Genomic DNA, 56,834 nt, shown 5'->3' with positions numbered 1-56,834 from the left:
CCGCCGCTCAGAAGCGACTTTATTAATATATCATTTCTCAATCGCTTAGTCAATAACTTTTTTTAAAACTTTCAAATGCTGTTAGCGTCTCAAGCGACTGTTTTTCTATAATAACACCTGTTGCCCAAAGGGTCAACAAGTTATTCAAAAAAAAACACAAAAAGTTTATTATCCTATCAAATAAAAAGAAACCAGCTGTTTGAACCGCAGCTGGTTTCTTCTATATTATATATCATTGTTTTGAGATGACGATGATATCTTTTTCTTTAAGATCAACAGCGCCAGGCTTATTAATTTTAATTGCCTCACCCTGCTGAAGGTTCGTGAAGACGATCGGTGTAATAATAGAAGTGGCGTTTTCCCCGATATAATCAAGGTCCACTTTCAATAGCGGCTGTCCCGCTTCTACACGGTCATTCTCAGCAATTAACGCTTCAAATCCCTGACCTTTCAGATTAACCGTATCAATACCCACATGAATCAGGATTTCGCGGCCTGAATCAGAAAGGATGCCGATTGCATGCTTTGTCGGGAACATGTTAACAATTTTCCCGTCTACCGGTGAAACTACAGTTCCTTCTGAAGGCACAATCGCAAAACCATCACCCATCATTTTACCTGAGAATACAGCGTCAGGCACTTCTGTAATTGGTTTGATTTCACCTTTTAATGGTGCAATGAATGCATCTTCTTTATGTTCAGTCTGAAGAGCCTCAGGATTTACTTCTTCAATCTGCTGCTCCACTCCGCCTTCTGGAGCTTTTTCAACTGCGCGCGGTCTTTTGCCGCTCATGATATCTTTCATTTGGCCTTTGATTGTTTCAGATCTTGGGCCAAAGATAGCCTGAATGTTGTTTCCAACTTCCAGTACTCCAGATGCGCCAAGTTTTTTCAAGCGTTCTTTGTCTACATTTTTAATATCGTTTACTGATACACGAAGTCGAGTAATACACGCATCAAGATGAGCGATGTTTTCTTGTCCACCCATAGCATCAAGAACTTCATATGGAAGATCTCCACCTTTGCCTGAAGCAGCTGATTCTTCATCTTCTACTTCTTCACGACCCGGAGTCATTAAATTAAATTTGCGGATGGCAAATCTAAAGCCAAAGTAATAGATCACAGCAAATACCAATCCAACCGGAATAACAATCCAGGCATTTGTCTGAGGGTTGATTAATCCGAATAGGATATAGTCAATCAAACCGCCTGAAAAAGTCATGCCGATTTTTACATCCAAGAGATGCATGGTCATAAACGAAAGACCTGCAAACACAGCGTGTACAGCAAACAGGATCGGAGCTACAAACAAGAATGAGAATTCAAGCGGCTCCGTGATACCTGTTAAGAAAGAAGTTAATGCCGCAGACGCCATAAGACCTCCGACTACCACTTTCTTTTCAGGACGTGCTTCATGATAAATGGCTAATGCAGCTGCAGGCAGACCGAACATCATGAACGGGAATTTACCAGTCATAAATGTTCCCGCAGTAAGGTTTTGTACATTGTCACTGATTTGCGCCATGAAAATCCGCTGGTCACCGCGGACTGTTTCACCTGCATTCGTTACATACTGTCCAAATTCATACCAGAACGGAGAGTAGAAAATATGATGCAGACCAAAAGGAATCAGCGACCGTTCAATTAAGCCAAAAATGAATGCTGATAAAGTCAGGTTCGCATGAACCATGTTTTGTGAGAAGGCATTTAATCCTTCCTGGATTGGCGGCCAAATAACCAGCATCAGCAAACCAAGGACTACTGATGTTGCAGCCGTAATAATGGGAACGAAACGTTTCCCGGCAAAGAATCCTAAGTATGAAGGAAGTTCGATTTCATAGAATTTGTTGTATAATGCAGCAGCGATAATCCCAACTATAATACCGCCGAATACACCTGTCTGCAGAGTTGGAATTCCTAAGATATTCGCATAATTAAGCCCATTTACATCCTCTGCCGTTATTCCGGCAGCCGTACCCATTGTCACGTTCATAATCAAATAACCGATAATGGCAGCAAGTGCAGCTACACCTTCACCGCCTGCCAGACCAACAGCTACACCAACCGCAAATAGCACTGGCAAGTTAGCAAAGACGATATCCCCTGCTTTTTGCATAACCTGGGCAACGATCTCGACCCCGCTGTTATCCAGGAACGGAGCCAGCTCAAGAAGCGCCGGATTCTGCAGAGCCGCACCAAGAGCAAGCAGGATCCCCGCTGCAGGCAGCAATGCTACAGGAAGCATCAAGGCTTTCCCGACTTTTTGCAGGACGCCAAATACTTTTTTAAACATATGTTAACCTCCTAAAATTTTTACTCATTAAGCGTTTTCATTTAATAGCGGCAACCATTAAAAAATAAAAAAGGCATGAGGAAAAAAGGATAGAATTCAGGTGCATACAAGGGTATCATACCCTATTTACCTAAATTCAATTACCTTTCTTCACTCATGCCTGATCGAATCAGTAACACGTAAAGACTTGCCATTACTGGACAAGATAATCGTAATTAATTTATTTTCTTTTGAAGCCTTTGCAGATGCATAGTCAGATACACAGCTTCTGCGTTATAGACTGGTTTTTTTAATGTTTGCTGCATTACTTTAATGAGCTTCCAAGAGAGATTGTAGCACACCGGATATTCTTCTTTCAAGAGTGAAGTTATTTTTTCCGGTTCTTCTACGACCTCCCCTTTGTTAACCCTTTCAATGGTGAAGCGGATGTGGCGGACAAGCCTCATATAATCAATGCTGTCTTTATCAATTTGAATATCCAGCTGTTCTTCAATCATGTTAACGAGATGGGTCACCAGCTGAGAATGCTGATTCACTTCGGATAAATCTCGATTCATTACCGCACTATGCACGTGCAGGGCAATAAATCCAATCTCTCCTTCCGGCAAATAAATACCTGTACGATGCCCTATAAGGTTTACAACTTCCTGGGCAATTTCGAATTCAAATGGGTAAAGTGTCTTCGTTTCGACCAGAAAAGGATTCCTCATCTCCATCCCATTCTTCATGCGTGTTATCGCAAACATCAAGTGATCAGTTAACGCAACGTGGATATGTTCATTAAGCATGGAGTTTGCCCTTTGTTTTATCAATTGGATGGAGGAGATAATTGCTTCAAGCAATTGATTATCCACATAGGGCAAGAGCTTCAGATAATTCTCCTGCTCTTTTTCATTTTTAAGCACAAAGAGCTTTTCAACCAAACTAGAATCAATTGGCTGGCCCGATTTCCGGTTGAAGCCAATCCCTTTCCCAATCAGGACGACTTCTCCCAATGACTCATGCCTGCCAATCAGGACGTTATTATTCAGTACTTTTTTTACCTTATACTCACCCATTCTCTTCTCCCCGCTCATTAAACAAATGTACTCTCATGGTATAAAAGCATGTCCGGGAAGTCAACGGATCGACTTGAATTAAGAAAAGAGAAAGGTGCTTTAACCTTTTAGACGGATTGAAAGAAATGTTAAGGCGATCGCCCAGGGACGACTATCATAAGACGGTTCCTGTAAAAAGGTGTTTTTTACTTTCGGAAAGGGACGACTTAGACCCGAGAGTCCCTAGGAGCTGAAACTAGACAAGCTTAGGCTTGAGAGCCGATGGCGCCACTTTATAAAAAGAGACCCGCATCCCAGCGGGTCCCACACATCCTGTTACTTCAAGAAAATGAAATACATAACAAATATGACAAACAGCACATACATAATTGGGTGAATCTCTTTGATTCTTCCTTTTACAATCATGGTGATTGGGTAGAAAATAAATCCGATTGCAATTCCTGTTGCGATGCTGTAAGTCAATGGCATTGCAATAATTGTCAGGAATGCCGGGACAGCAATTTCAAACTTTGTCCAATCAATGTTGCCTAATGATGCAACCATCAATACACCGACAATGATCAGTGCTGGAGCCGTCACCGCAGAAGTAATAACTTCTAATAACGGGAAGAAGAATAATGATAGCAAGAAAAATCCTGCAGTGACAATCGATGCAAACCCTGTTCTCGCACCCGCCGCAACCCCTGATGAAGACTCAATAAAGGAAGTTGTAGTGGATGTTCCAAATATAGCACCAACGACTGTTGCTGTTGAGTCTGCCAGAAGTGCTTTACCTGCGCGAGGCAATTTATTTTCCTTCATTAAACCCGCCTGGTTGGCAACACCCACTAACGTTCCTGCTGTATCAAAGAAGTCGACGAACAGGAATGTCAGGACAACGACCAGCATGCTGGTTGAGAAGAATGAAGGGTCGCTGTATGCCCCGAACGCCGCTCCGAACGTTGGAGCCACACTTGGCACGGAATCAACAACCTTTCCCGGAACATCAATTAAGCCAGCAATCATCCCAGCAACTGTGGTGATTACCATACCTATAAAAATTCCGCCCTTAATTCCTTTTGTCATCAGAATAACTGTTATCACAATGCCGAAAATGGCCAGTAGCACATTTCCATCAGTAAAATCCCCTAATCCAACAAGGACAGCATCATTGTTGACAATCAGCCCTGCACTTTGAGCGCCGACAAATGTAATAAACAAACCGATTCCGGCACTGACCGCATACTTTAATTCAGCAGGAATGGAGTTAATAATTTTTTCACGCAGACCTGAAAGGGATAAAAAGATAAAGATAATCCCTGAAATCAAAACCCCGCCTAATGCATGCTGCCAAGGGATTCCCATCGTTAAAACAACAGTATAAGCAAAAAATGCATTCAATCCCATACCCGGAGCAAGTGCAATCGGATATCTGGCCAGCACCCCCATCAATAGGGATCCAATTGCCGCAGCCACTGCTGTTGCCACAAATACTGCCCCATAGTCCATTCTCATGGCATCCGGCAAATCCGGTATATCCATTAACGATAAAGTAATCGGGTTAACGACTAAAATATAAGCCATTGCTAAAAACGTTGTGAGTCCGCCGATGAATTCACGGCGATAGTTAGTACCAAGTTCTTCAAACTGGAAGTACTTCTTCATTTCTTTTCCCCCTATTGTCTATCCTTATTTTCACAATAAAAAAACTCCGGTATTGAGTACCGGAGCATTGACAACTGGCTCGTGCTTGCCATAGGGAAAAACAAAAAAAGAATAAAGGCAAAAACATCCCTATTTGCACTTACCTCGTAGTCAAGCTATTTACGGCAGCTCGGTAGAAACTTTTGGGCCATATCCCCAAGATTATACGACGTAAAACGACATATTTAATTCTTCTTTATCATAGCACCTCAAAAAGTCCTAGTCAATAGAAAAAGCGAACATTTTCATGTCCGCTTTTTATTAATGTTCGTATTTTATTCCCACTCAATCGTAGCAGGCGGCTTGCTCGTAATATCGTACACAACCCGGTTGACATGTGATACTTCATTCACGATTCTTGTTGAAATAATCTCCAGTACATCCCAAGGGATACGTGCCCAGTCAGATGTCATGCCATCAATTGAAGTAACGGCACGAATTCCAATAGTATAATCATATGTCCGGGCATCACCCATTACTCCCACACTGCGGATGTCAGGCAGGACAGTGAAATATTGCCAAATATCACGATCCAGGCCTGCCTTTTTAATTTCCTCACGCAAAATGGCATCAGACTCGCGTACAATTTCCAGCTTGTCTTCTGAAATCTCCCCCAGAACGCGGATACCTAATCCTGGACCAGGGAATGGCTGCCTCCACACGATTTCATCTGGAATGCCAAGCTCAGTTCCCAATGCACGCACTTCATCTTTAAACAGCGTGTTAAGCGGCTCAATAAGCTTAAATTGCATATCTTCAGGAAGCCCGCCTACATTGTGATGAGATTTAATCGTCTGGGCAGTAGCTGTTCCACTTTCAATAATATCGGTATAAAGTGTTCCTTGCGCAAGGAAATCAATGCCTTGAAGCTTAGCAGCTTCATCATCGAATACATAGATGAATTCATTGCCGATGATTTTACGTTTTTGTTCAGGATCGCTCACACCTCTAAGCTTATTCATAAAGCGCTCCTGGGCATCCACTTTAATGACATTCATATTAAAGCCATCAGCAAATGTCTTCATGACGCCTTCTGCTTCATCTTTTCTCAGCAGGCCGTGATCGACGAAAATACAAGTCAGCTGGTCGCCGATTGCTTTATGAATAAGAACGGCAACAACAGATGAATCAACACCGCCGCTCAATGCGCAAAGAACTTTCTTATCTCCAACTTCCTGGCGGATCTTTTCCATTTCAATTTCAATGAAATTCTCCATTGACCAATCGCCAGTACAGCCGCAAACGCCGAACACAAAGTTTTTCAGCATATCATTTCCATGAACAGAGTGGCGCACCTCAGGGTGGAATTGAACAGCGTATAAACCGCGCTCTTCATTGCTCATAGCCGCAATCGGGCATGACGGATTGGTTCCATCCACTGTAAAACCTGCCGGAGCCTCTACGACAAGATCGCCATGGCTCATCCAGACAGTCTGTTCTCTAGGAAGATCTGTAAACAATTTAGATTCATTTTCAATTTTCATAATTGCCTTCCCGTATTCACGGTGCTTGGCAGGCTCTACTTTTCCATCAAAATGCATGGTCATCAGCTGCATGCCATAGCAGATACCAAAAATCGGCAATCCCAGTTCAAATATTTCTTCATCGCATCTGAAAGCATTTTCGCCATACACGCTGTTAGGTCCGCCAGAGAAAATAATTCCTTTCGGATTCATTTCCTTGATTTCTGCAGCTGTAATCGTATGCGGATGCAGCTCGCTGTACACACCAAACTCACGAATTCTGCGTGTGATTAACTGATTGTACTGGCTTCCAAAGTCCAGCACTACGATCATTTCCTGATTTTGAAGTTCTGTTTTCCCCGTCACACTGTTCACCCCATTAATTTTGTTATATTGCCTTTAGTCTTCTCTCCTGCAGATAAAATATCTAGTAAAAATATAATTTCTCAAGCATTTCATATATTTCAGCGGGAAGCTGGACAATAAAAAAAACCGGAACTCTTTCTCCACAAAAAAAGTGAAGGCAGAATTCCGGTTTTCACGTATAGCAAAAAACTTCTTCTGCCTTCATAGTCAGATCATTTACGGCGATCCGGTAGAGACTTTCGAACCATATTATCGAGGATATATGAAGGTGCATGATTTAATTGTGTAAAACGGCAAAACCCGAACAATATGCCGCTGTCTTATTTGCCTATTGTAACAACAGCCACAAATCCTGGTCAAGCTATTGTCCTTTTAATTAAATTTTCCCACAATTCCTTCGTATCATTCCAGCTTCCTTCTTTCAGGACCCCCCTGTAGACAAGCTCTTCGTAGTGTGCTGTCAGCCTGCTCATTTCCCTTGTTGAGAAAAAGCTGTCAACATACTTGGCATAATCCCTTAAGGTTTGTCCGCTTTTCCGTTTTAACCCGTATCGGTCTAATTCTTTTAAAAGAATCAGGTAAGCCTTGGAGAAGTGCTCATCATTTCTTGTTCTTTTAAATCTCCAGATGAAATAATGAGGAAGCCATTTACCCCGTTTTTGGAAAATCACGATAACAAACAAAGCAGCTGCCACTACGGCTGCTCCGATGACTTTCCAATGTTCTTTAAAGAAAGACTCTATATTGCCCCAAAGCTTTTCTAAAGTAAAAGCCGATTCTTTCGATGATGTTACTTCAGGCTTGTCCGGCTTGACAGGAGTCTCAGTCTCTTTTGGCTCTTCTGCCTCCGGCTGGCTCGTATTTTGGCCTGCAGCGTCAAAGTTGAACTGAACGTTATTATTGAAACCCTGAGTTGGTTCAAATGGAACCCAGCCCATTTCAGGAAAATAAATTTCCACCCATGAATGGGCATTATTATTGGTTATTTCAAATAAACGGAGACCAGACCCGAGCGATTGCTTGAATTCTCCTTCTGTATAGCCCTTCACCCATCTTGCCGGCAATCCGATTGACCTCGCCATAACCACCATGGAAGAAGAGAAATTGTCGCAATACCCCTGCTTGGTATCAAATAAAAATTGGTCCACATAATCCTCATTCTCATCCGGAACAGCTACGTCTGTCTGGCTGTAGGTATATTCTGCCCTTCGGAAATACCTCTCAAGCTCCCTCGCTTTTTCAAACCAATCCGGCTTATCCTGAGTGATTTCCTGCGCCAGCTCCCTGACTCTTTTTGGTAATTCTTCAGGCAGCTGTGTATATCGGGACAAAAATTCCTCAGGAAGTGATTCCGCTTGTGCTCCCGATGCCTTCATGGCAGTTACACTGTATTCAGGCACCGCAAAACCCAATTTGTAATCTTCCAATGCAAATGGCCTTCCACTATCCAATGTCCGGATCTTTTCTGTGGCCGTTTCCAGCTCATAGGTAATGAAAGGCGAAGCTTTAATACTTTTTAACCCTAATGGATACACCACATGAGGGTAATTCATAAATGTATATACGGAGCTTACTTCTTCAGTGGTTTCAATTGCATCGTTGTCGATGAACGATGTAACCGGGATTTCCTCTCCCAATCCGAACGGAAGATATTCCCCTTCAGGCTGGGAGGTTACCCATCCCTTGCCTGTATACGTATCTTTCGTTTCCACCTTCCAGTAATGGCGGGACTCCACTTCCGCCCTGAAAACAACAGCGTTATCTCCTATAAAAGGGCCGCCAAGGCGGGAATCGTCTTCACCATAGCCGATTTTCTGAATGCCCGGTCCATCACCCCCGCTGTTTTGCCCATAGGATTTAATAAACGGAACAGGATCAGGCCAAATCGGTTCTGCCTTAGGAGCAGCAAATCCCAATCCGGCGCTTAGCGCGATCAGGGCAGTCAGCGGAATCATCCATTTTCGCGATAGAGAGGCTTCTTTCTTCAGCCCTTCCTGCTCCAGAAGGCGGTTAAACGTTAAGATGCCCATAACCGCAAAGCCCGCAATAACTGTCCTGACAATCGCTGTGTCTGCCGCGTAAGGCGTAAAGGTGTCCAGAACTGTTATATAAATGAGTGTCATGAAAAAGAAAATGAAAATCTGCCTGCGATTAATCAGCCAGTACTGAATCAAATAGGTCATCAGCCACAGCAGTATGAAAAACAGCAGGCTTCTGAAAAGATTGGTTATGGCGGGCCAGTCTCTCTCAGCAAGCAAACCAAAGTTGTGCCATATATCCGATGCAAATGCTTCTATCCATGAAAACTGAAAAAAGGAGCCTTCAAAATATAAATAATGCAGCTCATATAAAATATAAAGCACCTTAATAATACTGCTCATTACTGGACTTACGCCAAAGAAAGCCAGCAGGAGTGACAGTACAAGGAACACAAGGAAAACGATAATATTCGACGTATCTGTCAGCTCTTCAACCGGGCGCAGCCATTCCCATAATAAGAAAAAGCCAAGAACATAAAGAAGAAAGGTGGCAAAATCCTTTTGAACCCGCTGATATCCCATTACATGCCCACCCCCGAAAACACATCTGCAAAATGTCCGTTATGAACAAATATTACCCGGATTCCCCTGGCATTCGCAGAGGCTTTAAGCAGCAGTTCATCACCGGAAGGAGATTCAAGCTCATTTTTTATTAAAAATATCGTCAAGGTTCCATTTTTGGACGTAAAAAATCCGGCTTTCTCAATAAGTGCTTTTGTTAATTGTGCTGTAACAATCATCAGCTGACTGTTCTGCTGCAGAAGAAAATGCTCTGCTTCAAGAACCCGGTCCACGGATGCTGCCGAAGCATCTTTTATTTTTGCCAAATGATGAAACAGCTGGAGCTGGTGTGCTTCTCCGCCTCTGATCGGAAAAGCTGTCCGGGCAGCTGCAGAGGTCAAAAACCCAACCTGTGCTCCTTTACGGAGAATAGCCCTCACAATGGAAGCAGTAAACGAAACGATGGCCTCAAATCGGCTATCCGCTGAACAGTCCATCATGATATAGACATCATGGGATTGCCTTTGTTCAAATTCCTTGGTCATAATATCATTTCGCTTTGCGGTAGCTTTCCAGTTAATCCAGGAAAATCTGTCTCCCGGCTGATACTCCCTGATGCCGATTGCCATGGAAGTATCCCTTTGCACCCGCTCTTTTGAAGCAGTCATTCCCTGGTCGTAATGATGTGCCATGGGCTTATAGATGATTTCCTCATACGCCGGGTAGACAATCATCCTGCTCTCAGCGGGAGCTTGCCTTTCTTTCTCTACTAAACCAAGCAGATCACCTGTTTTAAAACGGACAGAGGCAAAAAAATGCTCTCCCCTCGGCAGACTGTTAATCTTGTATTGAATGGACATTTCCTTCTGAAATCCCGGAAATAAGAATCTCTTTGCCACGTTTGACTTCCCGGCATGCAGGAGCTGTTCACTCATTTCATCCTCAATGACGAGGTACAATAAAGGAAAAACTGATTCCCTGCTTATCCTCAAAGTAATCACAGCCTGCTCACCCGCATTGTATTCTGTTTTCGGCAGAATCCGCTCCACTTTAATGCCGTTTAATGAATAAAACGACAGACCCAGTGCATATAGAGCAAACGGCACAAAGCTGTAAAACAAAAACCAGCTGACAAAGCCGCCCTGGAACATGGCATACGAAAAGGTGAACAAAATAAGCAGAAATAGCACAATCAGCTTCCAGACACCTTTCAGTGTATTTAACAGCTGTTTCATTTTACTTCACTAGCCTTTGTACAGGGACAGAAACCCTGGCAATGACCCGGCCCACCACTTCTTCAGCGGTAATGCCCTCAAATTTCGCCTCGGATCTTAAGATAATTCTGTGAACAAAAACAGCTGGCGCCAAATACTGAATGTCATCCGGAAGAACATAATCGCGGCCATACATGAATGCATAAGCCTGGGCTGCTTTCATTAAAGCAATCGAACCGCGCGGACTGGCCCCTAGATACACACTGCTGTGGTTACGGGTTCCACCCGCAATCTCAACAATATAGCGTTTAATCGTTTGATCCACATGCACTTCTTTAATTTCTGTCTGCAGAGAGCGCAATTCAGCCAGATCCATTACCGTTTCCAGATCTTCTATCGGCGGAATGCGCTGCGCCCGATTCAAGACCTCCATCTCATCCGCGATATCCGGATAGCCCATTTTCATTTTTAAAAGGAATCTGTCCAGCTGCGCTTCCGGTAGTGGATAGGTTCCCTCATATTCGATGGGATTTTGCGTTGCCATAACGAAGAAGGGTCTTTCTAGACGATGCGTCACTCCGTCGATGGTCACACTGCTTTCTTCCATCCCTTCAAGAAGAGCGGATTGCGTCTTGGGAGAGGTTCGGTTGATTTCGTCTGCTAAAATAATATTGCCCATAATGGGACCAGGCCTGAACTGAAACTCCATTTCCTTCGGATTATAGATGGATACACCTGTCACATCCGAAGGCAGCAAATCAGGCGTGAATTGGATGCGTTTAAATGCAGCTCCAACTGACTTGGCCAGCGCACGAACCATCATCGTTTTCCCGACACCCGGAACATCTTCGAGCAGAACATGTCCTTCCGCTAAAAGCGCCACTAGGCTTAACTCTGCGACATCCCGTTTGCCGATCATGACTTTTTCAATATTTCCTAATACCCTCTCAATTGAAGGGTGCATCTGATTTCGATCCATGTGAAATCTCTCCCCTTTATCTATATCTCTAATTCCACTAATTTACAATTTCCTAAATTTAATTCTAACCTATTATATATTCGCTGTCGCGCTGGAAACTCCTGTGTTTTTCTTAGAATGACGCTATCTTCTAAATGGTTTTAGAACATTAATAAAGGCTGCTTCTCAGCAGCCAGATACCAGTTAGTTATGTCGTTTTCCATTCTGATCTATATAAAAAGATTCGATAAGTGTTCTTTCATATGGCTTTCCAGTTTCGCTAATGCCTTTTATTTCCGTTGTCACATTGTATATGCCTTCCTGTGAAAAATCACTACCGGTCATGAGGCCAGGCTTTTCTCCTTTCGCTTCTTGCTGCAGCTTTTTCCCTGAAGAATCAAACCCGAAGCGGATCCATTTTGTTTTATAGGCTTTATGACCTTTTGCAGACTTGCCCTGAATTTTATCATTTAACGGGCTGTTTAGTGTAACGTTGTATAGGTAAGATGCATTTGCCGAAGCCTTTAACAGCCAGCTTCCTGCTTTAGGATACTCGATTTCAAACTGGTGAACCCAAGCTCCTTTGAAGAAATCGGATTCTTCTTTATACGATTTTCCCGTTTTATATTCTTTTCCATCCGGACTAATTAATTTTAAAGCAGACAAATTCTTTTCGCTTAAAAAAGAAACGGTTATGGAGTTTACATTATCCTCCACGGAAAACTGCTCACTTATTGCACTGATAGCTTTCCCGCCTTTTACAATCGAATGGGCGCGAGGCTTGCCGGCAGCGGTTTCTGAGCTTGGAGCTGAGAGAACTGCGGCAGGCTGAGTAATAGTGGTATAGGGCCTGAACACCGGAAATGTATAGGATCCTTCCCGAATGGTTGTATGATTCCAGCCGCCTTCCTGAACAATGGAAGCTCCAGGCAGCCGGGAATTAACTGCTGTCACAACACCATCGTTTTTTCCGTACGTGCTCAGATATAAACCTCCCCAGTAGGAAGCACTGCCAAATGAACCCCATTTGGTGCCGCCAAGTGTATAATAACGATTTTTTCCAGCATTTTGATGGGAATCTGTAAGGCTTCGAAAGTATTGCATACTGCCTGTCTGCAGGGATTCGGTAGCTTCATTATTGTTTCCAAGAAGTGCAGCAAGCCACCAGGCGGCGCTGCTGTGTGCAAGATCTGCAAGCTGGGTGCCATGATGAGGAGAGGATAGAGAGATGACGTTTGATACATAGGGGTGGGCGTTGTAATGCACAAGCGCTGTCTGAATATCCACACCGCCTTTGCTATAGCCAATGACCACCAGTTTTTTTCCGCCGAAATGATGGTACATTTCCTGGAGCTTTTCAGCCAGAATGGCACCATTCGTCCACATATCCCGGTCATGATGAAGATCGATGAAGGCTGTTTCATATCCATTTGCCAAAGCCACTTCATACATATCATTTCCTTCATGCCAGACAGCTGACGAATTATTATAGCCGTGCACAAATACAAGAGGTGATTTGGAAGGGTCAATGCTTGAAGGTGATTCTCCGGCATACCAGTAACCCGGAGTCCCGCTGTCATCACCGCCAAAGCCGCCAGCCTTCACCATACCAGGGAAAATCAGCATCATACAAAAGATCACTCCTGCCATTTGTTTTATCAAGCTATTTCCTCCTTAACGGAGATCCGGACGGAAATCCAGTCAATTTTACTTTATAATTTTCATAATATTTGTTAAAGGGTATTTCGAATTAATTTCCATTCCTTTGGCAGAGAGAGAGAAGAAAAAAAAGCCACAGGACAAAGCCCCATGACTTTTTGCAGTTTAGTATGATACACCTGTACGGTTATGAGTTTTTTCAAACTCTGCTTGATTCGGATCAAAGTATTTTTCATTGAAAGCTGCCACGAATTTATCATCCTTAATGTAACCCGCTCCCCATGTAGGATCCATCGTGAGCCAGCTTCCATCCACTTTCACTTCCACCCATGCATGCTTCTGCGGCCAGAATCCGCCGAAAGCAGTTCCTTCAATAAAGCGGGCTTCCATGTTGCTGGCCCGAAGCAGCGCAATGGCCAGATAAGAATAATCCTGGCAGACGCCCGTTTTGGAATCAAGTGTCTTGAGCGCACTATCATCCCAGCTGAAGTCATCTGTTTCGAGCTTATTTACATCATATGAAACGGTTTTAGCGACATAATCATAGATGGCCTTCGCCTTTTCCCTTTCACTGCTAACGCCCTCTGTCAGCTCTTGCGCCAATTCGGTAATCTGCGGCGCATCGGACTGAACGCCTCTTGAAGGAAGCAGGTCCCGCTTATCCTCGCCTGTTGACTCCACCTCAAATTTGGCAAATCCATAAAAGCGGAAATAATCACTGTTCTCTTCCTTAATTTCCGGCACACTTAGTGTGACTTCATATGTGCCAGGACCAAACCTTAAATAAAAAGAATCATCAAACGTGAAATCTTTTACAGGGATAACATCCAGTGCTTCGTCTTCACCTTTTTTAGTCGTAATGTAAATATGATCTGTTTCAGGACCGAATTCTGCCTGCGGATCAATTTTTCCTTTTACAGAAAAGACACCGTTAGACTTCTCACCGCCATACTGCGGGTATTCAAGCGCCACTCCCCGCTCCTCATATGTTTTAGAAAATTCAATTGGGCTCATCGTCCTATCAGACTCGTTGTCTATTAAAATGGTTGTGGCTGTCTGATAGTAATTTTCCCGCTCTTTGTCAGGAACGAGCACCTCAAGCTTGTGCAGGCCTTTTCCATAGAATAACGGCACATCATAAGAGAACTTGCCTTCTTTCAGCGAAATGACATGCTTCCACATTTCCGATTCCTTATTCAGCTTTAGCATGATTGTATCGCCGTCTGTCAGACTTCCTGCTTCCCCTTTTAACTTGAATACTTCATTGCCTTTTAGATAGCTTGATTCAATGTCCAAAGTCAGCTCTGCTTCCTGGCCAAACGGAGTAAACGTTACATCGCGCTCTGTATCCTGATTCACATTGTGTACAGTGAACGAGGCAAGATCATAATAATAATTTTCACTATCCGTGCTTGGAAGCTGAACTGTTACCTTATACTCGCCTTCCCCATTAAATAACCGGATATTCTGTTTGAACTTCCCTTCTTTGATGGGTGCGTAGTATTCCTGATCATTCCCTGCCGGTCCCTCCTCTGTGGAACGAACCTTGATCCAGGCGTAGTCTGATTTGAGATCAGAGTACTTCTCAACCTCTCCCTGCACAGCCAACTTGCCATTTGCAGCAAACTCCTTATACTCCGGATTCTTCAGAGCTGCCCCGACTTCCTCGCTGTAAGAAGTCAGCTCAAGGGGTTCGAGCTCAAGTTCCTTGTTTTTCTCTTTAACCAATTTTTCATATTTGTCTTCTTCCTTTTTCTCCGCTTTGGCTTCGGAATTGCTTTCAGAGCTGCTGCAGGCTGAGAGGAATAGGAAGCTGGTTAGTAATACGATTAATATGGTGATGGGGCTTTTCTTTGGCATGGGGGTCCTCCTCTTTGTTTCTTTAACTCTAAATTTACATACGTACATTATCCCTTAAAGTTTCAGAGACTCAGCCCTTTTGGCCTTTACACCCTCAATTATGGATAATAATAAAATGAGCGCTTCCCACATTAGAGCCAAAACCAGGAGAACTGAGCCTTCTTCACTCCAGCTCGATTTGTTTATATAGAGAAATAAGATAGCTAAAAACAACACCAAATTACTTTTCCAAAAAAATAAAAACCCTCTGTTAAATAGGAATTTCTTTTGCTTTCCTTTTGCAGTCAAAATCTCTCCCCCTCTCCCGGTTATTAACGACTTGTATTAGTTAAAAACAGCCACCAGACCGAAGCCTGTAAAGATAAGAAAGAGAAAGAAAAATATAGATGCCAATTTATTAAGAATAATAGGAAGCCTATTTAACATATGCTGAATATGGTAATTCACACCTGAAGTGATAATAGCAATATATTTAAAACAATAGTCAAGGAAAGTCCTAGGCTGTTCATACACATTTACTTCATAGAGGGTAATAACTAGTTTTTGAACAAAAATAGAGAAAAAGGCAAAAACAGCATTTGCTGTAATCATTAGAGCAATATAAGAGCTTGGAATTGGAATATCTATCCCAGTCAGCATTAAAGAAATTAATGTCCATATTAGAAATACTGCAGTAAAGGCGATTAAATTTTTCATATTATTCTCCTTCCGATAGGGAGAGACGGCTGATCTCAAAACAAAAGCTCTTTATAGGGGTGACCCTTAAAGAGCTGCTCTTCACAGTTCCAATATTCAAAGTTAAAATCAAAAATACTCAGATAAGCTTTACTCAATCCTGTGTTCCTGCCTGACATAGTTATCTTCTTCTCTTAACTTATCGAGGTCGATTTTCCGATCCCATACTTTCCTGGCATTGTCATTCATATAAGGAAAAATGTATTGATCTACAATCACCTGAAAATCACCATCATCCAAGAGATTATAGGTGCGAATCTTTATTTTTTGACCATCTAAGGTTTCAATAACAATATCGTTTATAAGGTTTAAAAGATTTCTGACTAAATTGATATTACGAATATTACCTATAGATATCGTTTTCTTTTTAGCATTAACAGTTCCCTTTTCACCCGGAACTATTTTAAACAAAACCTTTCCTGGCATTAATCCAGGCAGGCTCCAAAAAGTCAAATGAAGATAGAAGGGAGTGAAAACAATTCCTCCACCAAGATAGAGAAATGAATATTTAGAATTAAACTTGAGTCCATGAATGATTAAGAAGATACATGCAAGCAAAAATCCAACTGTAGCCAAAAACATCCAAACATACATGAACTTAGAACCTTTTATGATTACCGTGTCACCTTTATTCTGAATCATTGACAAACTATACTCACCCCTTGGACCCGGCAGAGAAAGAGAGTTTCACACATAGACGTTATTCAGCCTTTGGTTCTTGCCTCTCATAATTAGCCTGCTGCCGAAGGCTCTCCAGGTTTATTTTTCGATCCCAAACTTTTCTAGCGTTTTCTGTCATATAAGGATATATAAATTGGTCAACTATTATCTGATAGCGAAAATCACCAATCAGGTTATACGTGCGAATTTTAAACTTTTTATCATTGAAAGTTTCAATAACAATATCATTAATTAAATTTAATGGATTCCTTACAAGATCAATGTTTCGAATATCCTTAATTGGAACAATGCCTTTTTTTGATTTAATCAGTCCATTTTCTCCGGGGATAATAGTCAGCAAGGTTTTACCCGGAATTAGGCCTGGTAAATTCCAAAGAGTGATATATAGATAAAAAGGAGTGAAAATTATTCCACCGCCAAGATAGAATAAAGAATATTTAGAGTCAAACTTCAATCCGTGAACAATTAGAAAGATACATGCTATTAAAAAACCTGCAGTAGCAAGAGACATTAGCACATAATAAATTTTTGATCCCTTCACCTTTATGGAGTAATCTTTATTTTGAATCATCGATAGATCGCCCCCTGAGAAAGCTCTCTCCTTTGAGAAGACTTGTTTGATCGATTCAATTAATTTTTATTCAATTTTAGGCTCTTTTCTCTCGTATCTTGCCACTTTACGAAGACGTTCAAGATCTACCTTTCTGTCCCAAACCTCTTTTGCATTTTCAGTCATATATGGATAAATGTATTGATCTACAATCATTTCATAATCTAAGTCCCCAAGAAGATTATACGTTCTAATTTTTATCTTTTTATCATTGAATGTATCAATAACAATGTCGTTGATTAAATTTAATGGATTTCTGACTAAATTGATACTGCGAATATTACTTATAGATACCATATCTTTTTTAGCATTAACTGTTCCCTTTTCTCCCGGGAATATTCTAAACAAAACCCTTCCTGGCATTAATCCAGGCAGGCTCCAAATAGTTAAATAAAGATAGAAGGGAGTTAATACGATTCCTCCGCCAAGATAGAGGAAAGAATATTTAGAATTGAATTTCAGTCCATGTATAATTAAGAAGATACATGCAAGTAAAAATCCTACTGTAGCCAAAAACATCCATACATACATGAACTTAGAACCTTTTATTAATACAGGTTCTCCTTTTTTCTCAATCATGGACAAGAGGAATCCCTCCTTGGACAGAATTGTTAAATAATAGGTTACTAATAGATGTCTCGTCTGCCCTTTGAACATTTAAATCAAGATTATCGTCTCTTGAAATCATCCAGAAGTCCACTTTCCCAGGAACAATAAAAATTAGATCAATTAAATCAGGATTTTTTGCAGAATCATATCCAAGACTAAGTAAACTGTCCATTCTGCCTTTTCTATTGGAAATATCTTTTAAAAACTCAAATGAGAATGAACCATTAACTCTATTTTCCCACTTTTGAGCAGTAGATTCCGACAATGAATCTGATTCACTCATATCACCTAAGAATTCTTCAAATTCTTCATTCTTCAAACTAAAAAGCACTTCATCATGTAAAGGCAGCTGGCTAATATCGAAGAAATTTTTAATACTTGGTATCATATCTTTTGGAGTGGATTTTGAAATATAATGTACTTGATGGTCATGCAATAACTTATGAAGATAAACTTCCCCATTCCCAAAATGAAAGGATATGTTCTCTTCCCCTTCGAACTTTAAATTAAATCTAGAAGCTTTAACCGTCTTCTCCGCATTACTAAGAATATTAATATAAGACTTATAGTCTTCTTTTAATCTATATTGATTATTAACCTCTACCACCATATCTTTTGCCAGCAAAGAGCGAGCTGCAAACTCAAGCAGTAACTTCAATTCGGAATCTTGGAGTGAAGGAAAGTATGTCTCTTTCATAGATATTCCTTCTTCATATAGCCCTTCACTATAAAATGCAAAGATTAATTCTTCTATACTTAGTTGAATGGTACTCATATTGCCTCCTTAAAAAAAAGATAATTTTTTATCTAAAAATCCCTTTGCTCCATCTATTAAAGATCCAGCTGTCTCCTTTGCCTTTGACAATCCTTTTCCAATATCTTTAATTTTCCCTACCGGATCGGACATTGTTTCTTTAATTTGTTTATTAACAACATCAATACCTTTATTTGCTGCTTCAACAGCTTTTCCAGCTTTCTCAAACCCATCTTTAAAAAACTCGACTCCATGGTGCAAAGGCTCTTTAATAAGGATAGCACCTTTTTCAGCAATTCCAGCAGTTAATTTAGCAGCTTTCTCTCCAATAACTCCACCAACGAATGAACCTGCAGCTGCACCAACAACTGTTCCAACGGGACCAGCTAAACTACCTAAAGCTCCCCCTATTACTGCACCTGTAATTGCTCCTCCCGAGATAGCTACTGTATTATTTACAGCATTACCAATTGCTTTAGCATTTTCACGTTTCAAAACATCGGGGTTATTTCCGTACTTAGCATAGTTCTCTGAAATTTTAAGCCCCATTCCTCCGACTTCCATTGCACCGGTTAAAACAACTGTACTTAATGCATTTGTTTTAGCAAATTTGGCACCCGTACTAACGAAAGATTTAAACGTAGTGGGATTAAAAGTTTTATATTTAATTTCATCCAAAAATGCCCTTGAGCTACTCGTAAAATTCGCCACATCATCCGGCAAGTATTTAGCAATCTTTTTATGAACCAAATCCGCAAGCGGTACATCTTTATACTTACTTTTCAAATATAGTGGACTCAGGAATCCTCTTGTCATCGTTCTTAACTTTTTAGTTTCATCAATTTTATCTGTTACTTGTTGAAGGGCCGCCATATGTTTATAGGTGAATACACCATCAGCATTCTTTATAAATTGAGTAAACCCCAACCCATAAAAAGCAAGCTGTTTTGTCATCAATGCTCCAAGAGCTGTTACGGCCCCATACTGCTCATACAACTTATATAACTTACCTACAAGATTATCTGCATCAGCAAATTTATTTGCCACCATCCGCAGGTCAATTTCCATTTCACTAAGCTGCCCGGTAAGCTGATTACCAGTACCCCATGGATCTCCTACATGATAGAAGCAATGCCTATATTCCGCCGGAGCGCTATTGATTAACTCTGCAAGTTCCATATGGAGATTTCTGTATTCGTCTTCAATTCTGGACAAACGAGTAACCAAGTCATTTGCCAGGTCTTCCAGGCGATCTGGATTTACAGAAATTTCATTTCCCATTTCAAAACCTCTCTTCTTTTATGATTTAATTGCTAATTTTAAATTAAAATAAATTTATTATCTGATAGCCTGCTATAAAAACTTGTATTGGCAATAAAAAAAGATCAACACACCCTGGCGCACATCCGTCATCATATGTCTTACTCTTGTCATATGAACCTTTTTTCTTCTCTTCATTATTAGACATAAAAAACCCATCCATTCTTTATATTCTTCAATCCGCTTTAAGTCTGGCCAATCTCTCTAATTCTCTTTGTCTTTCAATTTCTTCTCTGACTCTGTCAACTTCATTTGCAGCGCTTTCCAATTCACGGCTGATATTATAAAGGTTATCAGAGTGCCTTTGAAAGAGGACGCCCGCTTCTTCCAGTGCAGAATCAAATTTGTCCCGGGCTTTTCCATTCCATTCGTCTGCATGGTTTTGGACACTTTGCTTTAGTTTGAATTCCTCTGTTTTAATATCATCTGAAGCTGTCTGAAATACCCTTGCCAGTGCTCTTACATGTGATGAGTTCATTTTGACACCTCATTTTTAAAAGTTTTTTATTTAGAGTCTCGTTATTTCTTACATCCCTAATTCTTTATTTATTTTTAGAGGGCAGTTATTTGAGAGGAGTTTGCTGAAGAATTTGGTAGCAGTAATTATGTACATGTCTCCAAACCGGAGACATGTACGGGAATTATTTAATTGTCAGGCTGCTTCGCCATCCTCGGAATGAGGAATCCCATAATCACACCTATGGCAATGACAAGCAGAATAATATAAAGAATCATTAATTTGTTATCTTGTTCTGCGGGTACCTGATCCTCCGCCTTGAAAAAGCTTTCCTGTTTCGAATCGGAAAAAAGCTGAAGCTGGTCCGCTTTTGCGGTGATGGTATTAGTAGTGGTTTCACCGCCGTCGAACAGCTTCTCCTTCACTTCCTTCAAAGGATCCAGGTTCTTTTTTGTAAAAGTAAGATCCTTTTGTTCCTCGGGAATCTGCTTCTTATTTTCATAAAGTGATTTTTCATGGAGGTAATCGGTATTCTCTTTGAATTCCTTTTTTTCATAGGTATTCGGAGTCAAGTTATTAAAGTCAGGAGTCGCCCCGGCGTTTTGGCCAGCTATCAGCCAAAACGCCGGAATCAACAGAATGATTTTAATAATTCTTTTAAGCTTCATAAGCTTGGTCCTCATCCCTCTTTGTGCGCAGGTCCTTTATAGACCGGACTGCAAATGGAATGATAGCAAGGAAGGCAATAATGCCAAGTAGTATGAGGATGGCCGGAATAAACAGGGTTTGTGAGTCATACTGAATGGACATATATACCTTGGACATTGGGTCTTCATAGTTAATATTCGGTGCTGTAAGCGCAAGGAACGGACTGATGAAGAAGGCGATGAGACCTACGCTCAAAATCCATCCTGCCAGATTGCCGATCTTGAACCCTGCCAGTACGATGGCTGAGGCTGCCGTCAGCAGCAATATGGTGAAAATGGTCCACTCTATTGCGCGATCCTGTTCCATTGAGTAAATATTGAGGCCGAATATGCTGATAATCAGACCGACAATAAGATTCAGCAGCACAAACATGGAAGCATGGACAAGCATCGGCGCATTTTTGAAATAATGGCTGAAGTATCCGATCATTAAGCTGCTGAGCAGGACAATGGCCAATACAACAACCGGCGGGAGCTTGCTTTCTTCTTTCTTGGCAGCTGTTTCTCCGCTGATTTGAAGCGGACTGGATAATTGTTCGTATACCGGACCATTCTTTTGGCCATTCACATAGGTGTTTCCAAGAAGATTGTAAATATCATCCCGGAACATCTGAGTTGTCTCTACGTTCGAGCCCCATTTGGAATTCAGTGTATCCGCATCCAGCTGGACACTTTGCACCTTTTGCTCCAGCTCGTTTGTATAGGACACGATATTACTTTGGTTTTCTCCGATGGATCCAACAAGATCATTAATCATCAGCATTCTTTGGCTGATTCCTTCCTGTTTGACCATAACGGTAGTTCCGTCAATGCTATCTACAGGAACTGGCGTATTCGTTGAGGATGTTTGAATTTGCTCCCTTACTGAATTTGCGTTTTCTTGGAGAGCAGATAAATCTGTATCAATGGCTTTTTGCTGTGCATTAATTTTTTCATTGTACTCTTTAAAGAATGCCATAAACTGGTTTTCAAAATCTGTTAGCGTATCCTGAGATGATAATAATGCTGTGTTTAGGTCATCCTTAGCTTTTTGTTCTTCCTCATTTACAGCTACAATAGTGTTTAACTTCTGTACAAGCTCTTCCAGCTTATCTGGATTTTGACTGTAAGAATTATTTATTAAATCTTCATACTGAATAAGGGAAGCGTAATATTCCATCATTTTTACAGGTTTAGTATTGTTAATATTTAGGTCAAAAGCTTCTGGATTAAATCCAAGATCAATTAGTTTTTGCTCCTTCTCCTCAATGAGCGTAATCATGGAATCAAAACTCACAGAAACTCCTAGCTGGTCTAAAAGGTTTTTATTTTCTTCTTGTAAGTTTTTATTTTCTTCTTGTAAGTTTTTATAAACTTTATCTAAATTGGTAAGTTCCTCAATTAATTCAGCATTATTAGCCTTGAGTTCCTCGACTACTTTTTGCAGCGGATTCTCTCCTGAATCTATTGTTGCCATTTTTTGCTCCACAGCTATTAGACGCTGTGATAAAGTTGGCAGGATAGTCAAAGCAGATACAACTTGTTCCGGCTTTGTACCTTCAATTGTCTCTAAAGAATCTTTCAAAGTTGTAATCTCTTTTTCGATACTCAATATCTCTTTTCTTTCCTCTGCCATACCAGGTACAGTTGGATACTCTATGCTCGCTGCCGTTAGTGTGTTAGTCTTAGCCCCACCTGTAACTTTATCAGAAGCCACGCCTGTAACTTTGTCAGAAGCTGCACCTGTGCCAGGGTTCTCCGGCTGCGTTCCGTCAGATAGCTCTCCTTTTAATGAGCTAATTCTTTCAGCAGCCTTTTCAAAAGAAGTTCTTTCTTGTTCTTCAAAATATTTATCCAGTGCACTAAATTGCTCAGTAATTTGCCGATCTACCTGTGCGTTTCGGATTTCTGATAGATCCCCAAACACCTGGCTATTCTCTTCCAGCTGCTTTTCCACACTCGCAATTCCACTATCCAAGTCCTGTTTTCCCTCAGTCAAGTCACCACTAAGAGCACCCATATAAGCTGGCATCTTTTGTCCCGCAACAGCTTGAATATCGACTACATTTTCATCCTGCATTTTTTGAAGGATACTTTGCTGATTATCCTGGTATTCTTTGTACTGATCTACAAACTGTATAAACGAGCCAAGGTTCTCTTCAAATTGGCCGAGGTTATTTTCGCCATCGGCAGTGCTTTCCGCAGTAGTCTTCACTGTCGACTGAATGTTCTCCAGCATATTGCGCTGCTGTTCGATTTCCGCTGCCAGGTTCTTTGAGCTGGGCTTATAGAAAGCGAGCATGGCATTCTGGAAGTCTATTTCTTTTTGTAAAATGGTATCGAACTGGGATTTCACATTTTCCAGGTCCTGTGATACATAGGTCCAGTACAAGGTTGAAATCTTTCCATTCACACGGTTGGTGGCTGTCTGGATCTCGCGCAGAACCTTTTCCCGGTTCAGTGAGTTCAGCTGGTTCTGAACGGTATATTCAAAATTTGCTTTTTCAGGCTGCTGGCTTTCATAGGACATGATGTTCTTCGAAAAATTGGAAGGAATATAGACAACTGCATCATACTTGGTATTTCTCAAGCCATTTTCTGCAGCACTTCTGCCGATGACAGTCCACTCATATTGTGAGCCGTCTTCGAGGATCGATGTAATTTCCTCTCCAAAATCAAGTGACTTTTCTTCCTTGTCAGCGCCTGTATCTTCATTTACAACAGCTATGGTTCTTGTGGCATTCTCCCTGACCAGCAGAGGATTATCGCCAATGGAGCCAAAAAAGATGGCTGGCGCGGCGATAATCAGAAGCATCACCAAAACCATTTTCACGATATATTTTGTTTTGGCTGTCATGCTAAGACCTTCCTTTCAGTGCACATAAAGGAATTTGAATTTTTAATTCCTTTCCGTTTATAACGTAATAACCATATCCCGGCTGAATCTCCGCCTCTTTCCGGTCGTATGGAAGGGTAAAGAGCGTCTGCTCTGATTTTTTCATCAGAACGACTGCCTGGCGGATCTGTTTGATTTCTGCCGTTAAGGAATCGTATCCTTTCGTCAGTTCATTATTGCTGCCTGTAACGATGACACTAAAGCCAAGATGGCTTCCGTTTTTCATCAGCCTTGCCATTCTTTCCTGCAGGCTGTTATCCAATGTCTGTGCAAAACGGGAGTATCCATCCACAGCCAGCACAATCGGCGAAAACTCTATATCTGTATTGCCATGCTGGATTGCATTAAGATATTCTTTTTCCCTAAGGGATAACTGTTCTTCCGCCTTTGCTGCCCAATCGCTGATCTGTTCCTTTGTCTCGATATAGACTGACTTTTCCTCACTGGCATAGGATGATAATCCTCTGTCAAAGGAATCGAAAATACCGATGGATTCAGCACCCTGAGCCAGCATTTGATTGATCATGAGCTTAAGAACATTTGTCTTTCCTTTTTGGGCCTGCCCAAGGATAATGCAATGCTTGGTTTTATTGAAGTTTGCATACACAGGTTTGACGGATTCTTCATCAAGGCCAATTGGTACAAGTCCTGGCTGGGTCTCTCCCGCAGTGTAACGGGTAAAGTTAATCGTATTAAGCTCTGCCGGAAGCATCGGCACCTCTTCAGGCTGACTGCAGTTCTTGTATTTCTCCTTCAGTTCCTGAATGTCGGCCCGGATCGATTCTATGATCTCGAAATCATCCTTGCCCTCTGCCGGCAGGAATACCTGTGAAAAATAAGCCTCTTCCATTTTAATAATGGCTCTTCCCGGTATAGGCTCAGGTGCGAACGGAACTCTTCCAAGAACGGAGTAGGCCTCGCTGCTGTCCATCAGATAATGGACGACTTTTGTTTTGAGGTTATTCATGAGCGACTGCCGGATTGAATTGATCCGGGTCGCAGCGAAAATCATATAGATGCCGAGTGACTGTCCATCCCTGGCAATCTGATTAATTTGCGTTTCAAGCTCCTGCATTTCCTCTTTTACTAAATCGAAGTTATCAAATGTAATATAGACGAGCGGCAATTTTTCATTGCTCATCGAATTGTACATCTTAATTCCGCTGACTTCCTGCTGCTGGAATAATAGCTTCCTGCGGGCAATTTCATCCTTGATCAGATTCATGAACTTTTCAATTTTTCGTTCTTCGTCCATCAGGAAGAAATCGGCCGTATGCGGCAGCTGCCTTAACGGAAGGAGTGAACCATTGCCAAAATCGAAAATATAATAATGTGCTTCTTCAGGAGACCGCTTTTCGGCAATGCTGAGCAGCAGTGTCATAATCGTATGGGATTTTCCATAACCTGATGAGCCGAACACCCCTACGTTTCCATCCTCTATGATTTGATAGCTTAATGGATACTGGCTCTGCTTCTCAGGCTCATCCACCATTCCTAAATGAATTTCATTATTCTCCTCAGCGCGATAAAGTTTTCTGCTTAAGCGCCCTTCAAGAGGAGGAAGCCATGGACTTCTAAGTTTCTTAATGCCCATCGAGGATTGTGCTGCTTCAATTTCTTCCACCACTGCCTCAATTTCTGTCTTTCCGCCTTTTTTCTTCCCTTGGCGTGAATTTACATCTGATAATGGCACAAGCCCAAGGTCGGTTACGATTGCAATCTCATCCTCTGTCTCAGAAGAGTCCTCCAAATAAGGGGCCCCGCTCCATGCAGATTGGAACAGTTCATAGACTTCATTATTGCCGACCTGCAGATAGCCGCGTCCGGTTACGGTAATAGCAGCGGCATCGCCGTTTTTAATGATCTCCCGGCTGTCATCTGTGTCCTGAACTTTTAAAGCCACACGGAAACGGGCATTACTCCAGATCTGTTCGTCAATGACACCGCCTGGCTTTTGGGTGGCCAGAATTAAGTGTACTCCCAGGCTCCGGCCGATTCGCGCAGCACTGACAAGCTCTCTGATGAATTCCGGTTCTTCACTTTTAAGCTCCGCAAACTCATCGGAAATCAAAAACAGATGAGGCAGAGGCTCCTTTGCCATATTGTTTTTATAAAGGTCAGTGTAATCGTTGATATGATTTACCTGATATTGATCAAAAAGCCTTTGCCGCCTTTTCAATTCACTTTTGATAGAGGCAAGCGCTCTTGAACTGAAGTTTTTGCTGCCTTCAATATTCGTAATCGTACCCAGAAGATGCGGCATGTTCTTAAACGGCTGGGCCATGCCTCCGCCTTTGTAGTCAATCAGCAGGAAAGCGACCTCGTGGGGATGGAAGTGAACAGCAAGCGAAAGAATATACGTCTGCAGAAATTCACTCTTACCCGATCCCGTTGTCCCAGCCAGCAGACCGTGCGGGCCATGCGCCTTTTCATGAAGATTCAAAAGCGACAGGTCTTCCTTTCCTTTTAAGCCGATTGGAACCGCCAGAGATTTGGAAGACTCTTTCGCAAGCCAGTTCTCTTTGATCGGAAGCTTCCCTACTTCTTTTACTTTCATCATTTCCAGGAAGGAAACGCTATTTGGAATGGAATTGGTCATTCCAACCTGATGATCAAGCGTTCTTAACAGACGGGAAAATTCCTCATTTCCCTTCTTCTGATGAGCATCAAGCTTAAATGGGACGCTCACGGCTTTTTTGTCCTGAATCAGAATGTCCCCTTCTTCCTGATTGACATATCTGACAAGGGTTTGAATATTATCATGAAGACTTTCCTTTGAGTCTGCTGCAAAGATCACGGAGATTCCCATATTGGAGTGGTCACCCTCCAAATATTCCAGAATCACATGATCTGCAATTAGCTGCTGATTGGCTATGATGAACACAAGATGAGGTGAATACACCTGCTTCTCTTTATTTTCATCCAAATCCCTTTCACGCAGGATTTCATAAAGGGAAGACAGCAGCTGATCCCTCGTTTGTTCGTTATAAATCAGCCCTTTTGCATGTGCATGCGGCATCTGGAAATGCGGAAGCCATTTGAGCCATTCCCATTTTTTATATTCTTTTTCATTAAAAATAAATACGAACCGCACATCATGGTAGCTGTGGAAAAAGGCCAGCTGCCCAATGATCTGGTGTATCTCATTTTTAACAACCGGCTCTTTTCCGATCAGCCCGATTGGCCCCTTTGCAAGGTCAGCCACCACAGGCACATTTCTAACTTCCTTATACACTTTCTCCATTTGCTGTGACTGTTCAAGCAGATCATCGATTTCACGGTTTGCCATATCCCCTGAGCTCACCTTAACTTCATAGCTCGCAGGCACATTTCCGGTACCCAGTCTGAATTGAAGGAAGTCAAAGCTCTGCAGAGGCCGTTCCCAAATCCGGTCGGATATATGGCCCGTAAAATATTTCATTTTCTCAAAAGACGGAAAGTGGAATTCCAGAACATGCTTCTGCTGATCAGATAATGCCTGCAGCTCTTTTCGCTTCTCTTCCAGGTAGGCTGTATACACTCGATGCCTGCGCTCTTTCCGCTTTTTTTGATTGCTTTTATCCTTAAAGTACTGAACTGTGGATGTCACTAAAGTAGTCATGAACATGACCATTGAAATGATAATAAAAATCCCTCTTGGCTGAATTAAAGCCACGATGCCCATCACGATCAGCATAATCAGAGGCGGCATGATAATCAGCCATAATCCCCTGCCTGAATCATCCGGCTCCTGTGACGGAAAGGACAGGGAGACCTTCTCATCCGGCATCTCATAGATCATCCTTGGCGTTCTCCGGTAGAGCGGATATTTCTTTGCCATCTCTGATTGCGGCCTGATGGTAATCGGGAGCTTTGACTCATACCCTTCAAAGCTATCAATCTGGAAAAGATCCTCTTCTATTATTCGTATAGACATGAATGGAAAGAAAAGCACATCTCCCATTTCAAGGAAGGTCCTCTCTTCAACTCTTTTGCCGTTTATATAAAGCTGTCCTGAACCCGGCTCTGCCATCCAGCCCTTATTTGTTTTTATCAGGTCAAAAGAATGACTCGCATCCATTAAAATGCCGTGCTTTTTATAAATGGATGCTTCCGGGTTATCAGAGGATATCTCTATTTCCCTTTTATAGCCGGAATAGTAGGTCTGACTTTTAATAGCTTCAGAGGTTCCTATTATCGTCAGGGTTTTCCCTTCATCATTTATCTGAAAGGGTTCTCCATCGTTCAGCTTTCCGAGAACCGACTCATTTTGCTTAACTTCATAGAAGCTGTCGTGCTTTTCTATTGACATAATTCCTTTTGTAAAAGGAAACTCCCTTATTGTCACCAGCTGTTCCAGGTCAGGACCAATAGTGATCCTTCCACTTTTTTCAATTGGCATAGACAGCTGCTGGCAGTAATCGCTGTAAAACAACCATAACTGTTCCATCTCTCCACCTCCTGTCTATCTTAATTAGGTTTTGTCTTTTCTGCCTCTTCCTTCTTCTCAGCAGATTTTTCAGCAGAGGTTTCAGCTGCCTTTGCATCTGCAGGCTTTTGCTCTTCAGCAGCTTTTTGTTCTGACTCCTGCTTTACTGTCTGTTCATTATCTCCGCTGCTGCTTTGCTCTTCCTGAAGACGCTGCTCCTCTTCCTCCTGAGCTTTCTGTTCCTCTATATACTCATCAATCTCTGCTTGAATTTCGTCGATTTTCTGCTGTTTTTCATCGGATTCAAAACTATCATCTGCTTTGACAACTTCACGGTATTTAAGCAATGCGAACAGAATTAAGTCCCGATCCTCAAGATCCCGGGAGATATCGAGAGCCTCCTTGGCATCTCCCCTCCCAATATGAATCCAGTAATGATAGTATAGGGGATCCGTCTGCAGGGTGATCGTATTTTGGACATTCTCTTTTTGGTCTTCTGTCAATGCTTCATTTATTATGTAAGACTGTGCCAGTTCGTACTGTACGACTCTTGGCATCTGATCAATATCATAATTGGATAACTCGGAAACGACATCGCTATACTGGCTTTTCAGAAAATGCTCCTGACTGTTAATAAAAGCTGCCTGTTTTGGCTGAGTAAAGATAAGGGAATATAGGCTGAAAGCAACGAAAGGCACTAAAGCAATCAGCAGACCCCACGCCGAATACCTGGTTGCTTTCCACTTTTTCTGCGGAACCTTAGCATATTCCTTATCTTTCTTTTCAAGCATTTCTATGTTAGTCCGGATGATGTCTGACAATTCATTTTCATCCTTGGCCTTGATGACACTTGCCGCTGCAGGCGACAGTTCAATGGTTTCATGAAGTTTGAGGTAATCCCGGAAGGAGCGATTTCCATCTACAGCAGCTGCGATGGTCGCTTTCAATTCCATCCAGAGTTTTTCCTGATTGGTTTCATAAGGCGGAAGGCTTTCACTCACACCATAATGAAGCAAATGCGGTGACAGGCTTTCATCCGCCACAATGTTTTCAGGACAAATAACGAGATGCATCCTGGAATATGGATGACTTTTCACAAGTTTTAGAAGCTGCGAAGAAAAAATCCATCTGCTTCTCTGGTCTTTCTTTTTTAATTTGGAAAAGGTTAAGTAATTTGAGGGAATTTGCAGGACGAGGCGCAGTTCATCCTCTGTTAAATGGATATCCCTTTTTATAGCTGATTCCATTGCCTGGAGCAATTCCAATTCCTCAGCAGCATCAGCTTTAATTTTTTCTCTTTGAAAAAGAATGGTTAGGGATTGATGATCTGTTTCGACAACCGCTTCAAGCTGCTCTTCAAGGTAGGTTTGACTCTTTTCTGACATTTTTAAATGCTCCTTTATAAAATTTCGAAACGGTCCCCAGTGGTAATCCCCTTTTCTGCCAGCTTATCGTTTCCTGACAGAATAATTTGCTTGTTGGGAATTCTGACCCAATATCCTTCCCGGGGCGGCTGAGGAATAGACTTAGCTTGCCAAACAATATCAACTACTTTTTTAACAGAGTGATAGTTAGATAGACGGAGATCGAAAGGTTCAACTTCATAATGTTTTAAATCAATTGTTAATTCTATGTACATATTCAACACCTCACTAGAAAAGCGGAAGCGCCTCGATCACCCCTGACACCTCGAGGGGGCAGGCTGCTTGCGCTAGACAAATTACCAAAGTGAAAATTTGCTAATTTAGTACCAAAAAAAGAGCGCTTTTCATCCTGTGAATGCAGCGCTCCTTCTCCACTTATTGATTCAGATAAAATTAACCGCGGATTTGGCCGGCGATCTGGTTATCAGCATCTTCAAGAGCTCTTGCAGTATTATTAAGCTGAACAGAAATATCCTCTAATAATTGCTGCATTTGAACAAATGAAGGTCTTAAAGATTGGTATTGTTCAGCAAATGCTCTGCTTGCTTCCCCTTCCCATGCACCTTCCAGTTCACGAATCATATTATCCAAACGGACAATCTGATCCCCAACCTGGCTGCTTTCTCCATTATAACGGTTAGACATGCCTACTAATTCTGCTGGTGTAACGCGAATAACTCCTGACATTCAAATCTCTCCTTTTCAATAGGTTACTATTATTGTAAAAATACACAATCGAAAGGTCAATTACTTACTTGCAAAAAATAACAAAACAGTTATTTATACCCACTAATACCCAATTTGAAGACACTTAAACATTAAATGGTATTTTTTTCATAAACTTTTTCTATTTATTGTTATTCATCAATTCTAGAAATATAAATTTTATACCTATTTATTACTATCATGGCAGTCAAAACTCGTCAAATCGCTTATGCGGGCGTGTCGAATTATGTCTGTGGTTTTATTCCTATTAATCCACAAACCCCCGATTGTATTTTGTAGGTAAAATTACCCTTTCAAATAGATTTTAATTAAGCTTTATTGAGCCCTTAATTTTCCTAAAATCCTCCTTCTACATTATGTAGTTCTTTGGAATCATTTTCCGGAATAAATTTCGGGTCCATTAAGCAAAAAAAAAGATACAGCTGAATCGCTGTATCTTTTAACAACCCATTTATTCCCCAACCACCTTAGCATCCTTCAGCATGTCCTCTGTCAAAGCAACTCCCTGTTCCTCAGCTGCTTTCTTGTTAATCACAAGCTCAAGGCTCTCCGGGTAGCCGACAGGAATTTCACTCGGCTTTTTGCCTTCAAGAATATCAACAGCCATTTGGCCTGTAGAGTATCCAAGATCATGATACTCAAAGCCGTAGGAAGCAAATCCGCCCCGTTTAACCGAATCGCTTTCCCCAACAAAAGCTGGAATGTCTTTTTCATTGGCTACGTTAAGCACTGATTCAAGGGCAGATACGACTGTATTGTCCTTAGGGATGTAGAATACATCAGCACGTCCCACTAAGGATTCAGCAGCCTGCTTCACCTCGGAGCTAGTTGAGATAGTCGTTTCAACTGCTTCCAGGCCTGCTGCCTCGATAGCTTCTTTTGCATGCTTAACATTTACTACTGAGTTTGGTTCCCCATCATTGTAGATAATGCCCACCTTTTTGGCATCAGGTACAAATGTTTTGATAGAGTCAATTGTATTTTTGATGGCATCAGGATGTGTATCAGAGGTACCCGTGGCATTCCCGCCCGGCTTTTCCATGCTTTCCACAAGCTCAGCTCCTACAGGATCGGTGATAGCTGTAAAAAGGATAGGAATATCTTTCGTTGATTGCACAACCGATTGGGCACTCGCAGTAGCAATTGCCAGAATTAAATCATTTTTGTCCGCGACCAGGTTCTGGGCGATGGACATATTATTGTTCATATCCCCCTGGGCGTTCTGGAAGTCGATTTTAAGATTTTTTCCTTCTTCATATCCAGCATCTTTCAGTGCGGCAATAAATCCCTCTCTCGCAGAATCTAATGATGGATGTTCAACAATTTGCGTGATCCCGATTTTTACGGTTTTCTTTTCTGACACTTCCCCGCTGGTTTCCTCATTTCCTGATCCGCAGGCAGCCAGCATTAATAATGTGCTGCTTGCTAGGATGGCTAACATCTTCTTCATCACAAATATCCCCCCGACAGTCATGCATTTTTTAAAATTTTTATAATATTTTGATATTAACACGTTTAATAAGTATGTAACAATAGCTAATCCCACTTTTTTGTTAGATAAATTGACATTAACAGTTTTAGAAGGCTCTATTTGCGAAAGACTATAATAGTATATAGGGAGGGATACGAGTGGAATTCGATTGGATTTGGAACTCAATCCTTGTCGTCATCGGGGGCACATTGTTATTAAGGATCGCTGGAAGAAAGTCTATTTCACAGATGACATTAGCTCAGGTAGTAATCATGATTGGCATTGGTTCTCTATTAATTGAACCGGTTTCAGGGGAAAGCATTTGGACTACTCTTGCAGTAGGACTCATCCTTGTCCTTACCTTAGTTATTATGGAATATGCACAAATGAAATCAGACAAATTCGAGAAGTTTATCACTGGTCAATCCAAAATTATCATAGAAGATGGAAAATTGAATGAACAGAATCTGAGGAAACTCCGGTTTACTGTGGACCAGCTTGAAATGAAACTGCGTCAGCATAATGTTGCAGTTATCAGCGATGTAAGATGGGCAACCCTGGAGCCAAACGGACAAGTGGGCTATGAATTAAAAGAAGAAGCCCAGCCTGTAACGAAAAAGGAATTCCTTCAGCTTCAGGCTGATGTCCAGCAGCTGATTCATCTACTGGAACCTGCCTTTGCCAAGGGCTTCTCTGTCCATATGGTTCCCGAAAATGAAGAGGATATTTTTACAGAAGTTGCAGAAGAAACGACTGATAGTGTACCAGATCACCTGCAGTAAGAATGAGGCTGATTCCAAATGGAACCAGCCTCAGCTGCACTATTAACGAATTGACACCCTATTAGGAATTTCATTATATTCTTCAGGATTCAAATCATAAACACTGCCATCTGCAACACCATCAATGATTCCCATAACCCCAGTTTCCACAGTCTTAACCAGCTGACCTTTCATCTTTTGGCCATAGTTCTGTGTCTGCCCCTTTACCTCAAACAGGACTACCCCGCTTCCGTTCAAGGCAAAGGAACCCAATGCAGTCCCAGGCAAGTCTAAATCCTGGTCATATAAAGAAATATTGGTGAACACTGAATTGCCTTTTTCCTGAAGTGCATCATAAAGTGCTACATTTAACTGCCGGGAGAAATCAAATCGGTAATTCTCCGCATATTGATTATATTTTGATCCCTCTGGAGAATTTGGATCTGGAATAAAATCTGCTGAGATGGACATTGTAACGTCTTCATCAGTTCCTTCGATCTTATAGAAATTTTGGTGATGAAGATCTAAAAAGACTTCTACATTTCCAAACTCCTCTTGCAGACCTTTATATACATCCCGGACTGTCTGGGATTCAGGTGTGATATACCAGCCTGGAGTGCTCGAATTGCCCGGAAAGTCTTCGGCTTTCGGAACATAGTTCAAGTCGGGGTTAAAGTCACGGTTTACATCAAATCCTGGAGCTGCTGCATAGTCATCCCCCTGCAGGGTGCGTGTGTAATAATTCCAGGTTGGCAGTGCACTATGTAATTGAGGGAACTTCTCCTGAACTTCTTCCCAGGTCATCACATTACCACGCCTGTCCAATTCGGAACCATCGGCATTCATCATCGGGATCGCTACAATCGTCAGTTCTTCCCTAATTCTTTTCGCAGCTTCTGATTGACTTGAACCTAATTGCTGAAGAATATTTAACAACGCGACAGTACCAGTCTTCTCATTGCCATGAATTTCACTCTGTACCAGGACTACTTTATCCCCATGGCCCACTCGTGCTGTAAAGATATCTCTCCCCTGATTTGTTTTTCCCGCAGACTCAACCTGAACCAGGCCATTCGATGACTTTTCAAGCTGGCTCAGCTTTTTCTTCATTTCTTCATAATCTACAAAGCCACTAATTGATATATTTTCCTCTGTCACAGGCTTTGCTCCTTCAGCAAAGCTAACTTGAGGTACTAGAATCGATGCCGCCAGCGCTGCTGAACTTAGTACTTTCCATAATGATTTTTTCTTCATTTTTAAGCCTCCCCTGATTTTTTAATTCGGTATCCGAATTATTTCTATCATGCCTTTTCAGCAGGAGGATGTAAATCTGCTAAAAGAATTAATATTCTGAATAATAAATATCCTACATTTTCCTTATTTGATAAGACTTTCTTCATATTAAAAAGGACTGCGAAAAAACGCAGTCCTTTTTGCATCAGTCAATTAATCCTTCTTCTTTCAGAAAATCAACTGCCACATCTTCATATTGCTCTTTATCTATATCCACTCTTGCATTAAGCTCCTGCATTTTTTCATTATCAATTTTACCTGCAAGCATGCTCAATGCCTTTTCAATTTCAGGATGTTCTTTCAGCGTATCAGCCCTTATAACAGGTGTTGCATAATACGGAGGGAAGAATTTTTTATCATCCTCAAGGACCTGCAGATTGAATGCCGGTATGCGGCCATCAGTTGAAAAGGCGTCAATGACATCTACTTCTCCATTCTTGATGGCACTGTACATAATGCCGGAGTCCATGGCCTTCGTTTCTCCAAATTCGAACCCATAAGTATCCACAAGGCCGGGATATCCATCTGGACGCTCCAGAAATTCCGGCTCTGAGCCTAGAGACAGCTCCGATGATTTCCTGCCTAAATCTGAGATGGTTTTTACCCCCCAGCTTTCAGCATCTTCTTTTCGAATGGTCAGTGTATACGTGTTATTAAACCCAAATGGTTCAAGCCAGACCAAATCATAATCATCCTTAAAGCGCTCTTTTACAAGGTCATACACCTTGTCAGGATCGCTGATCATTTCTTCTTTTAAAATACTCAGCAAGGCTGTTCCCGTATATTCCATATATAAATCATAATTTCCGTTATTAACGCCTTCAAATGCAGGTGAGGTACCTCCCAGGAAGGACTCATATTTCACATTTAAATCTGTATGCTCTTCAATCAGATGCCCCATGATATAAACCATGATCTCCTGCTCTGTGAAGTTTTTCCCGGTAATGGTGATCGTATCCTTGCCGCCGGCTGTTTCGCCGAGCTGGGCAGCAAATGCGGAAAGAGGAAGGATTAATATTAATGCGGTCACAACCCATTTTCTCCAGCGGCTCAAAGCTGGGTTGGTCTTCTGCCCTTGTTTAAGCCCCTGCGGAGTCACATCTGTCTCCAGCAGCTTTAGCAAATAGTCAAAAATAATCGCTAATAGAGCAGATGGAATTGCACCTGCCAGAATTAGGCCCGTATTATAAGTCTGCAGTCCTCGGAAGATTAGATCCCCCAGACCGCCAGCCCCAATGAGGCCTGCAATTGTCGCGACACCGATAATTAATACAGTCGCCGTACGAATCCCGCCCATAATAACACTCAGAGATAATGGAAGCTCCACCATCCAAAGGACCTGCCGATTCGTCATTCCCATTCCAACCCCGGCGTTGATGGCAGACTTTTCAACACCAGTAATGCCTAAATATGTATTCCGGAGAATGGGCAATAAGCCATAAACGGTTAAAGCAATAATGGCAGGGACTTGTCCCGTTCCGATGAATGGCACGAGAAATACAAGAAGTGCGAGACTTGGAATCGTCTGAAAAACTCCTGCAATCCCAATAATTGAATCGGCAATTTTCCGATGCCTGGTTAAATAAATGCCCAAAGGAACAGATATTAAAATCGCAATGGCAATCGAAATAAGCGAAAGATACATATGCTCTAAAATTAAGTTCCATATTGTAGGCCAGCGGTTTACAAAAACGTCAGCCGTGCTGCTGATTAAGTTAAGAATCGTCTACACCCCCTATCCTGATTAGTCGACGATCTCGTCGACCATATATTCTACAAGACTCGATCGGGTCACAATGCCCAAAAGGTTTTTGTGTTCATCCAAAACCGGAACAAAGCCGTAAACAGATTCGTTCACAAGCTGGAAGGCTTTTTCCGCCGGATCATTTTGCTGAAGTGTCACGACGCTTGAATCCATAATATCTTTAAGCATTAACTCTTCATTTTTGTAATTTTTTTGGACGTCCCAGACGGTGGCAATTCCCTGAAAAACATTTTGATTATCCACAACCACAAGACTGTTAACCCGTTTGCTTCGAATCATCTTTAGGGATTCGGCCAGCCTGCGGTTTTCACCCGCTGTTACAGCCGGAACCATTAATTTGGTTAGTTTAGGGAATGAAATGCTGTCACTTTCCTGAAGCCGGTCTTCTCCAATAAAGCTTCGGACAAATTCATTAGCCGGCCTGCGGATGATGTTTTCCGGCGTATCCAGCTGGACCACCTCCCCATCTTTCATAATACAGATGCGGTCAGCGATTTTAAGCGCCTCATCCATGTCATGGGTGACGAATACAATGGTTTTCTGGATATCCCGCTGAAGGCGGACTAACTCATCCTGCAGCTGCTCCCGGCTGATCGGATCCAGTGCACTGAATGGTTCATCCATTAAAATAATTTTCGGCTCAGCTGCCAGCGCACGGATAACACCGATTCTCTGCTGCTGCCCGCCGCTCAGTTCTGAAGGGTAACGTTCGCCAAACACCTCCGGATCCAGTCCTACCATATGCATCAGTTCGTCCACTTTATCTATGTATCTTTCCTTCTTCCATTTCATCAGCCTCGGAACAAGCGAAACATTTTCTTTAATCGTCATATGCGGAAGCAGCCCTATTTGCTGGATCACATAGCCTATCGTCCGGCGAAGCTTGACTGGATCTTCTTTTGAAATATCTTTTCCTTCAATTGTAATTGTCCCTTTTGTCGGCTCAATCAGACGGTTGATCATCCTCATGGTTGTGGTTTTTCCAGATCCGCTGGGTCCAATAAGAACCAGCAGTTCACCTTCCTCGACCTTAAAGGTAATATCCTTGAGAGCATGAAACCCATCCTGAAAGACTTTATTTACTTCTTTAAACTCAATCAACTTTTCAGCACCTCCTATACATCGAATAATTGTAAAATTATGGAGCAACCTATCCGCAGATACGTTTTTCAGGGTAACATAAACCGCTTAAGCATGCAAAATTCGATAAATTAGTTATCCCACTATAATTCCATAATATTCATATTTAACCTTAATCTTCTTACTTCAAACCAAAAGGGTTCTTCATCTTGAATAAGCCTTTATCTCTGCAAAATGAATCCGGTGCTTTCAGGCATCAAAAAAAGGGAAGCATTTCTTAAAGAGCTTCCCCTGATTAGCTATTAATAAGGATATCCAAATCCTGGTCCACAGCAAGGCCGCGGGTAATAATAAGGCGGCGGTGGCGGATACCCATAATATGGACGCGGGTAAAATAAGGCAGTGCCCAATAAACCTCCTGCTAACCCGCCTAAAAAAGGAAGACCAAAGAATCCAAAAAATCGCTGATCCTGCGGCTGATAGGGGCCTCTATAAGGGTACATTCATACATACCTCCATTTCCTCTGTATATGCCTACATTATTGTATATGCGTGGAAATGGGTTTGGCTTGGGCAAATTCATTACATTTGGCGGGGGAATGTTGGGGACATATAAAACGAAAAAACCTTGAAAGGCATAGCCAATCAAGGTCAATTATTTTTTTATACCAATTAAGCCTAATCCTCAATTAAATCGATAAAATATTCATTCAGGTTACAAAAGCCTATAAATCTATATTGCTCCAAAAAGAAGAAACAACGCGGCAATCCATACAATTCTTAAAAGAGGGTTCACACAAGTTTTATCAGCTTTGGGGAGCCTCTTTTTATCCCCTCAATGCTGGAAGAATACCAGGAATTCTCCCCTCTTCCAAACCCCTTATAAAAAAATCGAAAATAAATAATAATTTATAGAGCTGATGTATTTTGTTATTCTAGTAGATATGCATATTGGGCAGTTTAGGAGTGGATTTTAACCGTGAACAAAAAAGACATTGCACAGATTCGGAAACAATTTAAATTAAATAATGACTTACTAAAGATCTCAGATATATTTAATGTCTACATTATGAAGGAATCAAGCGAGATATATCATTATGAAAGCCAGCCTTTTGAAATGCTGGATCAGGATCAGCAAGAGCTGTTTATGGACAACTTCAAAAAGATGCTGGGCGGCCAATTGGATGAAAAGCTCTTTGAATTAAAGTTTCGTAGGGAGGCGGAAAACAGCAGTCAGCTCATCCTTCATCAAGGGCTGCTGACCAATGATGCTGAAGGCTGGACGGAACAAATGCTTCAGATTGTCGGCAAAATGCTGGGAATCCGGCAATATGAAAAGGATATTGTCGTTACGTTCATTCGCGGGGAGTATCTTAAGCCAATGAAACGCCGCAATCCAGAGGCCGAGGAAAGTGAACGGGATGCCGTTTATTCTCATCCCTTTATTCTCTGCAGCATCAATAACACGCAGGAACCGAAGAAAGAACTGCTTTTTGACTATGTCGAACGGGAATTTAAATATCATTTTACCGTTGATCCAATTATCAACCTCAAGTCTCCCATTTCAGGGTTTCTATTTCCTTGCTTCACCGATCACGCGGCTGATGTCAATCATGTCCTGTATTCTGCAGGCAAGGTCCATGAGCCCGACCACCAGTTCATTGAGGACGTTTTAAACGGGGAAGAAACAATGACGGCGCAGGATGATAAAATTGTTTTTGAAGAAATTATTAAAGACGTAACAGGAGATCAGCTTAGCACATCAACACTTTCCAACGTATATGAAGAGATAAACCGGATGATCGTGGAAAACGAAGAGGATGAACCGCCGAAGCTGGATTCCAAAGACGTAGAACATGTTTTAAAGGTGAGCGGCATCGAAGATATTGATTCTGAAAAGGTCCAATCCGCTTATCAAAAAATCATTGATGATGACAAATATGAAATAAAGGCAAGCAGCGTCCTGCCTAAATACAATTCAAAATCAATCAAAATCAGCACAAAAGCAGCCAACATATCCATTTGTCCGCAGGATCTTAGATATGTAAGACAAATTAATTTTGACGGCAAGCGTTACCTGATGATCGAGGTGGAAGAGGATACCGTGATTGAAGGCTTTACGATGATTCCGGAAGCTTTTGGCGGGGGTCAGGATAAAGATTAAAGCAGCGGCGCTACCTTTCGAAAGAAATAGAAGTTCCGCTTCCCATACTATTTAAAAAAGGAATTTCCAGATAGGAAATCCTTTTTTGGCGTATTAGCAGTTTAAGGGATCATTGGGACAAGGCGCCTGTCCCTATGTCTCTTGTTTTCAAATTCGCTATTTCTCCCCAAGCTCGACCAGTCGGCCTTCAGGGTCTTCAATCCAAATAAACTTCCCAAACTCACTAACCTCTTTTTCCTTAACAAGAGGTACACCAATTTGTTCAAGATGCGTGATCATCTCATCTAAATTATGTACTTGAAAATTTAACATCACTTGTTGTTCTGCAGGAAAATAATTGTCATTCTCGGCAAAGAAAGAAAAGATCGTCTCATTTCCTAATTGGGGGGTAATCACAGTCCCATTCCAATTATCTATTTCAATCTTCAGCACTTCACTGTACCATTTTTTCACAACATCAAGATCTTTGGTCCTCCAAAATACCCCGCCGATACCTTTTATCATTGTAACCAGCACCTGTCTTTCATTTTATTTTTCAATTACATTAGATATTCGAGATGTAATGTTTAGTTCCTTCTCAACTTGAAAAGAGGTATTTTGGCGAGACATCATTAATAAAAGAAATAAAAAAGAGGCTTCCACAAGTTTGCACAACTCATGAGAAACCTCAAATTTCAGGTGAGTAATATTAGCATTCCTCTTCCCCCTTAGATATCAAGGGGTTTGGGCGATGATTACATCATGCCGCCCGTAAGGTGAGAGGATGTAATATCTTTAACATGATGTGCTAAATGTGTTGTATTTAAAGGGATTTCTAAATTCTTACTGTAATTTCTTTAACGGGAATTTACCGTTTTTCATTGGATTGCGTTAGCAAAATGTTATCCTCTCATTAGAAAAGCGAAGATAGAGGAAAGTCATATAGCAATAAAATTAAAACCTGATGAATTTAATCTAATTATTAACGCTCTCTCGTTCAACTTATGTACGTGTGGAAGTTGGATGTCGCGAAAATTAATGATGACAACCCCCTAAGAATCACACCGTTATTCACCTTTCTGCTTCAACCCTTTTTCAAACATCTCCATATTTTTTATAAGCTTAGGAACATACATCCATAAAAACAAAGAACGTGACAACATAAATAAAATAAATGCTAGCCATAAACCAGTATTTTGGTAGAGTGGTATGAAAAACCAGTTAGCTATAAAATATACAAGTAACGCAAACATGATTGAGTTTCGAATAAACTTTGGTTCCGTCGCACCTGAAAAAATGCCCTCTAATTGTGCGTACCAAAATCCAACTAGAGGAAAAATGATCATCCATATTAAAAGTGAATTTGCCTTCTCTTTAACAATAGATATCGTCGTAAATAATGAAACAATATGTTCACCGAATACGAAGATGCAAATCGAAAGAACAATCGCAGACAATATTCCCCATTGCGCAGATAGCGTAAAAGCTCGCTTATATAAATTTTCATTCTTGCCACCAATTGCTCTACCTATCAGAATACTAGATGCATTTGCAAATCCTCCAAAAAAGTAGGCCACAAGGTAATGAATTTGCAATAAAACAGCATTAGCAGCAAGTGTTACCTCCCCCATACTTGCCCCATTAGATGTAAAAATTCCAGTCATCGTTAAGAGACAGACTGTTCGTAAAAACAAATCACGATTTACTTTTAACATTTTCATAAGAGGAGCAGATTCTACAATCATGTTTATTTTTATTTTTGAAAGATCGATTTGTTTAGCTCGAAAGATCATCCATAACCCAAATATTACGGCACTGATTTCAGCAATTAATGTGGCACTAGCAACTCCAGCTACCCCCCATCCAAAACCGAGTACAAAAATAAGATCAAGTAATATATTTAACACATTCATAAAAATTTGAGTGGCCAGAGACAATCGAACCTTTCCAAGTCCTACTAGCCAACCAATAATGACATAGCTTAGTAATGAAAACGGTGCACCCCAAATTCGAATTGAAAAATACGTTGCGGCATGACTGGTGACCGCTTCACTTGCACCAATTAAATATAACGCAGTCTGTAAAATGGGAGATTGCATAAGAATAAAAAATATACCAAACAAGACAGCAATGACCATAGGTCGTAAAAAAGTTAAGGTTATTTCTTTTTCGTTGTTTGATCCTTGTGCCTGCGATGTAAATCCCGATGTACTCACACGGAGAAAGCCTAGCAACCAGTACATCGTATTAAAGATTAGAGCACCAACGGCAACTCCGCCAATAAAAGATGGATCAGGCATTCGGCCAACTACCGCCGTATCAACTGCACCTAATATAGGTGTTGAAATTCCCGATATAATGAGCGGGATAGCTAGAGTTAAATACTCCCTATTTGAAATAGTAACATCGGTTTGTATTTTTATAGGTTTTGTTGCTAGTTTCATAATATTTCACCTTTTATCCATTTCATTGTGAATTTAAAGTATTAAAACCATTTGTAAACCCATATACTATTCCTTTTAATAACAAAAAGAGCCACACCATTGTAATATGTTGTGACACTACATCATATTTTTTAATCTAATTTAACCATATATAATCATTATTTAACGCTTTACCTTTTTCACATGAGTTGGAATCGATCGAAACCGCGGGTGTTCAGCAAGGATGGATTCTCTTAATCGCTTAACTATTGGGTGTTTCGAAGAAAAAAATTGGTCTTTTGAATCGTAAAGCTCAACCAATTCTCCTTTTTCGAGGACACCTATTTGATCAGAAATTGAAAAGGCTGCTTTAATATCATGTGTGATAAAAAGATAAGATAAGCCGAAGTCTTCCTTTAATTCGTTTAACAGTTCTAATATTAAACTTTGTGTAACCATGTCTAAACTGCTAACCGATTCATCAAGGATGATTAGCTTCGGTTTAAGAGCTATCGCTCTAGCTATGTTAATCCTTTGTAATTGTCCACCACTAAATTGATGCGGAAATTTTTTTAAATCTTTTTCGCATAATCCTACTCTTTCTAATAGCTCAATAACCCTTTTTCTTTGTTCTGCTATGGTTAGTTTTTCATAATTCTCTAATGGCTCGCTGATAATACGCTCAGCTGTCATCCGGGGATTAACAGCTGAATATGAGTCCTGAAATACAACTTGTAGATCGCGACGTATTTTTTGTTGGGTTGCTTTATTTGCATTATAAATATCATATCCTTGAAACAATACCTGACCTTGCTGTGGACGTTGAATCCCGAGAATTACTTTTCCTAATGTACTTTTTCCTGCTCCACTTGTACCAATTAAGCCTAAACATGTTCCTTCTTCAATAACAAAGGAAATATCATTAAGAACTTTATTTGTTTGATCTTTTCCTTTAAAAAGCTTTTTAGAATTAAAGCTAAAACTTACTTGGTTTACCTGTAATAAGCTCAATGGGTTCACCCCTTGGAAAATCAATTAGTCTATCACATTATATAGGTATAGGGTTGTTTTTCTGAATACAAGGTCGGTCTTGTCCTTAACAGCTTCTTTGTGTATTCATGTTGTGGATGATCAAATAAGTCTAATACATTTGCAGATTCTACTATTCTCCCCTGCTGCATCACGATTACATCATCTGCCATTTCCGAAATGACCCCAAGATCATGGGAGATGAGTAAAATCGATGTCCCATATTCAGTACGAATCTTATCTAATAGACGAAGTACTAATAATTGGCTATGGAGATCAAGTGCTGTAGTTGGCTCATCGGCAATAATAATGGAGGGTTGTAGGCATGCCGCCATGGCAATCATCACTCGTTGAAGCATACCTCCACTAAACTGGTGAGGGTAATGTTTTAATAATTTCTCCGGTTCTGGCAAATTTACACATTTCATTATATCTATGGCGAGCTCCTTCGCTTGCTTTTTATTCAGGGAAGTGTGGGCTCGAATCGTTTCCATAAATTGATGGCCAATAGTAAAAACGGGAGTAAAAGCATTCATCGGATTTTGCATAATAAATGCAATATCCTTCCCTCGAATTTTCCTCATTTCCTTGTTTTCTAAACCATTCATTTCCCTGCCCCGAAGTGTAATGCTTCCTTTCATATCAATGTTTTTCCTGTCATGCAGCTGTAAAATTGACATGCTAGTAACAGTCTTACCACTGCCACTTTCCCCAACAAGACCTAGAATCTGCCCCTTTTTCATTCCAAAATTAATATCCTGAACAAGTGTGGACATACCTTCCAGGGTCCTTACTTGTACATGTAAGTCTCTTACATTTAAAATATCCCGCTCATTTGTTTTCATTATTCAACAGCCCCTTTTTATTAACGGCGTTTAACCCCAAAGCGTTCTGATAATGATTCACCTAATAAATTAAAGGAAACAACGACAAGCATGATCATTAAACCAGGATAAATCATTAATCCTGGATTCGTTCTGATATATGACTTCCCTTCATGAATCATCGCCCCCCACTCTGGTGTAGGGGGTTGAACACCTAAGCCTAAGAAGGACATGGATGATAAATTCATAATCGCCCAACCCATTTCTAATGTTCCCATTACCGCTAGTGATGGAAGAACATTAGGAATAATATGTTTCTTCATGATGGTCCATTGGGAAGAACCACTGATTTTAGCTGCTATAATATAGTTCTTTTCTTTCAGGCTTAGAACCATTCCTCGAATTACCCTTGCGTAATAAACCCATTGGACGAGAATTAATCCTAAAACAACTTGTTTAAGTCCAGCTCCCCAAATACCAACAAAACCAAGAACAAACAAAAGGCTTGGGATCGCCATCAGACCATCACCAAATCTCATTAACAATTGATCAATCCAACCGCCTTTATACCCAGCAATAATACCAACTATCAAACCGATACTTAATGCTGAAATAAAAATTAGCATAGCATACCCTAGCGAAATTCGTGCCCCATATAGGATCCGTGAAAACGTACATCTACCTAAATGATCTGTTCCTAATGGGTAATCTAAAGAAGGTTGCTTTAGTTTATAAGCCAAATTGACAGCGATAGGATCATTAGGTGCAAGCCACGGAGCAAAGATTGTGATTAAAAATAATACGCATAGCAGGAGAGAACAAACGACAATTACTTTTTGACTTTTTAAAATATCACGAAACATCGCTATCATTGGTACTGCCTTCCTTTTCTAGAAATACGCGGGTCAATATACATTTGGATAAGGTCGACAATTAAGTTGCTTATAAGGAATATTCCGGCTGCTAACAGCACATAGCCTTGAATAACAGGAACATCACGGTTAAAAACAGCATCAATAAAATACCGACCAAACCCTGGCCATGAAAAGACTGCCTCTACAATGATAGCTCCAGTCAATAAGTTTCCTAAATTCATTCCAAGCCCGGTAATCATCGGAGAAATGGCAATTCTTAATACATGCTTTCCCATGATGATTTTTTCATGAATCCCTCTCGTCCGGGCAAAAAGCACATAAGACTCTTGTAAATTTTCAATAACACTTGCACGTAACAGTCGGGTATATAAAGCGATTAAAGGGAAAGCCAACGTGACGGAAGGCAAAATTAAATGCTTCCAAGTTCCCGTCCCTTCTACCGGGAATAGGTCCAGTTTTACAGAAAAGAAAAAAATGAATAAATATCCAAGCCAAAATGATGGGATGGATGCCCCTATAAAAGAGAGGAATCGACTAAAATGGTCAATTCCGCTGTTCTTCTTTATACCTGCTAAAAAACCGATAGGAACACTTACCACAATTGCAATCAAAAGACTGCCTACAGTTAACTGTATGGTTGCCGGCAGTCGAGAGGAAATCTCATCCCATACAGGTTTATTCGTAATATAAGATATGCCAAAATCAAATTGGCATATCTTAATAAGGGCATTCACATATTGGATAAGGAGAGGTTGATCCAAGCCAAACTCATGTCTTTTTTGCTCCAACATCTCATCTGTTGGTTGGACATGTGCAGCAGTGAAGTATGCCTCAGCTGGATCTACTGGTGATAGGTTAATCATTCCAAATGTTACTAGAGTAGCAATAAGAAAGATTGGAATGATGGTGATTATTCGTTTTAAGACATAAGTACCCATAAAAACCTCTCCTGTCGCTTACTTGTTGACACTAATTCCTTTAAACGGATGCTCATCCCGGTTAGCAGGGAATGTAAAATTAGATACATCCTTTTGATAGATTGCTATTTTCTTAATATAAGAAATCGGTACAATTGCACTTTGCTCTTGCAGTGAACCTAAAATATCAGTGTATAGCTGTTGACGCTCTGCTTCATCAGTTGTTCGTTGAACCTCTGCAATTTGATTCAGTAATTCCTCTTTATTAGGATAAGCTGAAATAGCTTCTCTAAATCCAAATCCTTCCGTAGCAACGATGTTTACAAAAGTATGCGGGTCATAAGGAGCACCATAGTTACTAAAGAAATTCATTTCGAACTCATTCGCTTTGAATCTCTCAACTTGAGTTGTAAGTTCAACTCCGACAATATTTAATTTTACACCTAATCCCGCCCACTCAGACTGTAATATTTCAGCCATTGTTTTCTGGATTGATTCGGCAGAGTTATACATTAACTCAATTTCAAGCGGCTTTCCATCTTTTTCACGAACATTTTTGCCTTTTGACAACTTCCATCCTGCTTCATCCAATAGTTGTTTTGCTTTCTCCACATTAAATTCAACCTTAGTTGCATCAACATCTGAAGTATATGGGAAGTTTGTCGGTAAGATATAATCAGCCTTCTCTTCCAATCCAGAAGTCACGCCCTCAACCATTGCATGTTTATTAAATCCATAATGCAATGCTTGACGAACACGTAAATCGGAAAGCTGTTCTTTATTCGTATTCATCACTAATTGCCTCGTAGCGACTGGCTCAGAAATACTTGTCACATAGGAACCTGTTGATTCTAATTGTTTAAAAGAATCTAAACTGATTACACCCTCACCATAAACAAGGTCTAACTCGCCTTTTTCAAAAGCAAGTACCCGTGTTTCAGCGTCAGGAATGACTTTGACTTTTATTTTCTCTACATTTGGGAGTTCACCCCAATAATTTTCATTGCGTTTAAAAATAGCAAATTCATCTACTTTATATTCATCCAATACCCATGGACCTGTCCCTACAGGTTTTTCTATTCTTTTAGAAGTGTCTCCATCTTGAGGAAAACCAGCTTCCCCTAGGAATCGGACAGGGCGCACAACAGCCAACTCCTGAATAGTTGGGTAATACGGTTCGTTTAATGTCAATTTAAACGTATACTCATCAATAACCTCAGTTTTAGCAACCTTTGCAATAAATCCTAACCAACTATGTAAATCTAAGTTGTTTAATACAGCATCAAAATTCTTTTTTACAATTTCTGCATTGAAACGTGTACCATCAGAAAATTTCACATCTTGACGCAGGTTGAACAAATATTCTTTTCCATCATCGGAAATTTCCCAGGATTCTGCTAAATGTGGTTTTAGCTCGCCTCCATCTTGGTAGCTTACTAATGGCTCAAATACCATAGATTGAGCAAATAATTGAGATGGATTATAAAGATGTGGATTTAAATCCCCTATATCTCTAGGCCAAGCAAAAGTAATCATATTGCTGCTTTCACTGGAAGGATCACCTGAATTTTTTACTGCTTCACTTGAGCAGCCAAGTAAAGCCATGGATAAAATAAGAATGATTGCTGACATATGTAAAAATCGTTTTTTATTTTTACGGTTTGACATAAAAACTTGCTCCCCTTCTTAGTTGAAAATGATAACTATTATCAATGATAGAGTTTACAAATTTTATTGTCAATATAATTTCAAATTTTCTACAATATAGTCAAACTTTTAATTTTTACTATTTCAATCATAAATAAAGAGGCTTTCCATAGTTTTGTCAACTAATGAAAAGCCTCTTTATATTTTACATTATGTTAGCATTTTCACTCAAGAATCCTTTTATATCAAGGGTTTGAGCAGCTATTACATCATGCCGCCCATTCCACCCATGCCGCCCATGTCAGGCATTGCAGGGCCAGCATTTTCTTCTGGCTTGTCAGCAACAACTGCTTCAGTTGTTAAGAACATAGCCGCAACAGATCCAGCGTTTTGAAGAGCTGAACGAGTTACTTTAGTTGGGTCTACGATACCAGCTTCGATCATGTTTACCCACTCGCCAGTAGCAGCGTTGAAGCCTGTTCCAACTGCTTCGCGCTTTAAGCGGTCAACAATAACTGAACCTTCAAGGCCAGCATTGTGAGCAATTGTGCGTACAGGCTCTTCCATCGCACGAAGTACGATGTTAATACCTGTTGCTTCATCCCCTTCAGCCTGGATAGAAGCCACTTTGTTGTATACGTTTAGAAGGGCAACACCACCACCGGAAACAATTCCTTCTTCTACAGCTGCACGTGTAGAGTTAAGGGCGTCTTCGATGCGGAGCTTGCGCTCTTTCAATTCAGTTTCAGTAGCAGCACCAACTTTAACCACTGCCACACCGCCAGCTAGCTTAGCAAGGCGCTCTTGTAATTTTTCGCGGTCAAATTCAGAAGTTGTTTCTTCCATTTGAGTGCGGATCTGGTTCACACGGCCGCCGATTTGCGCGCTGTCTCCAGCACCTTCAACGATCGTAGTGTTTTCTTTTGAAACAACCACTTTAGAAGCGCGTCCTAAAGAATCGATTGTAGCAGATTTAAGGTCACGTCCTAGCTCTTCAGTGATTACTTCACCGCCAGTCAGGATCGCGATATCTTCAAGCATAGCTTTACGGCGGTCACCGAAGCCAGGAGCTTTAACCGCTACTGCATTGAATGTTCCGCGAAGCTTATTTACTACTAGTGTAGCAAGTGCTTCACCTTCAACATCTTCAGCTACAAGCAATAATGGCTTGCCTTGCTGTACAACCTGCTCAAGTACAGGAAGGATTTCCTGGATGCTAGTGATTTTCTTATCAGTGATTAAGATATAAGGGTTTTCAAGAACCGCTTCCATCTTATCAGAATCTGTAACCATGTATGGAGAAGCATATCCGCGGTCGAATTGCATACCTTCTACCACATCAAGCTCAGTTGTGAATCCTTTAGATTCTTCGATTGTGATAACACCGTCGTTGCCAACGCGCTCCATTGCTTCAGCGATCAGCTGGCCAACTTCATTGTCAGCAGCAGAAATCGCAGCAACCTGTGCGATAGACTCTTTGTTTTCGATAGGTTTTGAAATAGCTTTTAACTCTTCAACAGCAGTTGAAACCGCTTTTTCAATTCCTTTGCGGATGCCCATTGGGTTAGCACCTGCAGTTACGTTCTTAAGGCCTTCACGGATCATTGCCTGAGCAAGAACAGTTGCAGTTGTTGTACCGTCACCGGCAACATCATTTGTTTTGCTTGCTACTTCAGCAACAAGCTTCGCACCCATGTTTTCGAAAGCATCTTCAAGTTCGATTTCCTTCGCAATTGTCACACCATCATTAGTGATTAATGGAGAACCAAATTTCTTCTCAAGAACCACGTTGCGTCCTTTAGGTCCAAGAGTTACTTTTACCGCATTTGCAAGGGAATCCACACCGCGAAGCATCGCGCGGCGGGCTTCTTCACTAAATTTAATCTCTTTAGCCATTGATAAAAACCTCCTCAAAAATTTTAACTTTATCTTTTAATAATCTGTCTGGAACGGCGATTAGCCAATTACAGCAAGAATGTCATTTTCACGTAAAATTAAATATTCTTTGCCTTCGTACTTTACTTCAGTACCAGCATATTTTGAGAAGATGATACGGTCGCCGTCAGCAACTTCAAGGGCAACACGCTCACCATTTTCAAGAACGCGACCAGTTCCCACAGCTACAACTTTGCCTTCTTGAGGCTTCTCTTTAGCAGTGTCCGGCAGTACGATGCCGCTTGCAGTTTTTTCTTCAGTTTCAACAAGCTCGATAATGATTCGATCACCTAGTGGCTTTAACAAGTGAAACAACCTCCTCAAATAATATGTAAATATTTTTATTTATTAGCACTCTCTCTGTATGAGTGCTAACACAATTATTATATTAATGAATCTCTTTTCTATTTGCAAGGGTGAAGCTTAAATTTTTTATAAAAAAATTCATTCGCGCCTGCACGCTATTTTTCGACACGGACAACCTCTTAAGTATGCTGCAGAAACACATATTTTAACCAAAACAGGTCTCTCCTTGATGCTGATATTTGAAACCCGCTCCATATAAAGAGTACAATGGCTTTAGGACTTGTTTCCAACACTCAGATTAAGGAGTAAACCATTTTGAAGAAGGAATACTGGATTATATTAATCGCCTATATTGCCATGCAGCTTTCAAGCTTATTTGGCGTTCCGCTCGTTTTATTAGCTGCCGATGCCCTGGGACAGAATCCGGAGAATATGCAGATTCTTGCAGTGGCTTACTGGCTCGTAATCAGTTTCACAATCACGCTGATCATTACGCTTCTATTACTAAGGAAAGAAATGAAACGGGGACTGGACAGGGATGCCTCTTCTGTTGCAGGCTCTGTGGGCTGGGCTATTGGAGGGATATTCTTGGCCCTGATTGCTCAAGCTACTGCTGCAAGCATTGAAAACCTGATTGGCATTGAAATGGGATCTGAAAATACACAGCAGATTATTAGGATTATTGAAGCATCGCCAATTGTCATTTTAATCAGTTCGGTCATCGGGCCAATCCTTGAGGAAATCGTCTTTAGAAAGATTATTTTTGGCTCTCTTCACAAGCGCTTCAACTTCTTCCTTTCAGCCCTGATCAGCTCGGTCATTTTTGCTCTGGCCCATTTTGAGCCTGAACATGTACTGTTATACTCAGCAATGGGATTCACCTTTGCCTTTTTATATGTCAAGACAAAGCGGATCATCGTGCCGATTTTTGCACATGTAGCGATGAACACCTTCGTTGCGGTTGTTCAGCTGAATCAGGATAATATACAAAAGTGGTTAAAGGAAATGGAAAACATGCAGAGCTTTATCAGCTTTTTCTAGCTGGAGAAATGTTTTGGAGTTTTAAACGTACTGGGGGATTATCATGAGAAGCACACCTTTGTTTTCAGGCTTTATTTACATCCTTCTCGGATGTCTTTTCACCTTTATAGCCATCCAGAATACCCAGCGGGAAGAAACCTGGGGATTCTTTACTTATTTTCTAATCTTAATTGCCACATTTGATTTTGCCACCGGTCTCCGGATGGTTGGCCAGCATTTTAAAATGAAAAAATGAGCCCGCAAAAGGCTCATTTTTTTTTACACTTCTTCAGGATAATTTTTCAGAAAATAAACCAATGACTGCAATTCCACTGCCAGATCGATATGGTGAATCCGAATCGAGGACGGCACAGTGAGCCTCGCAGGTGTAAAGTTAAGGATTCCTTTTATTTTCGCATTCACCATCCGATCGGTAATAGCCTGGGCAGGCGGTGCCGGCACCGTTAGAATCGCCACCTGAATATTATTTTTAACAATCACTTCTTCAAGGTCATCCATATGATGGACCGCCACTTCGCCGATTTTCGTGCCAACCTTGCTCTTATCCACATCAAATGCCACTTCTATTTTCGTATTATTATTTTTAAGAAAATTATAGTTAAGAAAAGCCGTTCCTAAATTCCCTACCCCGACCAAAGCGACTTTGGTAAGCTCGTCCTGGTCAAGAGTCTTCCGAAAGAAGCCCAGCAGGTAATTCACATTATATCCATAGCCTTTTTTCCCTAACGCACCGAAGTACGAAAAGTCACGGCGAATCGTTGCAGAATCCACTTTAACCGCCTCACTCAATTCTGCTGATGAGACTCTTTGTTTGCCGGAGGAATGAAGGTTTTTTAGGAAGCGGTAATATAAAGGCAGCCGTTTAGCTGTTGCCTGCGGTATCTTAATTGGTTCATTGGCCATTCGTCCATCCCCATTTCTTATGATGAATTAATTTCGTTTAAAATCTCCGTTTTTGCCGCCTGTTTTCTCTATTAAAAAGGTTGGCCCAATTACCATTCCTTTATCTACAGCCTTGCACATATCATAAACGGTCAGCGCACAGACAGAAGCAGCTGTTAACGCTTCCATTTCCACACCCGTATTTCCTTTTGTTTTAACAGAAGCCGTAATGATGAGGTCGTACTCTTCCTCTTCTGCTTTCCATGAAAATGAAATGTCCACACCTTTAAGCGGCAGCGGATGGCACATCGGAATAATGTCCCATGTTTTCTTGCTCGCCATAATGCCTGCCGTTTGTGCAACAGCAAGTACATCCCCTTTTTTCATGGAGTTGGATGTGATCTTCTCGTATATCTCCTGATTCACCGTAATACTTGACTGAGCGATGGCCGTCCTCGCCGTCTCAGGCTTATCGCTGACATCTACCATTTTTGCCCTGCCCTCTTGATTAAAATGAGTAAAATCCGCCATTTAAAAACACCTCTCTTCAAAATCATACACTATTTTTCCGTTACTTTGTATGTGCTTTGTAAGGTTCTTCACATATTTATTTACCTTTTTTTATGATTCAATGCCCTTCAGGTGAGCTTATAGTCCTGTCTCCTTTATTGCCGAACATATATGAATGAGTTACACTTACTCTATACCCGAGGTGAAAGAACATGATACTATTACAAGTCAATCAGCTGGCAAAAAGTTTTGGCGCTGATCCCATTTTAACGAATATAAAGCTTGAAGTACAAACCAGGGACCGGATTGCCCTTGTAGGGCGCAATGGTGCAGGAAAATCCACCCTTCTAAAAATAATTGCCGGACACATGGCATATGATTCCGGTGAGATTATAAAGCCAAAGGAAGTAACCATTGGCTATCTTGCACAAAATACCGGACTGGAATCGGAATTATCCATTTGGGATGAAATGCTGACTGTTTTCAGTCATTTGCAGAACCAGGAAAAACAGCTCCGCAGCCTTGAAGAACAAATGGCAGATCCCGATATCCTCAGTAATTCTGATGCCTATGAACGCGTATTGAAAGATTACGACAAACTTCAGGTTGATTTCAAAGAAAATGGCGGCTATCAATATGAAGCAGATATCCGTTCCATTCTCCATGGACTCAATTTCAGCTCATTGGGCTATGATACTAAAATTTCGTCATTGAGCGGCGGACAGCGAACAAGGTTGGCCCTTGGTAAACTTCTGCTCACAAAGCCTGATATTTTAATTCTGGATGAGCCTACCAACCACCTTGATATTGAAACATTATCGTGGCTTGAACAATACCTGCAGGGATACAGCGGTGCTATTCTAATCGTATCACATGACCGGTATTTCCTTGATAAGGTCGTTTCCCAGGTTTACGAGATTTCCCGCCACCAAATAAGAAAGTACCCAGGAAACTACAGTGCCTATTTGGATCAAAAAGCGGCGAATTTTGAAAAAGAAATGAAGCAATTCGAAAAACAGCAGGAAGAAATCGCTAAGCTGCAGGACTTCATTCAGCGAAACCTCGCCCGGGCCTCCACAACCAAAAGGGCACAAAGCCGCAGAAAGCAGCTGGCCAGAATGGACGTGATGGACAGGCCGCTTGGAGACGAGAAATCAGCTTCCTTTGGGTTTGACATCGAGCGTCAGTCGGGCAATGAGGTTTTAAATATCCATTCTTTAGCTATAGGCTATGAAGAGAAAGTCAGCGAGAATATTTCAATGCGGCTGGCAAGAGGCGACAGCATTGCACTAGTAGGACCAAATGGAATCGGCAAGTCCACATTGCTTAAAACCATCATCAAAAAAATCCCTTCTTTTTCAGGTGAGATTCAGTACGGTTCCAATGTGACAATTGGCTACTATGACCAGGAACAGGCAGAGCTCACAAGCAACAAAAGAGTCCTGAACGAATTATGGGATGAATACCCGCTGAAACCGGAAAAAGAAATCAGGACCATACTTGGGAACTTTCTCTTCTCCGGTGATGATGTTCTTAAAACCGTTTCAACACTGAGTGGCGGTGAAAAGGCCCGGCTCGCACTTGCAAAGCTTATGATGCAGAAATCCAATTTCTTAATCCTGGACGAGCCTACAAACCACTTGGACCTGGACAGCAAGGAAATTCTTGAAAATGCATTGATCGATTATCCCGGTACCATTCTCTTCGTCTCTCATGACCGCTATTTTATCAACAGAATTACAACAAAAGTAGTTGAACTTTCTGGAAGCGGGGCAACTGAATATCTTGGCGATTATGATTATTATGTAGAAAAAAAGCAGGAGCAGGAGGAATTGCTTGCACTTAATGAGCAAGTTGACACCACCGCATCGCTGCCTGTTAAGCAGGACAAAAATAATTATCAGCTGGATAAAGAAGCTAAAAAGCTCGAACGCCAGCGAAAAAGAAGAATGGAAGAAATTGAAGAACAAATAGAAGCCTTAGAAACAGTAATAGATGCTAATGATCAGCTTCTCTGTGATCCGAATGTTTATCAGAACCATGAAAAGGTGATGGAAATTACGAATGAAACGGATGGAGCAAAAGCAAAGCTGGAAGAATTGATGGAAGAATGGACGCTTTTAGCTGAAGAGGATTAAAATAATATTCATAACTTTTAGACTGGTAGAATAGTCACTGCCAGTCTTTTTTATTATCCACAGAGATAATCACAAGAAAAACGCAGTTATACGTACTCTCCACAGACTTTTCCACATTATCCACAATTCAAGCTGATTTCATCCACATTATCAACATAAATTTCTGAAATTAATGATTTTATCCACAGAAAAAGTCCCCTATGCTGTCGGGGACTTTTACCTAATTATTTATCATTGTGGATAGTAATATCCAAACCGGGATTAGCATTTAAGTCCAGGCCGGCGAATTGTCCTTTTTCAAACAGAACACTTCCTGCAGCTGCTATCATTGCTGCATTATCTGTGCATAAAGATAAGGGTGGAATAATGAGCTTTATATCGGCTCTATTTCCAAACTTCTTTTCCAAAGAAGCCCGAAGTCCTTTATTCGCCGCAACCCCGCCTGCGAGCAGCAGCTGCTTCACCTGATACTCTTCAACTGCTCTTTCTGTTTTCGTTACCAGAACGTCAATAACACTATCCTGGAAGCTTGCCGCCAAATCCTCCGGTACTATCTTTTCGCCACGCTGTTCAGCGTTGTGGACAGTGTTGATAACTGCTGATTTTAAGCCGCTGAAGCTAAAATCGTATGAACCTTCTTCCAGCCAGGCTCTTGGGAGCTGAATAGTTGGGTTTCCTCCATGTGCGAGTTTGTCAATGTGAGGACCTCCCGGATATGGCAGATTTAAGGTTCGGGCAACTTTATCATATGCCTCTCCTGCAGCATCATCCCTTGTCTCGCCAATTACTTCGAAATGTCCATGTTCCTTCATATAGACCAGTTCGGTATGTCCGCCAGAGACTACCAGTGAAAGTAACGGGAATTCCATTTCCTCCACCAGTCTGTTTGCATAAATATGGCCAGCAATATGATGCACGCCTACCAGCGGGATGCCGTGAGCAAACGCTACTGCTTTTGCGGCATTAACCCCAATCAGAAGCGCACCCACAAGGCCAGGTCCTTCGGTCACAGCAATTGCTGAAAGATCAGAATATGTGATGCCTGCCTTATATAATGCTTCTTCCAGTACGATTGTTATCTGTTCAACATGATGACGGGAAGCTATTTCGGGAACTACTCCGCCAAAACGTTTATGGCTTTCAATTTGGGATGCAACGATATTGGCTGCAATTTCGCGCCCATTCTTAATGATGGCTACAGCCGTTTCGTCACAGCTGGTTTCAATCCCCATGATCCATTGATCTTTTTTCATTATAAATTCACCCACATTACTAAAGCATCTTCTTGATTATCAGTGTAGTAGTTCTTCCTGATGGCTCCGTTTTGAAAACCAAGCTTTCGGTATAAGGACTGAGCTGTGAAGTTGGATACTCTTACTTCCAGAGTCATTGTGATGGCTCCCATTTCAGACGCAAGTTCCATTAGCTGCCGCATCAAAGCTTCTCCAAGTTTTCTCCCGCGGTATTCAGGGAGCAGCGCAACATTTGTGATATGAGCCTCATCTGCGACTATCCATGCTCCACAGTATCCTATTACTTTATTTTCTTCTTCTAAAACAACATACAAAGCAAACTGGTTATGTGTTAATTCGTTAAAAAAGGCCTCCCTGCTCCAGGGGGTTGCAAAAGATTTGTGTTCGATCTCCAAAACATCATCAATATCCTCTTCATTCATCAAACGGAAAGTTAAGGATTTATTCATACGTCCGCTTCCTCATCTATAACTTTTTTTCCTTGTTTGCTTTTATCCAATTAGCTTCAGCTTCCGCAATCCTAATGTAATTAGGTACAAAAGAATGGACATCCTCAGCCTCGCGGTCCCTTCCTAATAAAGCAAGTTCGGCCGGCCTGGGATTATGCTCTGCAGGTGAAGCGAACACTGCCCGCTCTTTAAGGAATTCTGCAAATACATCTTGATGTAAGGGCAAATCATTCCCGATGAAAAGAACGTTTTCCTGCTGTTCTGAAAGCATGGCTGCCCAAGCTTTTGAAAGCAAGAGCTGGTCTTTGATCAGTGAAACTAACTGTCCTTCCCTATATTGATACAGGCCGGTATATATTTGCCCTCTCCTGGCATCAAACAAAGGTGATATGACGCCATTAAAGTATCTGCCCGCCGAGGCCGCATATACTTCAAGGCTTGATACCCCAACCAGCGGTTTATTTAAAGTCCATGCCAATGTTTTTGCAATCGTTACCCCGATACGCACTCCTGTATACGACCCAGGCCCTTTCGCAACAACAATTTTATCTAATTCAGCTGGCTTAATACCGCAATCTTTCATTAAAATATCAATAGCCGGCATAACCCGGACAGAATGATTCTTTTTTACATTTGTAATATACTCACCTATAACCTGATCACCATCCAGAAGAGCTACTCCCAGAGGGTAATTGGATGTATCAATGGCTAAAACCTTCATAACATTATCTCCTTACACAATTCCTCATATCTTCTGCCCTGGGGTTCCAGCACAAGCCTTCTTGAGTCATGATCATCAAGAAATAAATAAATCGTCAATAACTCTTCGGGCAGCTGTTCTTTAACAAGATGGGCCCATTCTACAACTGTGACCCCATTGCCATCAAAATATTCATCAAACCCCAAATCCTCAAAGGAATCTTCAACTCTATATACATCCATATGATAAAGGGGTAATCTTCCGTGGTATTCTTTAATAATCGTAAAAGTAGGGCTATTTACATTCCGGGTTATATTAAGCCCTTTGGCCAGTCCCTTGGTGAATGTCGTTTTCCCTGCACCCAAATCTCCTTCCAGAGCAAGGACATCCCCCGGCTGAAGCAGGCTGCCAAGCTTTTCCGAAAACCCCATCGTATCCTCTGGCTTCTTTGAGATAAACTCAAACTGACTCATATGTTTCAACACCTTTTATGGTCTAATCTATAAACGAAAAGAAAAAGCACAAACGCTTACCACCCGCGCCGCCTCGAGGCAGCTGGCGATAGGGCAGGACAGTTCTCGAAATTCAACGATCTGAATTCCGAGATTACAAAAAAACCTTAGGATAAATCCTAAGGAGAATAGTCTATATGTAGTTTACCTTATTTTGCAGCAATGGGCAAAGTAAGCTATTTTCAATATTAATATCCTATACACTTAGGTTAAAAAGGCATAAAAAAAGACGAAACTAAGTTTCGTTTTACTTTTTAGAACTATAAAATGGCGGTCCGGACGGGACTCGAACCCGCGACCTCCTGCGTGACAGGCAGGCATTCTAACCAACTGAACTACCGGACCAGATTGCGGGGGCAGGATTTGAACCTGCGACCTTCGGGTTATGAGCCCGACGAGCTACCGAACTGCTCCACCCCGCGATAATATTATTCTTGTGATTTTGTATCACAAATTTGTTTCGCCCGGCAGCGTCCTACT

At 41.2% G+C, this 56,834-nt stretch carries 48 protein-coding genes, 2 tRNA genes and 2 riboswitches; of the genes, 5 read left to right on the top strand and 45 right to left on the bottom strand.

Going from position 1 to position 56,834, the window contains the following annotated elements:
- Positions 1-232: 232 nt before the first annotated feature.
- The 24 genes from ptsG to CE058_RS07490 form a co-directional block, all read right to left on the bottom strand.
- The gene (ptsG, locus tag CE058_RS07605) at positions 233-2,293 is read right to left on the bottom strand and encodes a glucose-specific PTS transporter subunit IIBC (RefSeq protein WP_163141768.1); all 2,061 of its coding nucleotides are present in this window, start codon (positions 2,291-2,293) and stop codon (positions 233-235) included.
- A 215-nt stretch (positions 2,294-2,508) separates the two neighbouring features.
- Positions 2,509-3,351 carry a glucose PTS transporter transcription antiterminator GlcT gene (gene glcT / locus CE058_RS07600; protein WP_163141765.1) on the bottom strand — a complete coding sequence of 281 codons (843 nt, stop codon included), beginning with the start codon at positions 3,349-3,351 and terminating at the stop codon, positions 2,509-2,511.
- Positions 3,352-3,666: 315 nt separating this feature from the next.
- Positions 3,667-4,995 carry an NCS2 family permease gene (locus tag CE058_RS07595; protein WP_048010861.1) on the bottom strand — a complete coding sequence of 443 codons (1,329 nt, stop codon included), beginning with the start codon at positions 4,993-4,995 and terminating at the stop codon, positions 3,667-3,669.
- 127 nt (positions 4,996-5,122) lie between these two features.
- Positions 5,123-5,224, bottom strand: a riboswitch (purine riboswitch).
- Between the two features lie 85 nt (positions 5,225-5,309).
- On the bottom strand, positions 5,310-6,830 hold the full coding sequence (guaA, locus tag CE058_RS07590) for a glutamine-hydrolyzing GMP synthase (RefSeq protein WP_163141780.1): 1,521 nt from the start codon (positions 6,828-6,830) through the stop codon (positions 5,310-5,312).
- A gap of 217 nt (positions 6,831-7,047) precedes the next feature.
- Positions 7,048-7,149: riboswitch (purine riboswitch) on the bottom strand.
- 70 nt (positions 7,150-7,219) lie between these two features.
- Entirely contained in the window at positions 7,220-9,424 is a 2,205-nt protein-coding gene (locus CE058_RS07585; protein ID WP_163141762.1) for a transglutaminase TgpA family protein, read from the bottom strand.
- Positions 9,424-10,638: a DUF58 domain-containing protein gene (locus tag CE058_RS07580; protein ID WP_163141759.1), complete on the bottom strand. Its 1,215-nt coding sequence runs from the start codon at positions 10,636-10,638 to the stop codon at positions 9,424-9,426. Before CE058_RS07580 ends, CE058_RS07585 begins: the two co-directional genes overlap by 1 nt.
- Position 10,639: 1 nt before the next feature.
- On the bottom strand, positions 10,640-11,596 hold the full coding sequence (locus tag CE058_RS07575) for an AAA family ATPase (RefSeq protein WP_163141757.1): 957 nt from the start codon (positions 11,594-11,596) through the stop codon (positions 10,640-10,642).
- Positions 11,597-11,779: 183 nt separating this feature from the next.
- Positions 11,780-13,237, bottom strand: a complete 1,458-nt coding sequence (locus CE058_RS07570) for an esterase/lipase family protein (protein ID WP_163141754.1) — start codon at positions 13,235-13,237, stop codon at positions 11,780-11,782.
- Between the two features lie 162 nt (positions 13,238-13,399).
- Positions 13,400-15,094, bottom strand: a complete 1,695-nt coding sequence (locus CE058_RS07565; protein ID WP_163141751.1) for a transglutaminase domain-containing protein — start codon at positions 15,092-15,094, stop codon at positions 13,400-13,402.
- A gap of 324 nt (positions 15,095-15,418) precedes the next feature.
- On the bottom strand, positions 15,419-15,790 hold the full coding sequence (locus tag CE058_RS07560; RefSeq protein ID WP_163141748.1) for a hypothetical protein: 372 nt from the start codon (positions 15,788-15,790) through the stop codon (positions 15,419-15,421).
- A 129-nt stretch (positions 15,791-15,919) separates the two neighbouring features.
- The gene (locus CE058_RS07555; RefSeq protein ID WP_163141777.1) at positions 15,920-16,471 is read right to left on the bottom strand and encodes a DUF5381 family protein; all 552 of its coding nucleotides are present in this window, start codon (positions 16,469-16,471) and stop codon (positions 15,920-15,922) included.
- A gap of 58 nt (positions 16,472-16,529) precedes the next feature.
- Positions 16,530-17,081 (bottom strand): DUF5381 family protein, encoded by a 552-nt coding sequence (locus tag CE058_RS07550; protein WP_163141745.1) that lies wholly within the window; start codon positions 17,079-17,081, stop codon positions 16,530-16,532.
- Between the two features lie 66 nt (positions 17,082-17,147).
- Positions 17,148-17,699, bottom strand: a complete 552-nt coding sequence (locus CE058_RS07545; RefSeq protein WP_163141774.1) for a DUF5381 family protein — start codon at positions 17,697-17,699, stop codon at positions 17,148-17,150.
- Positions 17,692-18,504: a hypothetical protein gene (locus CE058_RS07540; RefSeq protein ID WP_163141742.1), complete on the bottom strand. Its 813-nt coding sequence runs from the start codon at positions 18,502-18,504 to the stop codon at positions 17,692-17,694. The genes CE058_RS07545 and CE058_RS07540 overlap by 8 nt, the downstream gene beginning before the upstream one ends.
- Positions 18,505-18,513: 9 nt before the next feature.
- Positions 18,514-19,764 carry a hypothetical protein gene (locus CE058_RS07535; protein WP_163141739.1) on the bottom strand — a complete coding sequence of 417 codons (1,251 nt, stop codon included), beginning with the start codon at positions 19,762-19,764 and terminating at the stop codon, positions 18,514-18,516.
- Positions 19,765-19,807: 43 nt separating this feature from the next.
- Entirely contained in the window at positions 19,808-19,951 is a 144-nt protein-coding gene (locus CE058_RS07530) for a hypothetical protein (protein WP_163141736.1), read from the bottom strand.
- Between the two features lie 27 nt (positions 19,952-19,978).
- Positions 19,979-20,281 (bottom strand): WXG100 family type VII secretion target, encoded by a 303-nt coding sequence (locus CE058_RS07525; RefSeq protein ID WP_163141733.1) that lies wholly within the window; start codon positions 20,279-20,281, stop codon positions 19,979-19,981.
- A gap of 167 nt (positions 20,282-20,448) precedes the next feature.
- Positions 20,449-20,928, bottom strand: a complete 480-nt coding sequence (gene essA, locus CE058_RS07520; RefSeq protein WP_163141730.1) for a type VII secretion protein EssA — start codon at positions 20,926-20,928, stop codon at positions 20,449-20,451.
- A complete protein-coding gene (esaA, locus tag CE058_RS07515; protein WP_163141727.1) occupies positions 20,918-23,803 on the bottom strand; it encodes a type VII secretion protein EsaA in 2,886 nt (961 codons plus the stop codon). The genes essA and esaA overlap by 11 nt, the downstream gene beginning before the upstream one ends.
- 1 nt (position 23,804) lies before the next feature.
- The gene (gene essC / locus CE058_RS07510; protein ID WP_163141724.1) at positions 23,805-28,271 is read right to left on the bottom strand and encodes a type VII secretion protein EssC; all 4,467 of its coding nucleotides are present in this window, start codon (positions 28,269-28,271) and stop codon (positions 23,805-23,807) included.
- A gap of 20 nt (positions 28,272-28,291) precedes the next feature.
- Positions 28,292-29,635, bottom strand: a complete 1,344-nt coding sequence (essB, locus tag CE058_RS07505) for a type VII secretion protein EssB (protein WP_163141721.1) — start codon at positions 29,633-29,635, stop codon at positions 28,292-28,294.
- A 14-nt stretch (positions 29,636-29,649) separates the two neighbouring features.
- Positions 29,650-29,889 carry an ESX secretion system protein YukD gene (gene yukD / locus CE058_RS07500; protein ID WP_048010874.1) on the bottom strand — a complete coding sequence of 80 codons (240 nt, stop codon included), beginning with the start codon at positions 29,887-29,889 and terminating at the stop codon, positions 29,650-29,652.
- 178 nt (positions 29,890-30,067) lie between these two features.
- Positions 30,068-30,361, bottom strand: coding sequence for a WXG100 family type VII secretion target (locus CE058_RS07495; protein WP_009336200.1), 294 nt, complete (start codon positions 30,359-30,361; stop codon positions 30,068-30,070).
- A 490-nt stretch (positions 30,362-30,851) separates the two neighbouring features.
- A complete protein-coding gene (locus CE058_RS07490) occupies positions 30,852-31,850 on the bottom strand; it encodes an ABC transporter substrate-binding protein (protein ID WP_048010875.1) in 999 nt (332 codons plus the stop codon).
- 179 nt (positions 31,851-32,029) lie between these two features.
- Between CE058_RS07490 and CE058_RS07485 the strand changes: the two genes are divergently transcribed.
- Positions 32,030-32,653 carry a DUF421 domain-containing protein gene (locus CE058_RS07485; protein ID WP_048010876.1) on the top strand — a complete coding sequence of 208 codons (624 nt, stop codon included), beginning with the start codon at positions 32,030-32,032 and terminating at the stop codon, positions 32,651-32,653.
- Positions 32,654-32,695: 42 nt separating this feature from the next.
- Here CE058_RS07485 and CE058_RS07480 read toward each other — a convergent pair whose 3' ends face one another.
- The 4 genes from CE058_RS07480 to CE058_RS07465 all read right to left on the bottom strand — a co-directional run bounded on the left by CE058_RS07480 (position 32,696) and on the right by CE058_RS07465 (position 37,273).
- The gene (locus tag CE058_RS07480; RefSeq protein WP_048010877.1) at positions 32,696-33,886 is read right to left on the bottom strand and encodes a M14 family zinc carboxypeptidase; all 1,191 of its coding nucleotides are present in this window, start codon (positions 33,884-33,886) and stop codon (positions 32,696-32,698) included.
- 184 nt (positions 33,887-34,070) lie between these two features.
- Entirely contained in the window at positions 34,071-35,570 is a 1,500-nt protein-coding gene (locus CE058_RS07475; RefSeq protein WP_163141718.1) for a glycine betaine ABC transporter substrate-binding protein, read from the bottom strand.
- 99 nt (positions 35,571-35,669) lie between these two features.
- Positions 35,670-36,791, bottom strand: a complete 1,122-nt coding sequence (locus CE058_RS07470; RefSeq protein ID WP_163141715.1) for an ABC transporter ATP-binding protein — start codon at positions 36,789-36,791, stop codon at positions 35,670-35,672.
- A gap of 281 nt (positions 36,792-37,072) precedes the next feature.
- Positions 37,073-37,273, bottom strand: a complete 201-nt coding sequence (locus CE058_RS07465) for a hypothetical protein (protein WP_076262170.1) — start codon at positions 37,271-37,273, stop codon at positions 37,073-37,075.
- A 476-nt stretch (positions 37,274-37,749) separates the two neighbouring features.
- Here CE058_RS07465 and CE058_RS07460 point away from each other — a divergent pair, with 476 nt between their 5' ends.
- Positions 37,750-38,934: a DUF4317 domain-containing protein gene (locus tag CE058_RS07460; RefSeq protein ID WP_163141712.1), complete on the top strand. Its 1,185-nt coding sequence runs from the start codon at positions 37,750-37,752 to the stop codon at positions 38,932-38,934.
- A gap of 156 nt (positions 38,935-39,090) precedes the next feature.
- Here CE058_RS07460 and CE058_RS07455 read toward each other — a convergent pair whose 3' ends face one another.
- From CE058_RS07455 to groES, 9 genes are all read right to left on the bottom strand, one after another.
- A complete protein-coding gene (locus CE058_RS07455; protein ID WP_163141709.1) occupies positions 39,091-39,438 on the bottom strand; it encodes a VOC family protein in 348 nt (115 codons plus the stop codon).
- Positions 39,439-39,980: 542 nt separating this feature from the next.
- A complete protein-coding gene (locus CE058_RS07450) occupies positions 39,981-41,357 on the bottom strand; it encodes an MATE family efflux transporter (RefSeq protein ID WP_204260528.1) in 1,377 nt (458 codons plus the stop codon).
- 162 nt (positions 41,358-41,519) lie between these two features.
- Positions 41,520-42,347 (bottom strand): nickel import ATP-binding protein NikE, encoded by an 828-nt coding sequence (nikE, locus tag CE058_RS07445; RefSeq protein ID WP_163141706.1) that lies wholly within the window; start codon positions 42,345-42,347, stop codon positions 41,520-41,522.
- 32 nt (positions 42,348-42,379) lie between these two features.
- Positions 42,380-43,210: an ABC transporter ATP-binding protein gene (locus tag CE058_RS07440; RefSeq protein WP_163141703.1), complete on the bottom strand. Its 831-nt coding sequence runs from the start codon at positions 43,208-43,210 to the stop codon at positions 42,380-42,382.
- Between the two features lie 20 nt (positions 43,211-43,230).
- Positions 43,231-44,061 (bottom strand): nickel ABC transporter permease subunit NikC, encoded by an 831-nt coding sequence (gene nikC, locus CE058_RS07435; protein WP_163141700.1) that lies wholly within the window; start codon positions 44,059-44,061, stop codon positions 43,231-43,233.
- A complete protein-coding gene (nikB, locus tag CE058_RS07430) occupies positions 44,058-45,002 on the bottom strand; it encodes a nickel ABC transporter permease subunit NikB (protein ID WP_163141697.1) in 945 nt (314 codons plus the stop codon). Before nikB ends, nikC begins: the two co-directional genes overlap by 4 nt.
- 18 nt (positions 45,003-45,020) lie before the next feature.
- Positions 45,021-46,649: a nickel ABC transporter substrate-binding protein gene (gene nikA / locus CE058_RS07425; protein WP_163141694.1), complete on the bottom strand. Its 1,629-nt coding sequence runs from the start codon at positions 46,647-46,649 to the stop codon at positions 45,021-45,023.
- Positions 46,650-46,892: 243 nt separating this feature from the next.
- Positions 46,893-48,524, bottom strand: a complete 1,632-nt coding sequence (gene groL, locus CE058_RS07420) for a chaperonin GroEL (RefSeq protein WP_048010891.1) — start codon at positions 48,522-48,524, stop codon at positions 46,893-46,895.
- A gap of 60 nt (positions 48,525-48,584) precedes the next feature.
- Positions 48,585-48,869: a co-chaperone GroES gene (groES, locus tag CE058_RS07415; RefSeq protein ID WP_009336289.1), complete on the bottom strand. Its 285-nt coding sequence runs from the start codon at positions 48,867-48,869 to the stop codon at positions 48,585-48,587.
- A 315-nt stretch (positions 48,870-49,184) separates the two neighbouring features.
- Between groES and CE058_RS07410 the strand changes: the two genes are divergently transcribed.
- Positions 49,185-49,910, top strand: a complete 726-nt coding sequence (locus CE058_RS07410) for a CPBP family intramembrane glutamic endopeptidase (protein WP_163141691.1) — start codon at positions 49,185-49,187, stop codon at positions 49,908-49,910.
- 43 nt (positions 49,911-49,953) lie between these two features.
- Positions 49,954-50,145 (top strand): YdiK family protein, encoded by a 192-nt coding sequence (locus CE058_RS07405; RefSeq protein ID WP_048010893.1) that lies wholly within the window; start codon positions 49,954-49,956, stop codon positions 50,143-50,145.
- A 23-nt stretch (positions 50,146-50,168) separates the two neighbouring features.
- Here the strand turns inward: CE058_RS07405 and CE058_RS07400 are convergent, their stop codons facing one another.
- Positions 50,169-50,813, bottom strand: coding sequence for a redox-sensing transcriptional repressor Rex (locus tag CE058_RS07400; RefSeq protein WP_163141688.1), 645 nt, complete (start codon positions 50,811-50,813; stop codon positions 50,169-50,171).
- A gap of 27 nt (positions 50,814-50,840) precedes the next feature.
- Positions 50,841-51,323 (bottom strand): cyclic pyranopterin monophosphate synthase MoaC, encoded by a 483-nt coding sequence (moaC, locus tag CE058_RS07395; RefSeq protein ID WP_163141685.1) that lies wholly within the window; start codon positions 51,321-51,323, stop codon positions 50,841-50,843.
- Positions 51,324-51,514: 191 nt separating this feature from the next.
- Between moaC and CE058_RS07390 the strand changes: the two genes are divergently transcribed.
- Positions 51,515-53,440 carry an ABC transporter ATP-binding protein gene (locus CE058_RS07390; protein ID WP_163141682.1) on the top strand — a complete coding sequence of 642 codons (1,926 nt, stop codon included), beginning with the start codon at positions 51,515-51,517 and terminating at the stop codon, positions 53,438-53,440.
- A gap of 224 nt (positions 53,441-53,664) precedes the next feature.
- On the opposite strand, the gene tsaD is transcribed toward CE058_RS07390, so the two are convergent.
- The 6 genes from tsaD to CE058_RS07360 all read right to left on the bottom strand — a co-directional run bounded on the left by tsaD (position 53,665) and on the right by CE058_RS07360 (position 56,776).
- Complete coding sequence (gene tsaD / locus CE058_RS07385; RefSeq protein ID WP_163141679.1) at positions 53,665-54,693, bottom strand: tRNA (adenosine(37)-N6)-threonylcarbamoyltransferase complex transferase subunit TsaD; 1,029 nt, start codon at positions 54,691-54,693, stop codon at positions 53,665-53,667.
- The gene (gene rimI / locus CE058_RS07380; protein WP_048010898.1) at positions 54,693-55,142 is read right to left on the bottom strand and encodes a ribosomal protein S18-alanine N-acetyltransferase; all 450 of its coding nucleotides are present in this window, start codon (positions 55,140-55,142) and stop codon (positions 54,693-54,695) included. The genes tsaD and rimI overlap by 1 nt, the downstream gene beginning before the upstream one ends.
- A 16-nt stretch (positions 55,143-55,158) precedes the next feature.
- Positions 55,159-55,863 (bottom strand): tRNA (adenosine(37)-N6)-threonylcarbamoyltransferase complex dimerization subunit type 1 TsaB, encoded by a 705-nt coding sequence (gene tsaB / locus CE058_RS07375; protein WP_163141676.1) that lies wholly within the window; start codon positions 55,861-55,863, stop codon positions 55,159-55,161.
- On the bottom strand, positions 55,860-56,315 hold the full coding sequence (gene tsaE, locus CE058_RS07370; protein WP_163141673.1) for a tRNA (adenosine(37)-N6)-threonylcarbamoyltransferase complex ATPase subunit type 1 TsaE: 456 nt from the start codon (positions 56,313-56,315) through the stop codon (positions 55,860-55,862). Before tsaE ends, tsaB begins: the two co-directional genes overlap by 4 nt.
- A 307-nt stretch (positions 56,316-56,622) precedes the next feature.
- Positions 56,623-56,699 (bottom strand) — tRNA-Asp (locus tag CE058_RS07365).
- 3 nt (positions 56,700-56,702) lie between these two features.
- Positions 56,703-56,776, bottom strand: a tRNA-Met gene (locus CE058_RS07360).
- Positions 56,777-56,834 lie beyond the last annotated feature (58 nt).

Origin of the sequence: Bacillus sp. 22-7, from assembly GCF_010628845.1 — a bacterium.
Classification (GTDB): domain Bacteria; phylum Bacillota; class Bacilli; order Bacillales; family Cytobacillaceae; genus Cytobacillus; species Cytobacillus firmus_B.
This window is presented reverse-complemented; position numbering and strand designations above follow the sequence as displayed.

Coding starts and splice junctions, on each gene's coding strand:
- CE058_RS07455 (WP_163141709.1), bottom strand. CDS start 39,438: ATGATAAAAGGTATCGGCGGGGTATTTTGGAGGACCAAAGATCTTGAT.
- nikA (WP_163141694.1), bottom strand. CDS start 46,649: ATGTCAAACCGTAAAAATAAAAAACGATTTTTACATATGTCAGCAATC.
- CE058_RS07405 (WP_048010893.1), top strand. CDS start 49,954: ATGAGAAGCACACCTTTGTTTTCAGGCTTTATTTACATCCTTCTCGGA.
- tsaE (WP_163141673.1), bottom strand. CDS start 56,315: ATGAGTCAGTTTGAGTTTATCTCAAAGAAGCCAGAGGATACGATGGGG.
- CE058_RS07480 (WP_048010877.1), bottom strand. CDS start 33,886: ATGAAGAAAAAATCATTATGGAAAGTACTAAGTTCAGCAGCGCTGGCG.
- CE058_RS07595 (WP_048010861.1), bottom strand. CDS start 4,995: ATGAAGAAGTACTTCCAGTTTGAAGAACTTGGTACTAACTATCGCCGT.
- CE058_RS07540 (WP_163141742.1), bottom strand. CDS start 18,504: ATGAGTACCATTCAACTAAGTATAGAAGAATTAATCTTTGCATTTTAT.
- CE058_RS07475 (WP_163141718.1), bottom strand. CDS start 35,570: ATGTATCTTTCGCTTATTTCGATTGCCATTGCGATTTTAATATCTGTT.
- guaA (WP_163141780.1), bottom strand. CDS start 6,830: ATGATCGTAGTGCTGGACTTTGGAAGCCAGTACAATCAGTTAATCACA.
- groL (WP_048010891.1), bottom strand. CDS start 48,524: ATGGCTAAAGAGATTAAATTTAGTGAAGAAGCCCGCCGCGCGATGCTT.
- CE058_RS07400 (WP_163141688.1), bottom strand. CDS start 50,813: ATGGCCAATGAACCAATTAAGATACCGCAGGCAACAGCTAAACGGCTG.
- essA (WP_163141730.1), bottom strand. CDS start 20,928: ATGAAGCTTAAAAGAATTATTAAAATCATTCTGTTGATTCCGGCGTTT.
- CE058_RS07490 (WP_048010875.1), bottom strand. CDS start 31,850: ATGAAGAAGATGTTAGCCATCCTAGCAAGCAGCACATTATTAATGCTG.
- essC (WP_163141724.1), bottom strand. CDS start 28,271: ATGGAACAGTTATGGTTGTTTTACAGCGATTACTGCCAGCAGCTGTCT.
- nikC (WP_163141700.1), bottom strand. CDS start 44,061: ATGATAGCGATGTTTCGTGATATTTTAAAAAGTCAAAAAGTAATTGTC.
- esaA (WP_163141727.1), bottom strand. CDS start 23,803: ATGACAGCCAAAACAAAATATATCGTGAAAATGGTTTTGGTGATGCTT.
- CE058_RS07580 (WP_163141759.1), bottom strand. CDS start 10,638: ATGAAACAGCTGTTAAATACACTGAAAGGTGTCTGGAAGCTGATTGTG.
- tsaD (WP_163141679.1), bottom strand. CDS start 54,693: ATGAAAAAAGATCAATGGATCATGGGGATTGAAACCAGCTGTGACGAA.
- CE058_RS07575 (WP_163141757.1), bottom strand. CDS start 11,596: ATGGATCGAAATCAGATGCACCCTTCAATTGAGAGGGTATTAGGAAAT.
- CE058_RS07530 (WP_163141736.1), bottom strand. CDS start 19,951: ATGTCTAATAATGAAGAGAAGAAAAAAGGTTCATATGACAAGAGTAAG.
- CE058_RS07555 (WP_163141777.1), bottom strand. CDS start 16,471: ATGATTCAGAATAAAGGTGACACGGTAATCATAAAAGGTTCTAAGTTC.
- nikB (WP_163141697.1), bottom strand. CDS start 45,002: ATGGGTACTTATGTCTTAAAACGAATAATCACCATCATTCCAATCTTT.
- essB (WP_163141721.1), bottom strand. CDS start 29,635: ATGTCAGAAAAGAGTCAAACCTACCTTGAAGAGCAGCTTGAAGCGGTT.
- CE058_RS07450 (WP_204260528.1), bottom strand. CDS start 41,357: ATGAAACTAGCAACAAAACCTATAAAAATACAAACCGATGTTACTATT.
- CE058_RS07560 (WP_163141748.1), bottom strand. CDS start 15,790: ATGAAAAATTTAATCGCCTTTACTGCAGTATTTCTAATATGGACATTA.
- CE058_RS07585 (WP_163141762.1), bottom strand. CDS start 9,424: ATGGGATATCAGCGGGTTCAAAAGGATTTTGCCACCTTTCTTCTTTAT.
- ptsG (WP_163141768.1), bottom strand. CDS start 2,293: ATGTTTAAAAAAGTATTTGGCGTCCTGCAAAAAGTCGGGAAAGCCTTG.
- CE058_RS07495 (WP_009336200.1), bottom strand. CDS start 30,361: ATGTCAGGAGTTATTCGCGTTACACCAGCAGAATTAGTAGGCATGTCT.
- tsaB (WP_163141676.1), bottom strand. CDS start 55,863: ATGAAGGTTTTAGCCATTGATACATCCAATTACCCTCTGGGAGTAGCT.
- moaC (WP_163141685.1), bottom strand. CDS start 51,323: ATGGCGGATTTTACTCATTTTAATCAAGAGGGCAGGGCAAAAATGGTA.
- glcT (WP_163141765.1), bottom strand. CDS start 3,351: ATGGGTGAGTATAAGGTAAAAAAAGTACTGAATAATAACGTCCTGATT.
- CE058_RS07525 (WP_163141733.1), bottom strand. CDS start 20,281: ATGAACTCATCACATGTAAGAGCACTGGCAAGGGTATTTCAGACAGCT.
- yukD (WP_048010874.1), bottom strand. CDS start 29,889: ATGTACATAGAATTAACAATTGATTTAAAACATTATGAAGTTGAACCT.
- rimI (WP_048010898.1), bottom strand. CDS start 55,142: ATGAATAAATCCTTAACTTTCCGTTTGATGAATGAAGAGGATATTGAT.
- CE058_RS07535 (WP_163141739.1), bottom strand. CDS start 19,764: ATGGGAAATGAAATTTCTGTAAATCCAGATCGCCTGGAAGACCTGGCA.
- CE058_RS07440 (WP_163141703.1), bottom strand. CDS start 43,210: ATGAAAACAAATGAGCGGGATATTTTAAATGTAAGAGACTTACATGTA.
- CE058_RS07565 (WP_163141751.1), bottom strand. CDS start 15,094: ATGCCAAAGAAAAGCCCCATCACCATATTAATCGTATTACTAACCAGC.
- CE058_RS07550 (WP_163141745.1), bottom strand. CDS start 17,081: ATGATTCAAAATAAAGATTACTCCATAAAGGTGAAGGGATCAAAAATT.
- CE058_RS07465 (WP_076262170.1), bottom strand. CDS start 37,273: ATGTACCCTTATAGAGGCCCCTATCAGCCGCAGGATCAGCGATTTTTT.
- CE058_RS07545 (WP_163141774.1), bottom strand. CDS start 17,699: ATGATTGAGAAAAAAGGAGAACCTGTATTAATAAAAGGTTCTAAGTTC.
- CE058_RS07390 (WP_163141682.1), top strand. CDS start 51,515: ATGATACTATTACAAGTCAATCAGCTGGCAAAAAGTTTTGGCGCTGAT.